General features: G+C 58.3%; 56 protein-coding genes, 2 tRNA genes and 1 riboswitch (2 of these 59 running past the window's edge). Of the genes, 36 read left to right on the top strand and 22 right to left on the bottom strand.

Annotation, left to right across the window (positions count from 1 at the left end):
• Window positions 1–869, bottom strand: the 5' portion of a protein-coding gene (locus KP699_RS03455) for a hypothetical protein (protein ID WP_215761640.1). 22 nt of this gene lie to the left of the window's left edge; only the first 869 of its 891 coding nucleotides appear in the window; it begins with the start codon at window positions 867–869; its stop codon lies beyond the left edge, outside the window.
• Window positions 870–1,027: 158 nt separating this feature from the next.
• Between KP699_RS03455 and KP699_RS03450 the strand changes: the two genes are divergently transcribed.
• Window positions 1,028–2,017, top strand: coding sequence for a bile acid:sodium symporter family protein (locus tag KP699_RS03450; RefSeq protein ID WP_025828809.1), 990 nt, complete (start codon window positions 1,028–1,030; stop codon window positions 2,015–2,017).
• A 3-nt stretch (window positions 2,018–2,020) separates the two neighbouring features.
• The gene (locus KP699_RS03445; protein WP_215761639.1) at window positions 2,021–3,475 is read left to right on the top strand and encodes an aspartate aminotransferase family protein; all 1,455 of its coding nucleotides are present in this window, start codon (window positions 2,021–2,023) and stop codon (window positions 3,473–3,475) included.
• 266 nt (window positions 3,476–3,741) lie between these two features.
• On the opposite strand, the gene KP699_RS03440 is transcribed toward KP699_RS03445, so the two are convergent.
• The gene (locus KP699_RS03440; protein ID WP_215761638.1) at window positions 3,742–4,305 is read right to left on the bottom strand and encodes a GNAT family N-acetyltransferase; all 564 of its coding nucleotides are present in this window, start codon (window positions 4,303–4,305) and stop codon (window positions 3,742–3,744) included.
• Between the two features lie 233 nt (window positions 4,306–4,538).
• Between KP699_RS03440 and rsgA the strand changes: the two genes are divergently transcribed.
• The gene (rsgA, locus tag KP699_RS03435) at window positions 4,539–5,576 is read left to right on the top strand and encodes a ribosome small subunit-dependent GTPase A (protein WP_215761637.1); all 1,038 of its coding nucleotides are present in this window, start codon (window positions 4,539–4,541) and stop codon (window positions 5,574–5,576) included.
• Window positions 5,577–5,849: 273 nt separating this feature from the next.
• Here the strand turns inward: rsgA and cobT are convergent, their stop codons facing one another.
• The 3 genes from cobT to KP699_RS03420 form a co-directional block, all read right to left on the bottom strand.
• Entirely contained in the window at window positions 5,850–7,790 is a 1,941-nt protein-coding gene (gene cobT, locus KP699_RS03430) for a cobaltochelatase subunit CobT (RefSeq protein ID WP_215761636.1), read from the bottom strand.
• Window positions 7,791–7,826: 36 nt separating this feature from the next.
• Window positions 7,827–8,825 (bottom strand): AAA family ATPase, encoded by a 999-nt coding sequence (locus KP699_RS03425; protein WP_077930009.1) that lies wholly within the window; start codon window positions 8,823–8,825, stop codon window positions 7,827–7,829.
• A 97-nt stretch (window positions 8,826–8,922) separates the two neighbouring features.
• Entirely contained in the window at window positions 8,923–9,531 is a 609-nt protein-coding gene (locus KP699_RS03420) for a DnaJ domain-containing protein (RefSeq protein WP_077930008.1), read from the bottom strand.
• Window positions 9,532–9,578: 47 nt separating this feature from the next.
• Here KP699_RS03420 and KP699_RS03415 point away from each other — a divergent pair, with 47 nt between their 5' ends.
• Complete coding sequence (locus KP699_RS03415) at window positions 9,579–9,914, top strand: BolA family transcriptional regulator (RefSeq protein ID WP_025828540.1); 336 nt, start codon at window positions 9,579–9,581, stop codon at window positions 9,912–9,914.
• On the top strand, window positions 9,911–10,483 hold the full coding sequence (locus KP699_RS03410) for a hypothetical protein (protein WP_212374286.1): 573 nt from the start codon (window positions 9,911–9,913) through the stop codon (window positions 10,481–10,483). The genes KP699_RS03415 and KP699_RS03410 overlap by 4 nt, the downstream gene beginning before the upstream one ends.
• Here KP699_RS03410 and lipB read toward each other — a convergent pair.
• Window positions 10,461–11,150, bottom strand: a complete 690-nt coding sequence (gene lipB, locus KP699_RS03405) for a lipoyl(octanoyl) transferase LipB (protein WP_212374288.1) — start codon at window positions 11,148–11,150, stop codon at window positions 10,461–10,463. The two genes, KP699_RS03410 and lipB, sit on opposite strands and share 23 nt — an antisense overlap.
• A 73-nt stretch (window positions 11,151–11,223) precedes the next feature.
• On the opposite strand from lipB, the gene KP699_RS03400 reads away from it, so the two are divergent.
• The 4 genes from KP699_RS03400 (at window position 11,224) to moaA (ending at window position 15,184) form a co-directional block, all read left to right on the top strand.
• Window positions 11,224–11,310: transfer RNA gene (locus KP699_RS03400), tRNA-Leu, on the top strand.
• 309 nt (window positions 11,311–11,619) lie between these two features.
• Window positions 11,620–12,504 carry a UTP--glucose-1-phosphate uridylyltransferase GalU gene (galU, locus tag KP699_RS03395; protein ID WP_077930004.1) on the top strand — a complete coding sequence of 295 codons (885 nt, stop codon included), beginning with the start codon at window positions 11,620–11,622 and terminating at the stop codon, window positions 12,502–12,504.
• A complete protein-coding gene (gene pgmG, locus KP699_RS03390) occupies window positions 12,504–13,913 on the top strand; it encodes a phosphoglucomutase/phosphomannomutase PgmG (protein ID WP_215761635.1) in 1,410 nt (469 codons plus the stop codon). Before galU ends, pgmG begins: the two co-directional genes overlap by 1 nt.
• A 254-nt stretch (window positions 13,914–14,167) precedes the next feature.
• The gene (gene moaA / locus KP699_RS03385; protein WP_215761634.1) at window positions 14,168–15,184 is read left to right on the top strand and encodes a GTP 3',8-cyclase MoaA; all 1,017 of its coding nucleotides are present in this window, start codon (window positions 14,168–14,170) and stop codon (window positions 15,182–15,184) included.
• Between the two features lie 9 nt (window positions 15,185–15,193).
• On the opposite strand, the gene KP699_RS03380 is transcribed toward moaA, so the two are convergent.
• On the bottom strand, window positions 15,194–16,075 hold the full coding sequence (locus tag KP699_RS03380) for a methyltransferase domain-containing protein (protein ID WP_215761633.1): 882 nt from the start codon (window positions 16,073–16,075) through the stop codon (window positions 15,194–15,196).
• 78 nt (window positions 16,076–16,153) lie between these two features.
• Between KP699_RS03380 and KP699_RS03375 the strand changes: the two genes are divergently transcribed.
• The 5 genes from KP699_RS03375 (at window position 16,154) to KP699_RS03355 (ending at window position 19,607) form a co-directional block, all read left to right on the top strand.
• Window positions 16,154–16,939, top strand: coding sequence for a ComF family protein (locus KP699_RS03375; RefSeq protein ID WP_215761652.1), 786 nt, complete (start codon window positions 16,154–16,156; stop codon window positions 16,937–16,939).
• A 45-nt stretch (window positions 16,940–16,984) separates the two neighbouring features.
• A complete protein-coding gene (gene grxC, locus KP699_RS03370) occupies window positions 16,985–17,248 on the top strand; it encodes a glutaredoxin 3 (protein ID WP_077931608.1) in 264 nt (87 codons plus the stop codon).
• A 16-nt stretch (window positions 17,249–17,264) separates the two neighbouring features.
• The gene (locus tag KP699_RS03365; protein WP_215761632.1) at window positions 17,265–17,717 is read left to right on the top strand and encodes a DUF1178 family protein; all 453 of its coding nucleotides are present in this window, start codon (window positions 17,265–17,267) and stop codon (window positions 17,715–17,717) included.
• 97 nt (window positions 17,718–17,814) lie between these two features.
• The gene (locus KP699_RS03360; protein WP_243444448.1) at window positions 17,815–18,285 is read left to right on the top strand and encodes a DUF2147 domain-containing protein; all 471 of its coding nucleotides are present in this window, start codon (window positions 17,815–17,817) and stop codon (window positions 18,283–18,285) included.
• A 38-nt stretch (window positions 18,286–18,323) separates the two neighbouring features.
• On the top strand, window positions 18,324–19,607 hold the full coding sequence (locus KP699_RS03355) for a lactonase family protein (RefSeq protein ID WP_215761631.1): 1,284 nt from the start codon (window positions 18,324–18,326) through the stop codon (window positions 19,605–19,607).
• On the opposite strand, the gene ubiG is transcribed toward KP699_RS03355, so the two are convergent.
• Window positions 19,594–20,334 carry a bifunctional 2-polyprenyl-6-hydroxyphenol methylase/3-demethylubiquinol 3-O-methyltransferase UbiG gene (ubiG, locus tag KP699_RS03350; protein WP_215761630.1) on the bottom strand — a complete coding sequence of 247 codons (741 nt, stop codon included), beginning with the start codon at window positions 20,332–20,334 and terminating at the stop codon, window positions 19,594–19,596. The two genes, KP699_RS03355 and ubiG, sit on opposite strands and share 14 nt — an antisense overlap.
• 119 nt (window positions 20,335–20,453) lie before the next feature.
• Here ubiG and KP699_RS03345 point away from each other — a divergent pair, with 119 nt between their 5' ends.
• The 6 genes from KP699_RS03345 to prfA all read left to right on the top strand — a co-directional run bounded on the left by KP699_RS03345 (window position 20,454) and on the right by prfA (window position 27,956).
• Window positions 20,454–21,707, top strand: a complete 1,254-nt coding sequence (locus KP699_RS03345; protein ID WP_025828563.1) for an aspartate kinase — start codon at window positions 20,454–20,456, stop codon at window positions 21,705–21,707.
• Window positions 21,700–22,785, top strand: a complete 1,086-nt coding sequence (locus tag KP699_RS03340) for a nitronate monooxygenase family protein (protein WP_215761629.1) — start codon at window positions 21,700–21,702, stop codon at window positions 22,783–22,785. Before KP699_RS03345 ends, KP699_RS03340 begins: the two co-directional genes overlap by 8 nt.
• A complete protein-coding gene (locus tag KP699_RS03335; protein ID WP_252346756.1) occupies window positions 22,748–24,208 on the top strand; it encodes a helix-turn-helix domain-containing protein in 1,461 nt (486 codons plus the stop codon). Before KP699_RS03340 ends, KP699_RS03335 begins: the two co-directional genes overlap by 38 nt.
• A 130-nt stretch (window positions 24,209–24,338) precedes the next feature.
• Entirely contained in the window at window positions 24,339–25,490 is a 1,152-nt protein-coding gene (gene ispG, locus KP699_RS03330) for a flavodoxin-dependent (E)-4-hydroxy-3-methylbut-2-enyl-diphosphate synthase (RefSeq protein ID WP_215761628.1), read from the top strand.
• Window positions 25,491–25,629: 139 nt separating this feature from the next.
• Window positions 25,630–26,901, top strand: a complete 1,272-nt coding sequence (hisS, locus tag KP699_RS03325) for a histidine--tRNA ligase (protein ID WP_215761627.1) — start codon at window positions 25,630–25,632, stop codon at window positions 26,899–26,901.
• Window positions 26,898–27,956, top strand: a complete 1,059-nt coding sequence (gene prfA / locus KP699_RS03320; RefSeq protein WP_077929996.1) for a peptide chain release factor 1 — start codon at window positions 26,898–26,900, stop codon at window positions 27,954–27,956. Before hisS ends, prfA begins: the two co-directional genes overlap by 4 nt.
• Before the next feature lie 12 nt (window positions 27,957–27,968).
• Here the strand turns inward: prfA and KP699_RS03315 are convergent, their stop codons facing one another.
• On the bottom strand, window positions 27,969–28,445 hold the full coding sequence (locus KP699_RS03315; protein ID WP_272930517.1) for a hypothetical protein: 477 nt from the start codon (window positions 28,443–28,445) through the stop codon (window positions 27,969–27,971).
• 32 nt (window positions 28,446–28,477) lie between these two features.
• Here KP699_RS03315 and prmC point away from each other — a divergent pair, with 32 nt between their 5' ends.
• Both prmC and KP699_RS03305 read left to right on the top strand, forming a co-directional pair.
• On the top strand, window positions 28,478–29,365 hold the full coding sequence (gene prmC, locus KP699_RS03310; RefSeq protein ID WP_215761626.1) for a peptide chain release factor N(5)-glutamine methyltransferase: 888 nt from the start codon (window positions 28,478–28,480) through the stop codon (window positions 29,363–29,365).
• 252 nt (window positions 29,366–29,617) lie between these two features.
• On the top strand, window positions 29,618–30,055 hold the full coding sequence (locus tag KP699_RS03305; protein WP_025825197.1) for a DUF4167 domain-containing protein: 438 nt from the start codon (window positions 29,618–29,620) through the stop codon (window positions 30,053–30,055).
• A 264-nt stretch (window positions 30,056–30,319) separates the two neighbouring features.
• On the opposite strand, the gene KP699_RS03300 is transcribed toward KP699_RS03305, so the two are convergent.
• Window positions 30,320–30,394: transfer RNA gene (locus tag KP699_RS03300), tRNA-Met, on the bottom strand.
• Between the two features lie 86 nt (window positions 30,395–30,480).
• On the bottom strand, window positions 30,481–30,939 hold the full coding sequence (locus KP699_RS03295) for an MlaD family protein (protein ID WP_077929993.1): 459 nt from the start codon (window positions 30,937–30,939) through the stop codon (window positions 30,481–30,483).
• A gap of 130 nt (window positions 30,940–31,069) precedes the next feature.
• On the opposite strand from KP699_RS03295, the gene KP699_RS03290 reads away from it, so the two are divergent.
• Window positions 31,070–31,918: an undecaprenyl-diphosphate phosphatase gene (locus KP699_RS03290; protein ID WP_215761625.1), complete on the top strand. Its 849-nt coding sequence runs from the start codon at window positions 31,070–31,072 to the stop codon at window positions 31,916–31,918.
• A 98-nt stretch (window positions 31,919–32,016) separates the two neighbouring features.
• Window positions 32,017–33,555 (top strand): amino acid permease, encoded by a 1,539-nt coding sequence (locus KP699_RS03285; RefSeq protein ID WP_215761624.1) that lies wholly within the window; start codon window positions 32,017–32,019, stop codon window positions 33,553–33,555.
• 24 nt (window positions 33,556–33,579) lie between these two features.
• Here KP699_RS03285 and KP699_RS03280 read toward each other — a convergent pair whose 3' ends face one another.
• A complete protein-coding gene (locus KP699_RS03280) occupies window positions 33,580–34,695 on the bottom strand; it encodes an ATP-grasp domain-containing protein (protein ID WP_215761623.1) in 1,116 nt (371 codons plus the stop codon).
• The gene (locus KP699_RS03275; protein WP_035373296.1) at window positions 34,692–35,267 is read right to left on the bottom strand and encodes a DedA family protein; all 576 of its coding nucleotides are present in this window, start codon (window positions 35,265–35,267) and stop codon (window positions 34,692–34,694) included. Before KP699_RS03275 ends, KP699_RS03280 begins: the two co-directional genes overlap by 4 nt.
• 216 nt (window positions 35,268–35,483) lie before the next feature.
• Here KP699_RS03275 and KP699_RS03270 point away from each other — a divergent pair, with 216 nt between their 5' ends.
• Genes KP699_RS03270 through KP699_RS03235 form a run of 8 tightly spaced genes read left to right on the top strand, consistent with a single transcriptional unit; the run spans window position 35,484 to window position 43,347 of the window.
• Window positions 35,484–36,485, top strand: coding sequence for a lytic transglycosylase domain-containing protein (locus tag KP699_RS03270; protein WP_215761622.1), 1,002 nt, complete (start codon window positions 35,484–35,486; stop codon window positions 36,483–36,485).
• Entirely contained in the window at window positions 36,482–37,360 is an 879-nt protein-coding gene (locus KP699_RS03265) for a septal ring lytic transglycosylase RlpA family protein (protein WP_215761621.1), read from the top strand. The genes KP699_RS03270 and KP699_RS03265 overlap by 4 nt, the downstream gene beginning before the upstream one ends.
• Before the next feature lie 8 nt (window positions 37,361–37,368).
• The gene (locus tag KP699_RS03260; protein WP_215761620.1) at window positions 37,369–38,592 is read left to right on the top strand and encodes a D-alanyl-D-alanine carboxypeptidase family protein; all 1,224 of its coding nucleotides are present in this window, start codon (window positions 37,369–37,371) and stop codon (window positions 38,590–38,592) included.
• 3 nt (window positions 38,593–38,595) lie between these two features.
• A complete protein-coding gene (gene tmk, locus KP699_RS03255) occupies window positions 38,596–39,234 on the top strand; it encodes a dTMP kinase (protein WP_215761619.1) in 639 nt (212 codons plus the stop codon).
• Between the two features lie 3 nt (window positions 39,235–39,237).
• Window positions 39,238–40,185: a DNA polymerase III subunit delta' gene (locus KP699_RS03250; RefSeq protein ID WP_215761618.1), complete on the top strand. Its 948-nt coding sequence runs from the start codon at window positions 39,238–39,240 to the stop codon at window positions 40,183–40,185.
• Window positions 40,182–41,723, top strand: coding sequence for a methionine--tRNA ligase (gene metG / locus KP699_RS03245; protein WP_215761617.1), 1,542 nt, complete (start codon window positions 40,182–40,184; stop codon window positions 41,721–41,723). The genes KP699_RS03250 and metG overlap by 4 nt, the downstream gene beginning before the upstream one ends.
• 11 nt (window positions 41,724–41,734) lie before the next feature.
• Window positions 41,735–42,523 (top strand): TatD family hydrolase, encoded by a 789-nt coding sequence (locus KP699_RS03240; RefSeq protein ID WP_215761616.1) that lies wholly within the window; start codon window positions 41,735–41,737, stop codon window positions 42,521–42,523.
• Window positions 42,524–42,540: 17 nt separating this feature from the next.
• Window positions 42,541–43,347, top strand: coding sequence for an MBL fold metallo-hydrolase (locus KP699_RS03235; protein WP_212353531.1), 807 nt, complete (start codon window positions 42,541–42,543; stop codon window positions 43,345–43,347).
• A 123-nt stretch (window positions 43,348–43,470) separates the two neighbouring features.
• Here KP699_RS03235 and KP699_RS03230 read toward each other — a convergent pair whose 3' ends face one another.
• Both KP699_RS03230 and pdxH read right to left on the bottom strand, forming a co-directional pair.
• Entirely contained in the window at window positions 43,471–44,349 is an 879-nt protein-coding gene (locus KP699_RS03230) for a universal stress protein (protein ID WP_215761615.1), read from the bottom strand.
• 63 nt (window positions 44,350–44,412) lie between these two features.
• Window positions 44,413–45,048 (bottom strand): pyridoxamine 5'-phosphate oxidase, encoded by a 636-nt coding sequence (gene pdxH, locus KP699_RS03225; protein ID WP_215761614.1) that lies wholly within the window; start codon window positions 45,046–45,048, stop codon window positions 44,413–44,415.
• A 168-nt stretch (window positions 45,049–45,216) separates the two neighbouring features.
• Here pdxH and fabI point away from each other — a divergent pair, with 168 nt between their 5' ends.
• On the top strand, window positions 45,217–46,056 hold the full coding sequence (fabI, locus tag KP699_RS03220) for an enoyl-ACP reductase FabI (RefSeq protein ID WP_215761613.1): 840 nt from the start codon (window positions 45,217–45,219) through the stop codon (window positions 46,054–46,056).
• Between the two features lie 9 nt (window positions 46,057–46,065).
• Complete coding sequence (aroC, locus tag KP699_RS03215; RefSeq protein WP_215761612.1) at window positions 46,066–47,136, top strand: chorismate synthase; 1,071 nt, start codon at window positions 46,066–46,068, stop codon at window positions 47,134–47,136.
• Between the two features lie 3 nt (window positions 47,137–47,139).
• Here aroC and KP699_RS03210 read toward each other — a convergent pair whose 3' ends face one another.
• Entirely contained in the window at window positions 47,140–47,571 is a 432-nt protein-coding gene (locus tag KP699_RS03210; protein ID WP_215761611.1) for an OsmC family protein, read from the bottom strand.
• A gap of 259 nt (window positions 47,572–47,830) precedes the next feature.
• On the opposite strand from KP699_RS03210, the gene KP699_RS03205 reads away from it, so the two are divergent.
• On the top strand, window positions 47,831–49,330 hold the full coding sequence (locus KP699_RS03205; protein ID WP_244285134.1) for a malate:quinone oxidoreductase: 1,500 nt from the start codon (window positions 47,831–47,833) through the stop codon (window positions 49,328–49,330).
• A 93-nt stretch (window positions 49,331–49,423) separates the two neighbouring features.
• On the opposite strand, the gene KP699_RS03200 is transcribed toward KP699_RS03205, so the two are convergent.
• From KP699_RS03200 to KP699_RS03175, 6 genes are all read right to left on the bottom strand, one after another.
• Window positions 49,424–49,948 (bottom strand): 6-carboxytetrahydropterin synthase, encoded by a 525-nt coding sequence (locus tag KP699_RS03200; RefSeq protein WP_212353826.1) that lies wholly within the window; start codon window positions 49,946–49,948, stop codon window positions 49,424–49,426.
• Window positions 49,941–50,669 (bottom strand): 7-cyano-7-deazaguanine synthase QueC, encoded by a 729-nt coding sequence (gene queC / locus KP699_RS03195; protein ID WP_215761610.1) that lies wholly within the window; start codon window positions 50,667–50,669, stop codon window positions 49,941–49,943. Before queC ends, KP699_RS03200 begins: the two co-directional genes overlap by 8 nt.
• Before the next feature lie 3 nt (window positions 50,670–50,672).
• Entirely contained in the window at window positions 50,673–51,317 is a 645-nt protein-coding gene (queE, locus tag KP699_RS03190) for a 7-carboxy-7-deazaguanine synthase (protein WP_215761609.1), read from the bottom strand.
• A 45-nt stretch (window positions 51,318–51,362) separates the two neighbouring features.
• Window positions 51,363–52,364, bottom strand: coding sequence for a biotin synthase BioB (gene bioB, locus KP699_RS03185; protein ID WP_215761608.1), 1,002 nt, complete (start codon window positions 52,362–52,364; stop codon window positions 51,363–51,365).
• A 132-nt stretch (window positions 52,365–52,496) separates the two neighbouring features.
• On the bottom strand, window positions 52,497–53,537 hold the full coding sequence (locus tag KP699_RS03180; RefSeq protein ID WP_215761607.1) for a low specificity L-threonine aldolase: 1,041 nt from the start codon (window positions 53,535–53,537) through the stop codon (window positions 52,497–52,499).
• 53 nt (window positions 53,538–53,590) lie between these two features.
• A riboswitch (SAM-I-IV-variant riboswitch) is annotated at window positions 53,591–53,707 on the bottom strand.
• Window positions 53,708–53,798: 91 nt separating this feature from the next.
• Entirely contained in the window at window positions 53,799–54,572 is a 774-nt protein-coding gene (locus tag KP699_RS03175; RefSeq protein ID WP_215761606.1) for an SDR family oxidoreductase, read from the bottom strand.
• Window positions 54,573–54,718: 146 nt separating this feature from the next.
• Here KP699_RS03175 and KP699_RS03170 point away from each other — a divergent pair, with 146 nt between their 5' ends.
• Window positions 54,719–55,516: the 5' portion of a LysR family transcriptional regulator gene (locus tag KP699_RS03170; protein ID WP_215761605.1), read on the top strand. It continues 126 nt past the right edge of the window; the window shows 798 of its 924 coding nt (coding positions 1–798); it begins with the start codon at window positions 54,719–54,721; its stop codon lies beyond the right edge, outside the window.

Below are 55,516 nucleotides of genomic sequence, written 5' to 3'. Positions count from 1 at the left end.
CCGTTTACTGTCAGCACGCCGCCCTGCCAAACCGTATTCCATACATTCACATCGTTCTGGGCGTGGCTGACCAGCCGGGCGAGGACGAGTCCGGCGGCCAGCTTCATCTGTCTGGCATCACGGGCTTTTTCAATCAGCGCTTCCAGATTGCTGATTTCCAGATGGCCGGAGGCGGTGGTGGCGTTGACGTCACCCGTGAGGGTGGCCGTGCCGTTGCCTTTCAGGTGCACGGTGTCCAGCACCGCATCAAAGCTGGAAATGGTGACATGGACCGCAGGGGCAGCCGAGGCCCGGCCCCCGATGGCGGCCATCAGTGCAGGAAGCTCGGACGCCGGGAGAGAGAACGCAGCATAGGCGGAAGAGGGGAGCAGGGCCTCATTGCTAATGCCCTGAAAGCTCATGCCGGACAGGGCCAGCGTTGCCGCGCTGGTATGGGCCGATGTGCTGCCATCGACCTTGAAATGCGCTGTGCTGCTGTTCACGCGGCTGGAGCCGTGGGTCAGAACCGCATTGGTCCATGTAATGTCATACCCGCCGCCTGCTTTAAGAGTCGTCGCGGCGATTTTCCCCTGCTGGGCCAGCCAGTCCGAGCACGCGGTATTGTGACGCCCCGTGATGGCGGACATCAGCAGGAGCGAGGCGGCATCCGCCTGATCATGCGCAGCCTCGGCGGTGCCGCCCGTCAGCGTCATTTTGCTGGCGGTCAGGCCACCGCTGCCGTCTGGTGCGTGCACCACCACGTTTTCATACGTCACGCCATGCGCGCTGTCCTGCGTCGCACCGTGCGTAATCACGGCGCAGGCGGCCGGAGGGGCTGAGGCCTGCGTTGCCCGGAGCGGCACAACGGCGGCGCAAAGACCAAGGCTCATAAGTATGAGACCAGCGGGGGAAGGAATGGTGTTGTGTTTCATTTGATCGTAAAGGTGGCGTAAGCGGGTGCCGGGTGCAATCGGGATCTTAAGAATAATACAGATTTCACGGCGTCCTGCGCGCAAACTTCTGTCACAATCAAAAAGAGCCACAGCAGATGTTGAGACTGGACCCTTTTCTCCTCGGCCTGATCTGTACCATTTTCCTGGCGACAGTCCTGCCCTGTCATGGCGCTGCTGTGCCGGTTTTTCAGTGGCTTGCGATTATTGTCATTGCCGTGATGTTTTTCCTGCAAGGCGCGCGGCTCTCCCGCAAGGCGGTGGTGGACGGCGTGATGGCCTGGCGGCTGCATCTGATTATCCTGGCGTGCACATTTGTGCTGTTCCCGCTGCTGGGGCTGGCCGCTCATGCTCTGGCGCCGGGGCTTTTACAGAATGACGTCTGGATGGGCGTGCTGTTTCTGTGCTGCCTGCCGTCCACTGTGCAGTCTTCCATTGCCTTCACCTCCATTGGCGGTGGCAATGTGCCAGCGGCGGTCTGTGCCGCGACGGCGTCCAACATTGCCGGGATTTTTATCACGCCTTTTCTGGTCGGACTGGTTCTCAGCAAACATGGCGGCTCGTCCGGCAATGTCCTGAATATTGTTTTCCAGCTTCTTCTGCCCTTTCTTCTGGGCCAGTTGCTTCAGCCGTGGATCGGGGGGTGGGCGCACCGCAACAAAAAGCTGCTTTCCCTCACGGACCGTGGGTCTATTCTGATTGTGGTCTACACGGCCTTCAGTGAGGCTGTGATGCAGGGCCTGTGGCACCGCCTGCCGCTCAGCCAGCTTGGGCTGATTGCGCTGGTGGATTTTCTGCTGCTTGTCTGTGTGCTGCTGATTACCGCTTATGGCAGCCGTATGGCGGGTGTGCCGCTGCGTGATGAGATTGCCATTGTGTTCTGTGGCTCCAAAAAAACGCTGGCGTCAGGCGTGCCGATGGCCAACGTGCTGTTCCCTGCATCCTCTGTCGGGCTTATCGTCCTGCCGCTGATGATCTATCACCAGATCCAGTTGTTCGTCTGTGCGGTGCTGGCCCGAAAGTTTGCCCGCATGACGCAGGAAAGCGCGGAACGCCTGCCAGCGGCAGGAGAGCCGCAAAAGGAGTAAGACGTGGCGGGGCTTGATCCGGAAAACTGGGACGCATTACGGGCACTTGGACACCGGATGCTGGATGAAATGCTGGATAACGTCCAGACCGTGGCCTCCGGCCCCGTCTGGCAGCCTATGCCTCCCGCTGTGCGGCAGGCGTTCCGGGGCGCAGAGCTGCCGGTACAGGAAACCTCTCTGACCGCGCTGTATGAGCAGTTTGCACAGTCCGTCGTGCCTTACGCGACAGGCAACCGGCACCCCCGGTTTATGGGATGGGTGCATGGTGGCGGTACAGCGCAGGGGATGCTGGCCGAGTTACTGGCTGCGGGCCTGAACGCCAATCTGGGCGGCCGGGACCACGCGCCGATTGAAGTGGAGCGGATGGTGATCCGCTGGGCCGCGACCATGCTGGGCTTTCCGGAAACAGCGACGGGCGTTCTGGTAACTGGTTCTTCCATGGCCAACTTCATTGCCGTGATTACTGCCAGCCGCGCAGTACCGGGTGGTCTGGAAATGCGGAGCGCGGGACTGGCCGGGCGCAGGCTGGTTGGGTACGCCGCTCAGACGGCCCATGGCTGTATTGCCCGTGCGTTTGATATGGCCGGACTGGGTACGCAGGCCCTCAGCCGCGTGCCGGTGGATGCGGACTTCCGGATGGATCTCGCGGCGTTGCGCCGCATGGTGGCGGAAGACCGGGCTGCCGGGCTGGAGCCATTTGTAGTGGTGGGCACTGCCGGGACAGTCGATACCGGCTCTGTTGACCCGCTGGCGGCGCTGGCGGATTTTGCTGAAGCCGAGGCGCTCTGGTTCCATGTAGACGGCGCGTTTGGTGCCATGGCCCGCCTTTCTCCGGAACATGCTCCGGCTCTGACAGGCATGGAGCGTGCCAACAGCATTGCGTTTGACTTCCATAAATGGGCGCAGACACCGTATGACGCCGGATGCATTCTTGTGCGGGAAGAGGGGTGGCAGGCAGCGGCTTTTGCGCAGTCTCTGGCCTATCTCTCGCGCGAAGACCGTGGACTGGCGGCCGGGGCTCCGTGGTTTTGTGATCTCGGGCCGGACCTCTCGCGTGGGTTCCGTGCGCTCAAGGTCTGGTTCACGCTGGCGTCCTTCGGGACGGAACGACTGGGGCAGATGGTGTCACACTGCTGCGCTGTGGCGCAGCATCTGGCCGCACGGGTGCAGGCAACGCCCTGTCTTGAACTGCTGGCCCCTGTCACGCTCAACATTGTCTGCTTTCGCGTTGTTGCGCCGGGCGTGGATGAAGAGAGGCTAAATGGAGAACTGGTGAAAGACCTGCATGAAAGTGGGGTTGCCGCGCCTTCAACCACCATTGTGCATGGCAAGCGCGCCATTCGGGCCGCAATCGTCAATCACCGCACAATAGACGCAGATGTTGATCTGATGCTGGAAACGCTGCTGAAACTGGCCGAGAAACGCCTTGGACATACGCTGGAACGTCAGGCGGCTTAAACGGGAGGCGCAGACGCGCCTGAAAAAGTAGTGTTGGAGAACGAGAAAAGGTAATTTCGAATACTCACATCAGGGGTATTTAAGAGCCTGCGATGAGGGGGGTGAGTCTCCTGTGGGTTCTTTTTCCCTGTTCTTTATTCTTGCAGATATCGTGAAAAGCGTCCTGTTATCCGGATCAAAGCCACAGAAAAACTCAATGTTCTTTATGAGAAATGATTTGGAAATGGGTGAAAAATGGCCCATTTCCAAAAATGTCATTGATAAAATCACAAGTTTTTCTGGTGGCGGTGGCGCAAATATATCTCTTTTTTGAGAATGTATTCATGTTCGTTGCTCTGTTGTCCTTTGAAAAAATCGGCATTTTCAAGGGTGTTCGCTCTGAAAAAACCCAGTTTTTCAAGGAGTAAGATAGATCCAGTGTTGCGCGTATCTACAAATGCTCGTGCGGTTGTGACGTCTTTTCGGTCAAAGATATTTTCAAGCGTTTGAGTGACCGCCTCAGATCCAATGCCTTTGCGCCAAAATGCGGGAAAAACATGATACCCTATAAGGGCATCTTTCCCTGTAATCGTGGCCTGAGTATAGCCTGCGGCAACCTTGTTGCTTCCATATCGGATAACCCAGTTTAGCCAGATTTCATGGGCATCTGGCGGCCCTCCGGATGCGAGCATCTGATAGCGTTCACGGAGAGTTTCAGGCGTGTCCGGAGGTGTATCAGGAATAAACTGATAGGCTTTCGCATCTGATAACCCGGGGAACATTTCTTCCGCATCTTTAGGCCGTAACGGTACGAGAGAAATATTGTTATTGAGATGTCGTTTTTGAGCCATTCTATGGTTTTATACGGACTGTCTTTATTGACAAGATCACTGTCCTGAAGGCAGGAAATTCTCAGAGCCAAAGTAACAGAGGAGGGCACGATCATGATCATGAGTCTCGCTATTGTTCCTTTCCGTCGTTCTGGGCTCTTTCCCGTTTAAAGGGCGGTCGGCGGAATTCAATTTCGCCACGAAAGACAAAAAATCTGACCATACTCACATCTTATGGCTGGAACGCTGCGACCATGTGCGCGGTTCAGCAGGTATCTGGACGTGCTCAGCTTCCCGGTCGCGTTATTTCTCAGCAGCGTCATTATCTCACCGTCGTAACGGCAGCAGGGCTGTTACAGGCGGATATTGCCGGGCGGTTGCTACATACGTCCGCCCCGCTGGAAAGGCCAGTCATCGGGGATTGGGTGATGTGTTCGCCACGTAAGAGCGAACAGCGCGCAACGATCCACAGCGTATTGCCACGTTCGACGTGTTTCGTCCGCAAGGAAGTCGGTAAACGGACCGGTTCACAGGTCATAGCGGCCAATATTGATGTGGCATTTCTCGTTATGACGATGGGGGAAGATTTTAATCTCTCTCGCCTTGAGCGTTATCTGACTTTGACAAAAGAGAGCGGGGCCACCCCCGTTATCATACTGACTAAAGCGGATATGTGCGATAATCCGCAAGCATGTATGCAGGCGGTCAGAGCATGCGCTCCGACTACTGATATCCAGATAGTCTCCGCTTTTGATGGAACGGGTATTGAGCACACCGCCTTATATCTAACCGGACACAGAACAGGCGTGATGGTCGGCAGTTCGGGGGCTGGAAAATCAACTCTGCTGAACGCGTTCTTAGAAACGGACTATGCCGCAACGGGGCATGTGTCGCCATTTGCGGAAAAAGGACGCCACACGACGACACATCGCGAACTGGTTCGTCTTCCTTCGGGAGGGTTGCTCATTGATACGCCGGGAATGCGTGAGCTCGGAATGGTCGGCGCGGATAAGAGTATTGACGAAAGCTTTAGTGACTTTACGTCGCAGATTGAGCGAATTGCGCAGCAATGTCGTTTCCGAAACTGTCAGCATCAGGCGGAGCCTGACTGTGCTGTAAGGGTTGCCCGTGCAGACGGCAGAATCGACAGTCGACGCTGGAATAACTGGCTCAAATTAAAACGGGAGGGTGCTTATCAGACCGAGAAAGAAGACCCGGAATCCAGGAGAGCCAAACGACGCGAGCAGGTTAGGCTTAATCGACAGTCACGATCATTGAGACGAAATGATTAATTCGACTGAGAAAATCGGCTTCCTTGTGCCGTCTGCCTGAGGAGTTATCCGATCATCAACGTCTTCCGGGTTGAGAAGATCCTTATCGTTACTTCGTGACCCGGAAGGCCTTCAGCCTCTTCAGAGCTCCCGGCTGTCAGCTTATTATTCCTCTTTTGGGTGAGGGGGGGACACATTTGAGGAACTGGCACCCAGAACACAGGGAAAGCAACCATGTTCTTGCCTTTGTGTTTTGGACGCGGAGACTTGAGGGGTTACGTCTGCGGGGCGTGTTTAAGCTCTTGCGCCCCTGCCGCGTCGACCTGGGAGGTTCTGCTTTTCATCAAACAGGCCGGAGAGGGCCTGTAGCATGGTGCCGCCCAGTTCTTCCGCGTCGGTAATTGTCACGGCGCGCTGGTAATACCGGCCGACGTCATGGCCGATCCCGATGGCTGTCAGTTCGACCGGGCTGCGGTCTTCAATCTGATGAATAACGGCCCGCAGATGGTCTTCCAGATAGGATGCCGGATTAACGGACAACGTACTGTCATCCACCGGCGCGCCGTCTGAAATGACCATCAGGATTTTGCGCGCTTCCGGCCGCCCCCGGATGCGTTTCCATGCCCAGAGCAGAGCTTCCCCGTCGATATTTTCCTTCAGCAGTCCCTCGCGCAGCATCAGACCTAGATTAGGGCGCGCCCGCCGCCAGGGCATGTCCGCAGCTTTGTAGATAATGTGCCGCAGATCATTCAGGCGTCCCGGTTCTGCGGGTTTGCCGTCTTTTACCCACTGCTCACGGCTCTGGCCGCCTTTCCATGCGCGCGTGGTAAAACCCAGAATTTCCACTTTCACGCCGCAGCGTTCCAGTGTGCGGGCCAGAATATCCCCGCAGGAGGCGGCGACTGAAATGGGGCGGCCCCGCATGGAGCCGGAGTTATCAACCAGCAGCGTAACAACCGTATCGCGGAACTCCGTCTCGCGCTCCCGTTTGTAGGACAGTGAGAGCATGGGGTTGACCACAATGCGGGAGAGGCGGCCTGCATCCAGCATGCCGTCATCAAGATCAAACTCCCAGGAGCGCGTCTGCTGCGCCATCAGGCGACGTTGCAGCTTGTTGGCAAGGCGGGAGACAACGCCATGCAGCGTGGCCAGTTGCAGATCAAGCTGGTGGCGCAGGCGGTTCAGTTCCTCCGGGTCACACAGATCTTCGGCTTTGATTTCTTCATCAAACGCGGTGGTGTAGGCGTGATAGCTGCCTGCGGTTTCTCCGGCTTCGCGTTCCGGGTTGCTGCCGGGGCCTGCGGCTTCCCCCGTGCCATCCGCGCCTGCGCCTTCCCGTTCTTCTTCCAGCCCTTCCGGGGAGGTCTCTCCGCCGCCGCCAATCAGTTCAGGCTGCGGGACTGGCTCGGAAGAAGAATCCGGCTCCGGTGGAGCGTTTTCTTCCTGAGCCTCCGGAGGCGGAGCCGTGCTGTCATCTTCATTCGCCGCAGAGTCGGAGCCGTTTTCATCCGCTTCCATCTCGTCCGACGGAGCGTCATCGTCTGTCAGGGAGCAGGCTGCGAGCAGCTTGCGTGTGGCTCTGGCATAGGCTGTCTGGTCATCCTGAGTGAGTGCAAGATTTTCCAGCGCGGTTTGCGCCTGAGGGGAGAGTGCGACCTGCCATTTGCGCAGGATGGGCTGTGCGGACTCAGGAGCCGGTTCGCCTGTCAGCCGCTCACGGGCCAGCAGTTCGAGTGCTACTGCGGGGGAGAGTTCGTCAGGGTCTGTAATCCGGTCCAGCCCGGCTGCCTGACACTCTTTTTCCAGCCTGTAGCGCAGGTTGGCGGCAACACCCCGCATATGGCGTGCGCCGACAGACTCAATCCGGGCCTGTTCCAGAGCATCATAGACGTCCCGCGCTACCGTATCCTCTGGCTGGCGGGCACGGTGCAGGTCAAAATCGTGGTGTTTCAGGCGCAGGGCCTGCGCATCAGCCGCCCCGCGAATACGTTCGATTTCTTCCGCATCCATATGGCGGGAGGGCTGGGGGAGGCGGATTTTTCCGGCAAGGCTGATCGGCCCCACAGGCATGTTGCCTGTGTGGAATGAAACATCCGTATCCCGCTGGCCGCCAATCGCGCGCAATGTTGCCGCTGTGGCTTGCTTGAACGCATCCACTCTGGTCTGCCCGGACTCGCTGGCTGGCCGGTTATGGCCAGACGGTGGAGCGTGCGCTCCCTTCCTGCTGTCAGCCATTGATAAAGCCGCTCTCCGTTTGTGCTTCAGGCCCGCTTACCGGGGCAGGGGACTTTTGTTGAAGCAGCGCTGATAATACTCGGCCACCATACCGCGTTCCGCCTCGTCACATTTGTTGAGGAACGTCACGCGGAAGGCAAACGCCGTGTCCTTGAAGATTTTCTCGTTTTCCGCCCACGCAATGACGGAGCGTGGAGACATGACGGTGGAAAGGTCTCCGGCCATAAATCCGGCGCGGGTCAGTTCGGCCAGCGCCACCATGCTTTCAATCGTGCGGCGGGCTTCTTTATCATCCGGGCTGATGCCCATGCGGGACAGGACAATGCCGACTTCCTGCGCATGGGGCAGATAATTCAGGGATGTGACGATGTTCCAGCGGTCCATCTGGCCCTGATTGATCTGCTGCGTGCCATGATACAGGCCGGTCGTGTCCCCCAGACCAATGGTGTTGGCAGTTGCAAACAGGCGGAACCACGGATGCGGTTTGATCACGCGGTTCTGATCCAGCAGCGTAAGCTGGCCTTCCACTTCCAGCACGCGCTGAATGACGAACATCACATCCGGGCGGCCCGCGTCATATTCATCAAAAACCAGTGCGCAAGGGTGCTGGAGACACCAGGGGAGCAGGCCTTCCTGAAATTCGGTAATTTGCTGGCCGTCCCGCACCACAATGGCGTCCTTGCCGATCAGATCAATACGCGAGACATGGCTGTCCAGATTGATGCGGACGCAGGGCCAGTTCAGTCGCGCGGAAATTTGTTCGATATGCGAGGATTTCCCGGTGCCGTGGAAGCCCTGCACCATCACGCGGCGGTTGAAGGCAAATCCTGCCAGAATGGCCAGTGTGGTGTCATGATCAAACAGGTAGGCGGAATCAATCTCCGGCACATGCTCTGTGCGGATGGAGAAGGCCGGAACCATCATGTCGGACTCGATGCCAAACACCTCGCGCACAGAAACCTGAAGGTCAGGCGCAGAAAGAGCTGAAATCGGGGGAAGAGCGCCTGTGGTGCTCAGGCTGGCAGAATCAGTCATTCTTTATCCGTCTGGTAGGTGGAGCATTCTGGTGAAGCAGGCAGACACAGCGATGTATCCGGGCTGCCTTACTGATAATGCAGGCAGCATGGCATGGTTACCCCGCTTTTTCGAGGCCCTGTGACGTAAGATGTGCCCTGACGACCGTGAACGCAACGTTGATGCTTTTCAGCCGCTCTTCCGAGCGCCGGTCTCCATTATTGGCATCCGGGTGATGTTTGCGGGCCAGTGAGCGGTAACGCGCTTTTGCATCTTCCAGTGTCACAGGCCAGGGCAGGCCCAGCGTTGCCAGCGGTTCACGCAGGGCTTCCGGTGCCGCAGGCTGCGCACGGCTTTTTGCGCGTTCTGCACGGGAGCGGCGGTTCTGGCCGAGGATATCCAGCGGATCCAGCACGTCTTCTTCATCAAAGGTCTGTTTACGGGGCTTAGCACTCTGGCCAAACGCCCACGATGGCCGATCCCATGCGATATCGGCGCGCAGATGCGCTTCGATCTGGCCGGGTGACATCCCTTTGTAGTAATCCCACCGTGCGTTATACTCCCGCACATGCTCGAGGCAGAACCAGTAATACTGGTTGAGAGTCTCGCGTGAGCGGGGGGCACGGTAGCCTGCCGGCTTTTCACAATCAGGCATGTCACAGCAGCGCTGGGGCGCATCCGGGTCCGGATCGAACGCCCGGTGACGGGTATTCCTTCGCTTCATCATCAGGGTTATGTGCGTGCTGATGTGTTCTGTGCAAGAGGGAACGTAGGATGACACAACGCAATTCAGCTTCCACGCCTGAGGCAGATGGCATCCGTGCCCGCCGGGTGAGGGACACTCTGACGACGGCTTTCCAGCCCGTCCGGCTGGAAATTCTGGATGAAAGCAGCCGCCACGCCCACCATGTGGCCATGACGCGCGGCCCGGAAGCGGGTGCAACGGAGACGCATTTTCGCGTTCATCTGGTCAGCCGTCTGTTTGAAGGGGTGAGCCGGGTCAACCGCTCCCGTATGGTGCATGACGCACTGGGATATGAGTTTGGCAGCGGACTGCATGCTCTCGCGCTGACGCTGCGCACCCCGGAAGAAGAAAGTGCTCTGGCATGACCTTTCAGGGCTCAGGCCTGACACGCCGGACGATAATGCTGCTGGCTCCGGCCTTTCTGGCTGCCTGTGCGACCGGGCAGGGCGGCCGGACGGGTCCGCAGGCCAGCGATACGGCGCGGGTTGAGGCGTGGCTGCGGGCCGCAAAGCTGGAGAATGTCCCGTTTACCCAGACGTGGCCAAACGGGACGACTGGCGGCGGGGTGCTGACCTATCATCCGGGTTATCTGCACCTGAACTATAGCGTGCCGCATAAGATGGACCTTGAAGCATCCGGTGCGCATGCCGTGTTCAAAGACAGCCAGACGGGGTCTGAAACACGGATGGGGCTGGCGCATAATCCTCTTGGCGTGCTGATGGGGAACCCCATCACGCTTTCAGGGCCGGTGACGGTTACCGATATTCAAAAGCCTGCCGGGATTTTGCAGATTTCGCTCACCCGCACGGAAAACCCTTCACAGGGGCTGGTGACGCTGATTTTCCGGGATGCGGGGCAGGCGCTGGATCTCTATGAACTCCGTATTCTGGATGAGCGGCAGCGCACGCTGTTTATTCGTCTGGGAGCGATGTGAGGGCTGAGGGTGTGCTGCCAAAAACAGCACGCCAGCTTTCTGCTAGTGCGGCATCCAGTTGAGCCAGTGTGACAGCCAACCCCAGCTTTTCAAAACTGGTGACGCCAAATTCACGAATGCCGCAGGGCACAATGCCTTCAAAGTCTGACATGCGGGGATTCAGATTGATGGATACCCCATGCCAGCTGACCCAGCGGGACACACGCACCCCGATGGCGGCAATTTTTTCCTCCTGCCCGGTTGCAGGGTCAATCACCCAGACACCAACGCGCCCCTCCCGGCATTCGCCTTTGAGCCCGAACGCGGAGAGGGTGCGGATAACCCACTCTTCCAGCCCGTGAACGTAAGATCGTACGTCACGCGCGCGGACTTCACCGTGGGCGTTGTGCAGATCAAGCATCACGTAGGCGATTCGCTGCCCCGGTCCGTGGTACGTCCATTGTCCGCCCCGGCCGGCGTCATAGGTGGGGTAGTGGTGCGGGTTGAACAAATCTTCCGCTCTGGCGGATGTGCCGGCTGTAAAAAGCGGCGGGTGTTCAAGCAGCCAGACCCGCTCTGCAGCCTCACCGGCCCGGATTTCTCTGGCCAAAGTCTGCATGCGCGTCAGGGCGACAGGGTAGGAAACAGGCTTTTTGCTTATTTCCCATAAAAAACGTCCGTTGGTCATTGCCGCGTGTTCCCGCTTCGGTTATAGGGCTTCTCACCAAACGGTATCGCCTTTCAGATGCTGGTTGTCACGTGCGGTCGTGGCGGAATGGTAGACGCGCAAGCTTGAGGTGCTTGTGGGGGAATACCCCGTGGAAGTTCGAGTCTTCTCGACCGCACCATTTTTCAGCTCTCACAAAAATCAGTTCAAAAGTTTCTGGTTTCTGTGAGAGCTGTTTTTCTCAAAATATCAGAGTTTAAACAGCTTAGCGCTGTATTTTAACGCATTTGGCCATATTCAGGCCCTGCTTTCCCGGTTTAAAAAGAACACTGAGCTTTGTTGCTGTATGGCGTCACACACGCCCGCATCTCTGCGCGCCGCATCCTGTTGCGGTGTGAGGGGCAGGTTTGATTTGACGAACGGGTCTTCCCGCGATTACGTGCCACAGTGTTCACGTTCTGTTGTAACTTATTTTTAAGGTGTCATATTCGTGTCCAAGCCCAAGCCTTTACGTAAAGCAGTCCTGCCGGTTGCAGGGCTAGGTACACGCTTCCTGCCGGCGACCAAGGCCATGCCGAAGGAAATGCTGACAGTTGTCGACAGACCGCTGATTCAGTACGCCATTGATGAAGCGCGTGAAGCCGGGATTGAAGAGTTCTGCCTGATTACAGGCCGCGGCAAAGACTCTCTGATTGATTATTTTGATATTGCCTATGAGCTTGAAGCGACGCTGCGTGAGCGCAACAAGCTGGATACCCTGAAAGCTCTGGAGCCAAGCTCTATTGAGGCCGGGTCTCTGGTTGCTGTGCGCCAGCAGGAACCGCTGGGCCTTGGTCATGCCATCTGGTGTGCCCGCAGCTTTATCGGGGATGACCCGTTTGCCATTCTGCTGCCTGACGATATCGTGAAGTCCGGCACGTCCTGCGTAAAGCAGCTTGTGGATGCCTATAACCAGACCGGCGGGAATGTGGTGGCGGTGACGGAAGTGCCGCGTGAGCAGACAAACCGCTATGGTATTCTGGATATCGGTAAGGATGATGGCCGTCTGGTGGAAGTGAAGGGGCTTGTTGAAAAGCCCAAACCGGAAGACGCACCCTCCAACCTGTCCATTATTGGCCGTTACGTTCTGACGCCGGACGTCATGACGCATCTTGCCAAGCTGGAAAAAGGTGCGGGTGGTGAAGTGCAGTTGACGGACGCCATGGCCAAGACCATTGGGCATGTGCCCTTCCACGGTCTGCGCTACGAGGGTGAGCGTTTTGACTGCGGCAACAAGATCGGCTTCTTGGAAGCGCAGATTGCCTTCTCTCTTGAACGCCCCGATCTTGCGGATGAAGTCAGGGCGTTCCTGAAGAAATATACCTCTCAGATCTGATGAGGTTTACGCACACGTTCAATCCGACCAGTCTCCGCGAATATGATATTCGCGGGATTGTCGGGAAGAGCCTTACGTCTGAGGATGCCTTTGCTATTGGGCGGACGTTCGGGACTGTTGTTGTCCGTCATGGCGGTAAAACTGTTGTGACTGGCTATGACGGACGCCTGTCTTCCCCCGAGCTTGAGAAAGCACTTGTGGACGGGCTGGTAGCCTGTGGATTGAATGTTGTGCGGGTTGGCTGTGGTCCGACGCCAATGCTGTATTTCGGTTCTGTGTCGCTTCAGGCCGACGGTGCGGTGATGGTGACGGGCAGCCACAATCCGGCGGATTATAACGGCTTCAAGATGATGCTGGCCGGAAAGCCTTTTTTTGGTCCGCAGATTCAGGAACTGGGTGATCTGGCCCGGACAGGGGATGTTGTGCCCTCTCAGGAGGGGACGATCCGCGGAATGGATTTGCGGGCGCGCTACGTTCAGAGACTCCTGGAAGACTGGGATGGAGGCAATAAGCCTCTGAAAGTGGTTTGGGATAACGGCAACAGTGCCGCAGGGGATGTTCTGCAAAAGCTGGTGGCAGGAGTGCCGGGGGACCATACCGTTCTCAACGGCACGATTGACGGCCATTTTCCGGCACATCACCCAGACCCGACTGTTGCTAAAAATCTTGAACAATTGATAGCCGAAGTGCGCCGACAAAAGGCGGACATCGGTCTGGCGTTTGACGGGGATGCCGACCGTGTTGGCGTGGTGGATGATCAGGGTGAAATTCTCTGGGGGGATCAGATTCTGATTCTTCTGGCGCGGGACGTGCTGAAAACCCATCCCGGTGCCACGATTATCGCCGATGTCAAAGCCAGTCAGGTTCTGTTTGAAGAGGTCAAAAAGGCCGGTGGCGTGCCGCTGATGTGGCGGACCGGACATTCCCTGATCAAGACCAAAATGGCGGAAACAGGGTCTCCGCTGGCTGGGGAAATGTCAGGCCATATTTTCTTTGCAGACAAATGGTATGGTTTTGACGATGCCTTATATGCCGCTGTGCGGTTACTGGGCATTCTGGCGCGGCAGGACAAGCCATTGTCCGCAATCAGAGAAGCCCTTCCTCGCACGGTCTCCACGCCGGAGGTGCGCTTTGATTGTGATGATACGCGCAAGTTCAGAGTGATTGAGGACGTTGCCGCTCGGTTAAGGCACGAGGGCGCGGACGTTTCTGAAATTGATGGTGTCCGGGTCAATACACCGGATGGCTGGTGGCTCCTCCGTGCGTCCAACACACAGGCTGTGCTCGTTGTGCGTGCCGAAGGTCAGGACGAGGCGGCTCTTGAGCGCCTGAAACAGGCCGTGGTTGCGCAACTGGCGCGCTCAGGGCTCTCCGCTCCGGATTTTTCCGGCAATAATGCAGGCCACTGACAGGGCCATCTGCGGTTTTTTGTAAAAGCGCGGAGGCGGGGTGCCGGCTTCGTATTTTTTGGCTTCTGTGCCCGTGCTGTTCTCAGAGTTTGCGCACGATGGGCTGAGGCCGTTGGCGGAGGCTATCCCCGAACTGCATGGCATGCGGCTTTTTCGGGAAACTGCAGGGGGGGAGGCTCTCGGCTTGAAGTTTCCGGGCGGCGTCGCCATTTGGGTTTCGACAAAATGTTTCTTTCTGACTATATAGAGGACCTATGTTGTCCGGTTTAGTGGACCCTATGGGGCGCCGCATCTCCTACCTTCGTGTTTCGGTTACAGACCGGTGTGATATGCGGTGCACGTACTGCATGTCCGAACGCATGACTTTTCTGCCGCGTGTCGATGTTCTTGATTTTGAAGAATTACTCCGCCTCTGTCAGGTTTTTGTAAAACAGGGCGTCAGAAAGCTGCGTATTACCGGAGGGGAGCCTCTGGTGCGCCGGGATATCGGTCCGTTTTTTGAAACGCTGGGGCAGTGGCTGCATCACCCGGAACAGGCAGGCACTCTGGATGAACTGACCCTGACAACCAACGGCAGCAGGCTGGCCCTGTATGCGGAAACCTTGTTCCGGGCAGGCGTCAGGCGCGTCAATGTCAGTCTGGATACGCTGGATGAAGAGCGTTTTGCGCACATCACCCGTCGGGGAAAGCTGACGGCTACGCTGAATGGTATCCGGGCCGCGCGTGAGGCCGGTCTGGCCGTGCGCGTCAACGCCGTGGCCATGGCAGGCGTGAATGATGACGAGTTTGACGCCATGCTGGCATGGTGCGGAAAAATTGGCGCTGATCTGTGCCTGATTGAAACCATGCCAATGGGAGATACGGGGGAAGACCGGACAGCCCGCTATCTGCCTTTGTCTGATGTTCGCGCGGACCTAGCCCAACGCTGGACTCTGGAACCGCTGATGGACCGTTCAGCCGGACCCGCGCGGTATATGCGGGTCGCGGAAACAGGGCAGCGTATTGGGTTTATTACGCCCATGAGTCATAATTTCTGCTCGACCTGCAATCGTGTTCGGCTGTCCTGCACAGGGCAGTTGTATACCTGCCTTGGGCATGAAGACGGTGTTGATTTACGGGCAATTCTGCGGTCTGGCGGCGATGATGCGGCCCTGCTGGCGGGAATACAGTCAGCGATTGACCGGAAGCCGCTGCGGCATGATTTCATGCTTGGGGCTCATCCCGGTGAAGTATCCGGGCCTGTGCGCCATATGAGTGTTACGGGCGGTTAAAAGCCTGCCTTAATCCGTGCTGCCGGGTGACCGCGGCTGGGGTGAAGCAAGAACCGTATCCAGCGTGTGGGTAAAGGCACCCGGCTTGAGGGGCTGGGGTTGCGTGGGTGCGGGCGCCCATGCCGTCAGAATGGCCATATGGAGCGGCATGGCGAGTGAGTCGCGCGCATCAGGCGCTAATTCCGCCGAAGCTGCCGGAAAAAGAAAGCGCGGCGCTGTGGTGCGGCTGCGCAGAGCGAGGGCATTTGTTTCTCCTGCCGCGCGCAAATCCTGCAAGAGTGCTGTGAGCGAACGGTACCGCAAATCCAGTTTTTCCGTATCCACAACCGGCAACGCAAAGCCTGCGCGCTGGAGGAGATGGGCGCAGCTTTGCTGGGTGGGGAGGGGGGATACGCGAGGAGAGACGCCGTCGCATAATGCCAGTTCGGCATCCTCCAGCGCCTGTCTGAGCGGGCGGAGAGTCGGCAGGATCGGCACACTGGCGAGAAACAGCCCATCCGGTTTTAAAATGCGGCAAATCTGGCGGAATGTGCCGGGGAGGTCATTAATCCAGTGCAAAGAGAGGCTGGCGGTGACCAGATCGAAGCTGTGCGGGGCAAAGGGCAGGGCTTCCTCATCCACGCAGACGGCCGGGCCGGGTGCATTGGCGGCCATGGCGTGAGAGAGATCACAGGATATAGTCGGGATGCCACGGGCTATCAGCCGTGGCGCCACGATACCCCGGCCCCCCACATCAAGAGCCGCCGTAAAATGGCGGGTGACATCATCTAGCCTGTCGATCAGAATATCGGCGGCGGCGTCCAGAACAGGCATGACGGAGTGTTGCAGGCTGGCGGAGCGGGTTCTGTGCGCTTTGACAGCCTTACGGTCAAAAATGATGGGGGTATCCATGGCACCGGAATCTGCGCGTTTCAGCCGTGTTTGCCAAGGGGACGCGCTCTGTAAAGGCGTGCAGCACGAGGCTTTGTGATGGGATGGAAACATGTCCGGCATATAGGAGGGGCCGCGCTGGACGTGCTGTTCCCGCCATCCTGCCTGTTGTGTGCTGCGGATGTGGTGCAGGCCGGACTGGTCTGTACAGAGTGTTTCGGGCGGCTGCATCCGGTTGTCGCCCCGTGCTGTGATGCCTGTGCGACCCCGCAGACGGCAGCAGCCTATCTGGGTGCGGACGGCTTATGTCCGGCCTGCGAGCGTCAGCATCCTGTGTGGGCGCACGCCCGTGCGGCTTTTTTGTATGATCAGGCAAGCCGGGATCTGATCCTGCAATTGAAATATGCGGACAGGCTGGAAAATGCCCGCTTTCTGGCGCAGCGGATGAGACAGGCCGGGCAGGATATTTTAACGCCGGACGCCGTGCTGGTACCTGTGCCCGTGCATCGCTGGCGGCTCATGGGGCGGCGGTATAATCAGGCTGCGGTTCTGGCTCTGGCCGTGGCGCGCAGAAGCGGGGTGCGCTGTGTGCCGGATGCGCTGGTCCGCAGCAAGGCCACAACACGTCTGGCCAGTTTTTCACCGCAGGAGCGCAAGGCCGAGATGCGTAACGCCATTACGCTGCATCCCGCGCGTGCCGCCGGGCTAGCCGGCCGGTCCGTCGTGCTGGTGGATGATGTGTTGACGACGGGCGCTACGGCGAGTGTCTGCACGCAGGTTTTGCTGGAGGCCGGGGCGGCGTCTGTCAGCCTGCTGGTGGCGGGGCGTGTGCCTGCGCAAAAAGAGGTTGATCTTGATTTTCCCGTCATGGAAACACCTATTTAAAGACGGGTGCAGAAATGCACGCAGAGACATGAGGAAAAAGCTAAGATGCCAGTCATAGAAATTTATACGCAGCCCGGTTGCCCCTACTGCATTCGCGCCGTCCGGCTTCTTGAAAGCAAGAATGTCGCGTTTAAGGAGATCAATGCGCCCCGTGGCACGCCGGAACGGGAGCAGGCCAGTGAGCGTTCAGGCGGGAGTTCCACAGTGCCGCAGACGTTCGTGGATGGCCGGCCTCTGGGCGGGTGTGATGATCTGATGCGTCTGGAGCGGCAGGGGCAACTGGATGCCGCGTTAGGGCTGGCGGGGTAACGGAAAAGGGCACGGGATGATCTGCTATCGTTTGCGCTGCGCCGTCGGGCATGAGTTTGAAGGCTGGTACCGTGACAGTGCGGCTTTTGCGCAGTTACAGGCTGGTGGCTTTCTGTCCTGCCCGGATTGTGGACACACGGACGTGCAGCAGGCGCTGATGGCGCCCGCCATCGCTAAAAAGCGCGGCACTGTTCCGGCAGGCAGCGTTGCAGACGCATCCGCCAGTCAGTCGGCCAGTGCCCTGGTGCCGGATAAGATGATTGCGGCCCTGCAAAAAATCCGGCAGGCGGTTGAAGCCGGGTGTGAAAATGTCGGCGACCGCTTTGCGGAAGAAGCGTTGCGGATGCACCATAAGGAAGCCCCGGAACGCGGGATTTACGGGCATGCCTCAGAAGAAGATCGCGCCGTCCTGGCGGAAGAGGGTGTGCAGGTTCTGAACATTCCATGGGTGCGCCGGGCCGATGGGTGAGTGTTGAAGGGCTGGCTGTAACGTGGCATGACCACCTGCTGGGTTCTCGCCCGGAATGCCGTGATGCTGGCTGTGTCTGAAAAGGGAGAAGAGCAGCGTGACCCTCAAAAACGCATGGATGACGGCGTTTCTCAGCGCGTTTCTGCTCTGTGCCGCAGGTGTGATGCCGGATCGGGCGCATGCTGAAGCACCGGAAAGTGCCTTTATGGGCTACTGGCTCAGTCAGGGGCATGATGGTGTTTTCAGGATCGGCATGTGTGGTGATACCGTGTGCGGCCAGCTTGTCGGGCTGAGCTATAAGGGGGACGATGTACCGAAGGACCATAAAGGTCAGTCGGAATGTGGCCTCCAGATGCTGACAGGATTCCGTCAGTCCTCAGACGATAAAAAACGCTGGAATGGCAAGATCCTCGACCCAGACAGCGGAAATGTCTATCAGGCGCAGATCTGGTCTCCTCAGAAAGATGTTCTCAAGTTGAGGGGCTATATTGGGCTGCCGCTTTTTGGTGAAACACAGACATGGACGCGGTATGAAGGGACATTAGGGCCAGTCTGCAAGATGCCCTGAAATAAAAAGACCAATAAAAAGAACAAGGCGATACCTGAATGACACACTCCTTTTCCCGACGTGTTTTTGGTCTGGGCAGTTTTGCGGGAGCTTTGACTGTCGCACTCCCTGTAAAGGCCGCGGATGATACGGCTAAAGCCCCTGTTCAGGATGGCAAGCCTGCCCAGCGCACCATCTGCTATATCGGCGGCTATACCAAACACGGGCCGCCGGGTGGAAATGGAGAAGGCATCAGCGTTTTCGAGATGAATCAGAAAACGGGAACGCTGACCAGCCTGACAACTTTTACGGATATTGCCAGCCCGTCTTATATTACGCTTTCTCCGGACAAACGCTTTCTGTACGCCGTCAGTGAAATCAATGATTTTGATACGGCCCATAGTGGCTCAGTGACGGCGTTTCTGGTGGATCAGGCGACAGGCGGCCTGAAAAAACTGAATACGGTGGCGTCCGGCGGGGCAGACCCTGCGCATCTGAGTGTTCATCCTTCGGGCCGGTTTGTCATGGTCGCCAATTATACCGGCGGCACGATTGGCATTATTCATGTGCTTGCGGATGGCTCTCTGGGCCGTATGACGGACCTGATCCATAATTCCGGCCCCCGGATGCCGGATCGCGCCGCGGATAACCCGCCGGGGAATTTCGCGGTGAGCGATCATTCCTCCGCGCATCCGCATATGATCAAAACCGACCCGAGCGGCCGCTTTGTGCTGGTGATGGATGCCGGGCTGGACAGGGTATACGTCTGGACCATCAATCTACAGACCGGCAAGCTCTCACCCGCGGCGGTGCCGTTCACCACCATGACGCCCGGCTCTGCTCCCCGCCATTATGTTTTCGGGTCTGGTGGTAAGAAGCTTTACCTGCTGTGTGAGCAGGATTCCAAGGTGGTTGTGGCGGACTTTGACCCACAAACCGGCAAAATCTCGCCTCAGCAGACTGTCAGTTCCGTAACGGCGCATTTCCGTGGCAGCACGCTGGCGGCGGGTATTCTGCTCTCCCCGGATGAACGCTTTTTGTATGTGTCGAACCGTCTGGGGGATTCGCTGGCGGTCTTTCAGGTTGCCAAAGATGGCAGCCTGACGCTGGTTGATGAAATCTGGACACATGCCGATTATGGCCGGTCTCTGATGTTCGATCCGTCTGGCAGCTATCTGTATGTTGCAAACCAGAGGAGTGATTCCATCACATCCTTCCGTGTGGATAAGACAACCGGGAAGATCAGCTTTACGTGGGACTTCACGCCGGTTGGAAGCCCCACCTGTTTTGAATTTATGACCCTTCAGGCAGACCCGACAGCGTCAGACGTCAGTCCTTCCTGAAGGCGGCAATGTAGTTCACGCCCAGGTCCCGGCTCTCTTTCCATCCGGAGAGAGAGGGGGTCATGCCCGCAATATCCTGAATGCTTAGGCGGGACTCACGGCCAAAGCGCCCGAGTTCCGCCGGGGTAAGAAACTTGCGCCATTCATGCGTGCCAATGGGCAGCAGGCGCAGCACATATTCCGCCCCGATTTTACCAACCGCCAGAGACCGCAAGGTGCGGTTCATGGTGGAAACAATCACAATGCCGCCCGGCTCCACCAGATCAGAAAGCATTTTCATAAATGCTTCAGGATCAGTGACATGCTCGATAATTTCTAAGGCCACAACGGCATCAAATCTGGCCTGCTCCGCGACCAGTTCTTCCGCGCTGCCAACCCGGTAATCCAGAGTGCCGGAACCTGCTGGCAGCGGGTGCGCCTCCAGATGCGCGCGGGCTGCGGCAATGCCATCGGCCGAGGCATCCAGCCCCAGCACATCATGCCCGGCTTTTGCCAGAGCCTCACTGGCAAGGCCTGCGCCACAGCCAATATCCAGCACGCGTACATGACGTGTGGTGCGGCCCCGCATGGGGAAGTGGCGGCAGGCCCAGCTGATGCGCAGGGCGTTCATGGCGTGCAGCGGGCGCATGGGGCCTGTTGGGTCCCACCACTGGCTGGCCAGCGCGCTGAAGCGGGCAATTTCCTCAGGAGAAACGGAAGAAGCAGCGTCTCGGCTGGAGGGATGCATGGAACAAAATTCCTTTCCTGCTGATCTCCCCCGCTGGACGAGAGGGGGCCGGGAAGGGTATGTGACGCGCCTTGTGAAGCTGTGCAACCATTTGCAGCCCGTCTGGTGGAGAAAAAATTATGCCCGGTTCCGTCCCTCGGATCGTCATGAAGTTCGGTGGAACATCCGTGGGGGATCTTGAGCGCATTAAGGCTGTGGCCGAGCGTGTTAAAAAACAGAAGGACGCTGGCTGTGATGTGCTGGTGGTTGTCTCCGCCATGGCCGGAGAAACCAACAAGCTTGTTGGCTATTGCGATAACCTGTCTGACCTGCATGACGCACGGGAATATGATTCCATTGTCGCGACGGGTGAGCAGGTGACAAGCGGGCTGCTGGCCATTGCATTGCAGAAGCTGGGCGTGCCCTCACGCTCCTTTGCGGGCTGGCAGGTGCCGATCCGGACCGATTCGGTGCATGGCAAGGCCAGTCTGGACACGATTGACGGTGAACGGCTGCTGGGGTGCATGGCAGAAGGTATGGTGCCGGTTGTGGCAGGCTTTCAGGGCGTGGGGCCGGATGGCCGCGTGACGACACTGGGGCGCGGCGGGTCTGACACGTCTGCTGTGGCGCTTGCTGCGGCGATCAAGGCCGACCGATGTGATATTTATACCGATGTGGACGGGATTTACACGACAGACCCGCGCATTGTGGCCAAAGCCCGCAAGCTTGAAAAAATCACCTACGAGGAAATGCTGGAACTGGCTTCCGTAGGGGCCAAGGTGTTGCAGACGCGCAGCGTGGGCCTAGCCATGCGTGAGCAGGTGCGCGTTCAGGTGCTTTCAAGCTTTGTGGATGGTCCGGCGCTGGTTGAAGGTGAATTGCCCGGCTCTCTTGTGGTGGATGAGGACGAAATCGTGGAAAAGAAACTGGTAACCGGCATTGCGTATTCCCGTGATGAAGCAAAGCTGTCGGTCAGGCGTATTCCTGATCGTCCGGGCATCGCCGCGGCAATTTTTGGCCCGCTGAGCGAAGCCAACGTGAACGTGGACATGATTGTGCAGAGCACGGGTGCTGACGGCACGACGAACATGACGTTTACCACCAGCAAGACCGACCTGCCGCGCGCGATCAGCACGCTGGAATCCGTGCGGGAAGCCGTGCAGTATGAAGAACTGGCCACAGACGCCGATGTTGTAAAAATCAGTGTGGTTGGGACCGGTATGCGGTCTCACGCCGGGGTGGCGGCAACCATGTTCCGCACGCTGTCTGAGCGCTCCATCAATATTCAGGTGATTTCCACCAGCGAGATCAAAGTGTCCGTCCTGCTGTCTGCAGAATATGCAGAACTGGCCGTGCGCGCCCTGCACACAGCATACGGGCTGGATAATGTCTGACGTGTCCGCCCCTGACCTGACCGCTCCGCCGACCGAGGCGGAAAGAATTCGCGCCAGAAAACGGTTTGACGGTCTTTGCCAGCGTGGCACCGCGTTCCTTGGGACGGAATACGCCATTCTTGGCGGCGCGATGTCCTGGGTGAGTGAGCGGCATCTTGTTTCGGCCATTTCCAATGCGGGCGGGTTTGGCGTCATTGCCTGCGGGGCCATGCAACCCGAACGGCTGGCGGAAGAAATCGCGGCAACCCGTGCGCTGACGGATCGTCCGTTTGGCGTAAACCTGATCACCATGCATCCGCAGCTTAATGAGCTGGTTGAGGTCTGCCTTCAGGCCGGTGTCGGCCATATTGTTCTCGCCGGTGGAATTCCGCCGGGGGCTGCGATCAAGGCTGCCAAGGATGGCGGCGCGAAGGTGGTTGCCTTTGCTCCGGCTCTGGTGCTGGCAAAACGCCTGATCAAGATGGGTGTTGATGCGCTGGTCATTGAGGGGGCTGAGGCTGGTGGCCACGTCGGCCCTGTGTCCCTGACGGTGCTCGCGCAGGAAATCCTGCCGCATATTGATCAGGTGCCTGTGTTTGTCGCGGGTGGTCTGGGGCGTGGAGATGCGCTCCTGTCCTATCTGGAGCAGGGCGCTTCTGGCGGCCAGCTCGGAACGCGGTTTGCGGCCGCCGCCGAGAGCATCGCTCATGAGAAGTTCAAGACGGCCTTCGTGCGGTCCAATGCGCGGGATGCCATTACGTCGGTGCAGCTTGATGAGCGTTTTCCAGTTATTCCCGTGCGTGGGCTGGTGAACGAGGGTAGCCGCCGCTTTATTGCACATCAGGCTGAAGTCATTAAACGCTTTCAGAGCGGTGAACTGACGCGTGAGGATGCCCAGCTTGATATCGAACATTTCTGGGCTGGCGCTTTGCGCCGGGCTGTGATTGATGGAGATGTGGAAAACGGATCTGTCATGGCCGGGCAGTCCGTGGGTATGGTAAAGGCCGTTCAGCCGGTGGCTGAAATTATCTCTGACCTTGTTGAGCAGGCTGTTACGGCGCTTGTCCGCCAGCAGCGGCGCATGGATTGTAATGGCTGAATCCGGTTCTGTTCCAGAGCAGGAACCTCCTGCTTTCTCGCCTCCTTTGCCTGATGTTGAAAGCCTCGGGGTGGGGGCGGCGTTGCGTGCGCGGCGGGAACAGCTTGGCTGGTCTTTGGCGGATGTTGCAGCCTGGCTGCGTATCCGGGAATCCTATCTGGAAGCACTGGAAAGCGGGCGCGCCGGTGTTTTCCCGGCAGAAGCCTATGCGCTGGGGTTTTTGCGCACCTATGGCACCGCACTGGGGTTTGATGCCTCAATTCTGGTGCAGCGCTATAAGCGGGAGGGGAAAAGCGGCGGCCAGAAGCCTGACCTGACGTTCCCCGCGCCGCAGCCCGACCGGCGTATTCCTCCGGGTGTCAGCGTGTCTCTGGGGCTCGCCGTTATCCTTGCCAGTTATGTCGGGTGGTATCATTTTATCGGGCATGCCCCGCCAGCCCCTGAGCATGTGCCGCCAGTGGCGGCCATTATTCCGGGCGCTCAGACCTCCAACACCCCTTCTCCGCAAGTGGCGTCCATTCTGCCTGGCCCCGGAGCCGTGCCTTCCCGCAGGCCGGACGCCCCGGCAGCATCCGCGGGAGCGCTGGCAGGTTCCTCCGCCAGTTCTGCTCAGACGCCGCCCGCAGGGTCTGCCGCCGCACCGCAGCAGACCGCGCAAAATCCTGATTTCACCAAGCCTGCTTTTCCTGCGGAGCAGGACGGGAACGTGGGGGCTGACGGAGCGGCTGCAAGCCCGGCAGGAGATGCCGCGCTGGCTGCTAATCCGCAGGCAACTACCGCGCCGCCGGGGGCAGAACCACCCCAGCCAGTACCGGCTGTGCCTGATAATCAGATAACCCTGAAAGCCATTGCGCCTAGTTGGGTGCAGGTGAGGGATGCCAGCGGTAAGGTCGCGTATGACCATATCATGCAGGTTGGGGACCAGTGGGCTGTGCCTGTGGACGGTGGGCCATATAGTCTGACCGTCGGGAATGCCGGTGGGATCGTGCTCAGCGCAGGTGCTGTCACCACGCAGCCTCTGGGTAAAAATGGTGCTGTGCGCAGAAAGCTGATTCTGACGCCTGAGGCCGTCAAAGATGGTTCTCTGGCTGGAACTACGCAGAGCGCGCCTGCGGGTGGTGTTACTCCTGCTCCGGCTGCCACTCCTGCGGGAGCAGGCGGAAGTTCGGGTCCAGCAATGCCAGAAAATAAGCTACCCGCTGGTGCTGGTGCTGGTGCTGGTGTTGTTGGTGCAGGCGCCAGTGTTGCGGGGCAGGCGTTCTCTGTCGGGCCGAATGGTCAGCCTGTGGCGCCGCCGCAGGGCGCAGCAGGGCAGCCGCCTGCACCGCCCAGACCGCGCCCCCGTCGTCAGCCCGTGGAGCAGCATGACTCCAGCGCGGATGATCTGAATGCCCGCCAGCTTCAGGGGATAACCGGTCACTGAAGGACTGTTTTTCGTGCTTTCATGTAGCCAACGCGCATTGATTTTGGCAGGAAGGCATCAAACGTAATGGGCAGGCGCGCGGCGGAACGCGGTTTGCCTGACAACTGTCGTCTCGACAAAAGGATCTAACATGAGTGGCTACCGGCCTTACCAGTATATCGAGCGTCGGAAATCACGGAAAATCCATGTCGGCAAGGTTGCCGTCGGTGGGGATGCGCCGATTTCCGTCCAGACCATGACAAACACCCTGACCAGTGATGCACAGGCGACGATCGAACAGATCCGCCGTGCGGAACTGGCGGGCGTTGATATTGTGCGTGTGTCCTGTCCGGATGAAGAGAGCACGAAGGCGCTGGAAGAAATTGTGCGGGAAGTGAACGTGCCCATCGTGGCGGATATTCACTTCCACTATAAGCGCGCGATTGAGGCCGCCAAAGCAGGTGCGGCCTGCCTGCGCATCAACCCCGGCAACATCGGCAGCCCCGACCGCGTGCGTGAAGTTGTGCAGGCCGCCAAAGATTATGGCTGCGCCATCCGCATTGGTGTGAATGCCGGGTCTCTGGAAAAGCACCTGCTGGAAAAATATGGTGAGCCTAACCCTGAAGCGCTGGTAGAAAGCGCTCTGGAACACGCTAAAATTCTGGAAGATCATGACTTCCGTGAATTCAAGATCAGCGTGAAGGCCTCTGACGTCTTCATGGCAGTTGCTGCGTATCAGCAGCTTGCGGATGCGTGTGACTACCCGCTGCATATCGGCATTACAGAAGCAGGCAGCAAGCGGGCTGGCACCGTGAAGTCTTCCATCGGTCTGGGCAATCTGCTGTGGGCCGGTGTGGGTGACACCATGCGCGTCTCTCTTTCCGCAGCGCCGGAAGAAGAAGTTCTGGTCGGCTGGGATATCCTGAAATCCCTCGGCCTGCGCCACCGTGGCGTGAAGATCATTTCCTGCCCTTCCTGTGCGCGTCAGGGCTTTAACGTGGTGGAAACGGTGCAGACGCTGGAAGATCGTCTGGCGCATATCAAAACACCGCTGACCCTCTCCATCATCGGCTGTGTGGTGAATGGTCCGGGTGAGGCTCTGATGACGGATCTGGGTGTGACCGGCGGCGGCTCTGGCCGCCATATGGTCTACTCCGCCGGGAAGCAGGATCATACCGTGCCGGGTGCGGACATGATTGAGCATGTTGTGGAACTGGTGGAAGCCCGCGTGGCGGCTATTCAGGCAGAAGAAGCTAAAGAAAAAGCTGAAGGCGTTGTGCCGGAACTGTCTTCCGCCAAATAATACACACTTCTCTCTGAAGGATGCGTGAGAGGCCAACGCCCGCTCACGCATCCTTCAGGTTTTTCTTTTTTTATGACAGATCAGGACATGGTGTCCGGCGGCCCTTGAGTTCGTGCGGATGTCAGGCCGGGAGCCATTTGTGAGCAACATTCAGCCCGTCAGAGGAACGCACGACCTTATTGGGGAGCAGCAGCGCCGGCACGCCCATGTGGTGTCTGTAGCCCGCCATATTGCTGGCCTTTACGGGTTTGACGAATGGGCGACCCCGATTTTTGAGGAAACCCGCGTCTTCTCCCGCTCTCTGGGCGATACGTCCGACGTGGTGTCCAAGGAAATGTATTCCTTCAATGACCGTGACGGGGAAAGTCTGACCCTGCGGCCTGAAGGAACGGCGGCAATCTGCCGCGCGCTGGTAACCAATGGCCTGACCCAGTCCCTGCCGCAGAAGGTTTTTTATGCCGGACCGATGTTCCGGTATGAGCGCCCGCAAAAGGGCCGTTATCGCCAGTTCCACCAGATTGGCGCCGAGCTTCTGGGGGCAGCGGAACCTCTGGCCGACGCGGAAGCCATTGCTCTGGCGCACCAGTTGCTGACGGCGCTTGGCGTTGCGGATGATGTGACGCTGGAACTCAATACGCTGGGTGATACAGCCAGCCGGGATGCCTGGCGCGCGGCGCTGGTCGCCTATTTTTCCGGGCATAAAGACAAGTTGTCCGAAGACAGCCTGAACCGTCTAGAAAAAAATCCGCTGCGTATCCTCGACAGTAAGGACGCCGGGGATTGCTCTCTGGTGGCCGATGCGCCGATGATGGAAGAGTTCCTGACCCCGGAGGCCCGCACGTTCTGGGATGGTCTGCTGCGCACACTGGATGGGTTCGGGATTGCGTATAAAATCAACCCGAGCATTGTCCGCGGGCTGGACTATTACAACCATACGACGTTCGAGTTCGTCACGCGCCGCCTTGGCTCACAGGGCACAGTGCTGGCTGGCGGGCGGTATGATGGGCTTGTGCAGCAGATGGGTGGGCCGGAAGTGCCCTCTATTGGCTGGGCCGCGGGGATTGAGCGGCTTGCGATGTTACTGGAGGCTGCCCCCGCAGCCCCGCGTTCTGTTGTGATTGTGCCGGTGGGGACGCCAGATGAAAACGCCGTCCTCGCCATTCTGCAAACGCTGCGCCAGCAGGGTGTGCGGGTGGAAATTGGCTACCGCGGCTCCCTGCGGAAGCGGATGGAGCGGGCGGGTAAGCAGAACGCCAGCCATGTGCTGTTTCTGGGGGATGATGAGCTGGCGCGAGGCAGCTTCCGTGTGAAAAACATGGAAACGGGTGAAGAAGCAGAAGTGTCTCGTGAGACGCTGTTTTCCGCTGCGGCCAGCGTGTTTGCAAAAGCAGGTGAGTCTGCCGCGCAATGACTCTGGACGAACGGCTGGACAGAATTGTTGGCCGGGCGCTGGAGCTTGAGGCCCTGCTGGCAAGTGGTGTGAGTGGAGAGGCGTTTACGCAGGCCTCGCGGGAATACGGGGAGATAGAACCCGTTGTCTCCCGTATTAACGCCCTGCGTGCGGCCGAGCAGGGCGCACGTCAGGCGGAAGCTCTGCTGGCTGACCCGGAAATGAAGGAACTGGCAGAAGCCGAACTGGCCGAGCTGCATGATGCCCTGCCACAACTGCGGCAGGATGTGCGGCTGGCGATGCTGCCGCGGGATGCAGCGGATGAGCGCAGCGCCATTCTGGAAGTGCGGCCCGCTGCGGGCGGGGATGAGGCGGCGTTATTCGCTTCCGAACTGTTTGACCTGTATCGCCGGTACGCGGATCTGCGGGGCTGGCGCTTTTCCGTCATGGATTATGATGAAAGTGAGTTGGGCGGCCTGCGGTGTGGCATTGCCGAAATTACCGGCAAGGGCGTGTTTGCGCGCCTGAAATATGAATCCGGTGTGCATCGGGTCCAGCGTGTGCCTGCCACGGAAAGTCAGGGTCGCATCCATACCTCTACCGTGACGGTGGCTGTGCTGCCCGAAGCAGAAGAGGTGGATGTCACGATTGATGAAACCGATTTGCGCATAGACGTCTATCGTGCCTCCGGCGCGGGTGGGCAGCATGTGAACAAAACGGAAAGTGCTGTGCGTATCACCCACATGCCGAGCGGCATTGTGGTGGCCATGCAGGAAGAGAAGAGCCAGCATAAGAACAAGGCCAAGGCCATGAAGATCCTGCGGGCGCGGCTGTATGAGCAGCAGCGGGCGCAGGCCCATGAGTCCCGGGCCGCAGACAGACGTTCTCAGGTCGGGACGGGGGACAGGTCGGAGCGTATCCGTACCTATAACTTCCCGCAGGGGCGGGTGACGGACCACCGTGTGACTCTCACCCTCTACAAGATTGACCGCATCATGCTGGGCGAGATTGATGACTTTGTGGACGCGCTGACGCAGGAAGAGCAGGCAGCCCTGCTGGCGGCGGAAGGTCTGTAAGCCGTCTGCTGTTTAGCTGACCGGCGTTGCGCAGACGCTGGACTGGCCGGGGTGATGTTCGGCGGCGTCCGGATCATCCGGGTCCTGCAGAAAAAACTCGGTGAAGTTGTCTGACCCCAGCGCATAGAAATGATGGTGGTCGGGGTTATGCAGGGTGCCATCACTGTTCACCTCATGCGTTTCCACCCGGCCTTCCGGGGTGCGGATCGTAATTTCTCCGCATAAGGTATAGGTGTGCTCAAGCCGGCCTGCCGGGGTCGTCACGTGGATGGTTTTTTCCGGGGTCTTGTCATTCAGCCGGATGGTGGCAGCAAGGGTGCCGTCAATATAAATGCGCGAGACTTCCGAGATTTCAGCACTGGCTTTCCCGTCCGTTACGGTAAAGTCGCCAGCCAGAGCTGGTGTCACGACAAGCGGGGCTGTGACAAAAGATGCGCAAACCGCTAAGGCCGTACGGGAGATGAGGGGAATGCTGAAAAAACGCGTCATGACACCCAAGCCGCTGACAGGACAATACTCCCGTGACTAGAGCAGAAAACCACCAGACCTGCCAGCCGCTGGAGCAGCTTCTGGCTCTGGGCACCCGCCAGTTGCGCGACGCTGGCATTGAAGGGCCGCGGCGTGAAGCCCGGCTGCTGCTGATGTACGCTCTGGGCCTTACCGCCGAACAGATGCTCTCTCGCTCCCCGCGAGATCTGGTGCCGGACCAGCCGTTTCTGACCTATCTGGCACGGCGGGCGGCGCGGGAGCCGATGGCGTTTATAACCGGCAGTAAAGGGTTCTGGACGCTGGATCTGGCGGTCACCCGCGCGACGCTGGTGCCGCGGGGGGATAGTGAGACGCTGCTGTCCTGCCTGCTGGATTATTGCCCGGACACCCAGAGCAGCAAAGCCATGCTTGACCTCGGCACGGGCACGGGCTGCCTGTTGCTGGCTGCTCTGGCGGAATATCCGGAGGCATGGGGGATCGGGGTAGATATCAATCCGGAAGCCGCCGTGCTGGCGCAGGGCAATGCCCGCCGCTGTGGTCTGGCGGACAGAGCGCTCTTTATGGCCGGAGTGTGGGATAATGCCCTGCAAGGTCAGCGTTTTGATGTGGTTTTGAGTAACCCGCCCTATATACCTACTGCTGATCTGGCTGAACTGATGCCTGAGGTACGCCTGCATGAACCGCTTGCCGCGCTGGATGGTGGTGCAGACGGTATGGAGGCTTACCGGGATCTGTGCGCGCATATGCCCCGGCTGCTGACGCCGGACGGGCTGGCTATTTTTGAAATTGGGATCGGGCAGGGGGAAGACCTGCGGGTAGTGGCCGCTGCGGCGGGCCTTGAGGTGCTGGAAATCCGGTCTGATTTTGGGGATGTGCCGAGAGCCGCAGTTTTGCGGGTCTGTCGTGAAAAGACAGCATAAAAAACAGGTTGGCTTTATGGCCGCTGATTGATAATGTGTCTGTAGCTTATCCTTTTGGTAGCGATGGCCTTATTTTAGCCGCTACCCGGACAAGCCATGGGGCTTTTCACTCAGCAGCGGTTTTCTCTGCGCTGGACTAAGCCCGTTCCGAAAGACAATTCGGCCTTCAGTCAGGAAACGCGTCTTAACACAATAGTCTTGGACTGTTTCTTCATGCAGAACGCCATGAACAGGAAAGTGCTGCGATAGCTCATGAATGTAAAACGGATGCGAACCAGAAATCATCGCCCTAGCGGTGGAAGTGGTGGAACTTCCCGGCATCTGAATGGTCAGATCCCGATGAACCGGAACCATGTTTTTGATAGCCATGGGCCGGACGTCCGTGTGCGCGGGACAGCGCAGCAGCTTTTTGAAAAATATCTCCAGCATGGCCGTGATGCGACGGGTGCGGGTGACCGCGTTGCCGCTGAAGCCTATTTTCAGCATGCCGAGCATTATTTCCGTATCATGAACGCCATGGCGCAGGCCGCGCAGCAGAGCCAGCAGGAACGTGCAGAACGTCAGTCCGCGCGTCAGTCCAGCCGGGCGCAGATGAATGCTGCTGAAGAGGCCGATGAAGGGCATCGCGAGGCAGAAGATGCTCAGTCTGCGCAGCACGATAACGAGCCTCAGCCAGAACTTTCCGAATAATCGAAAAATTATGACTTCTGTGCTTCAGTTCCGGCTTTAAGGGCGGGCTGAAGGGCAGGGCGCGACTGATCCATGCTACGTTCAATGTGGCATGGAAACTGCTGGACACGCGGGCGTGCATGAGTCGTCTTGCAGACGATTTCTGCGTATTCCCGTTTAGAGGATTATTCAAAAAAGAGAAAAACCGAACCCTTTAAAATCTCTCATAACCTTTTTTCTCAGCAAAGAACTGATCAGGCTAATGATCTGATTTTTAAGGAAAGATGGTAGCGGCGGACGGATTTGAACCGCCGACCAAGGGATTATGATTCCCCTGCTCTACCGCTGAGCTACGCCGCCATCGTTCGGTGGAGGTGATCTACTATCCGGAAGGGGAGGCCGTCAAGACGTGAAGTCTGAATTTATTACAAAAATTATGCGGCCCCTTACTGATCCAGATTGCCGCCGCCGAAAATATAATTGCTGACCTGCTGCTCCAGGCTGGAGGGTTCTATGGTGTGCGTCATCATGGTGCCGGGTGCGACCATGGTGCGTGATTTCCCCGGCTCCACCCGCAGAGCGTTATCTGAGGAGAGGGTGCTGCTGCCGATGGTCAGTGTCGTATCTTCTGGCAGTTTCAGGTCAGAATTCAGCCGAAAGCGCACAATGGCCATCTGCGACGCCGGGTCGAGCGCGATGGAGGAAACCCGGCCTACCGTGACCCCGCCAATATCCACGTCCGCACCGCGTTTAAGTCCATTGGCGGACACAAAGCGGGCAGACAGATCATACCGGTCCTGCCCCGGCGCCGTCTGGGTGGCACGGGCATAGAGGGCAAACGCCAGAGTGCCTGCCAGTACTGCGCCGCTAAAAATGCTCGCGCCTGCGCGACCACGTCCAATCATGTCTCTCTTTTCTCCGTCAGCCCTGCTCTGGCGCGCCACACCTTAATTTCATCAATGCTTGCAGCACGTAAGCACATGGTGCAAGGACAACCTTCTTTCTTTGATGCGGCCAGATCAGGGTTTGTAGCGGATGTCTTTCTTTCAGGCGATGATCATAGCGTTCCTGCAGGGTGCTACGGAGCTTTTCCCAGTCAGTAGTCTGGGGCATGCCGTCATTCTGCCTGCGCTGCTGCACTGGTCTTTTGACCAGCATGCCCCGGCGTTTCTGCCGTTTCTGGTCATGCTGCATCTTGGCACGTCCGTCGCGCTGCTGATTTTTTTCTGGAAAGACTGGATGGCGCTCGCCAAAGGCGCGCTGGGTGGTGAGGGCAGAAGTCTGCAAATGCAGAGCCTGCACATCCTGAGCCTTCTGGTGGTTGCGACTATTCCGGCCGTTGTGATTGGTCTGCTGTTTGAACATATGCTGCGCAGCTTGTTTGGGTCCGCCTCGGCTGCCGCTATTTTCCTGTTTCTAAATGGTTTTATGCTTCTGCTGGCTGAAAGGCTGCGGGGTGTTTCCGGGCAGGGTGATGTCCGCACTGTGGCGGATATGACGTATAAGGACGCGGTGGTTATAGGCCTGTTCCAGTGCATTGCGTTCTTGCCGGGCTTTTCCCGGTCCGGGGCGACAATCTGCGCCGGGCTGCTGCGTGGCCTCCGGCATGATACCGCCGCCCGCTTTTCTTTCCTGATGGCCGAGCCGGTTATTATCGCCGCGACAGTACGTGAAGCTTTTAAGCTTCGCTCAGAACCCTTTGATCCGGCGCAGATGCATCTGGCGCTGATTGCGGCTGTGGTGTCAGGGCTTACGGCACTGGCCAGCACAGCGTTCCTGATGCGGTATTTCCGGGATCATGACAGATGGGCTCTGTCTCCGTTCGCGTATTATTGTATGGCGGCAGGGGCTGCTGCGACTGTAATTTTTCATTTCTCTTCGTAAATAAAAAGCCTACGCTGCACAGGCACAGGGCATAAAATGCTGGCAAACCGGGCTGGATCATCAGGCCCGGTTTTTGGTTGGAGGTTACACAGGCTCTCATGGGGTTTTCATCCTGCCCGGATACGGGGCGGTCTCGTCGCAAATCACTTGAGAGAATTGAGCAGGAAAATGGTGCTCAACGGCTGAAGAGAACGCTGGGGCCTCTGCAACTCACCATGCTGGGGGTTGGTTCAACCATCGGGGCTGGCATTTACGTCATGACAGGAACGGCGGCCGCCAACTATGCCGGGCCGTCTATCCTGCTTTCCTTTATTGTGGCCGGGCTGGCCTGCCTGTTTACCGCGTTATCCTATGGGGAACTGGCATCCGCTATGCCGGTCTCAGGCTCAGCCTATACATATGCGTATGTGTCTATGGGTGAGGCCTGCGCCTGGGGCGTCGGCTGGTTGCTGCTGCTGGAATACGGCATTTCCTGCGCCGGTGTGGCTGCGGGCTTTTCTGGTTACGCGGTCAGTCTCCTGCAGGATTTTGGAATTCAGATTCCACACGCGCTAACCACCACGACCCTTCAGGTCATTTTTGATAGTGCCGGACGTCATATTTCAGGCGGCGGCAGGCTGGATCTGGTGGGGGCCTTTTCCATTCTGGTGGTGACGGGCCTTCTGATTCTCGGCGTGAAGGAATCCCTGCGGATCAATACGGCCATCGTCTTCCTGAAAGTGGGGGTTCTGGCAGTTTTTGTGGGTGTTGGGTTGTGGCAGATCCATCCGTCTTACTGGACGCCCTTTATCCCGCCGCATGAGGGAGGGTTCCGCTACGGTATTCCGGGTATTTTCCGGGCGGCGTCCATAATTTTCTTTGCTTATGTCGGGTTCGAGGCTGTTTCCACGGCGTCGTCCGAAGCGCGTAATCCCCGGCGTGATATTCCGGCCGGGATTATCCTGTCCCTGCTGATCTGCACCGCCGTTTACATGATTGTGGCTGCTGTGCTGATAGGCGTCGTGCCTTGGAAGCTGCTGGATGTGGCCGATCCTCTGGCCGTGGCGGTCAATGCCATGCATCAGTCATGGCTGGTGTTTTTTGTTAAAATCGGGGCCGTCATTGGCCTTTGCTCAGTCCTGTTTGGACTGCTCTATGCGCAAAGCCGCATTTTTTTCGCTATGGCGGAAGATGGCCTTCTGATGCCGTTGTTCTGCACTCTGCATCCACGTTTCTGCACGCCATGGGTCGGGACCATTCTGCTGGGTGTTGTGGTGGCCATTGCTACAGCAACCCTGCCTATTGATATCATCGGGGATCTGGTGAGTCTGGGAACAGCCACGGCGTTTGGGATTGTCTGCTTTACGGTGATCTGGATTCGCAATACGGCTCCGGACTTTCCGCGCACCTTTAGCGTGCCGGGTGGCGGTTTTAGCGTGAAGGGACTCTGGATTGGCTATGTCCCGCTTCTGGGGATTCTGTTCTGCCTGATTATGGCGGCGCCGCTGTTTGTAGATATGATTTTTGCTCTGTTTTCCGGGGACCCGGTGCCGGCTACTCTGCTGGCCATCTATTGCGCCTGTGGCTGGGCTAGCTACCGGTTTTATGGCCGTAAACATTCCCGCCTCGGGCAGGAACAGGCGGCCCGCTCAGCCTAAAGAAAAGGCTGCCTGAGGCAGCCTTTAATCGTTCATCGGGTAGGAGGCCAGCAGGCGTTTCTGCTGGCGCCACAGACGGACACCGTGCCACAGGCCGCTGGACTTCCAGCCTTCTTTTTTCTTCTTCGCGCCAATGCGGAATGTTTCCCGGTAATGATGAAACTGGGCTGCATAGGCTTCGCGCAGCGTAGTGCTGGAATCCCAGATATGGGTCGCTTCTGAACCGACACCGTTGATTTCGATAATCTCGAACTTCTCGCCCTGCCGCAACGCCTCGACAGACTCGAATTTCACATCCACCCGACCAAAGTGGAAGTCGGGAATGTCCTGCATGATCTCGTCCAGCCGGTCCACCAGTGCAGGCGTGATGTCCGCCGCGCCGTTATGGAAAATAGCGCCTTTGCAATGGTTGCCCGCAAAAACAAGGTCGAGCGTTTCCCCTGCCGCGAGCACATCGTTCAGGCGGGCCTTGAGGCGCGGCGTATAAATATGCAGTAGCAGGCTGGTGCGTGGGTCCTGTTTGAGCAGGTCCAGCACTGTGGAGTGTCCGTCGCCCGTCAGCATCGGAATATCTTTGTAGGTGAGGGAGGAAATTTCCCCACGGGGACTGTCGGGGTGCCGAATGTAGAACAGACCTGCTTCATTCTTGTAGGGGATGAGCCGCTGTAAAACCAGTTTGATGCGTCGCGGGAAGGCCGCCAGAGCGGCTGTCAGTTCGGCTTCCGTGCGGGCCAGCTTAACGCCGGTGCCGTTACAGCCGACGTCCGGTTTTACAACCACAGGGACGCTGAGCCCTTTCTCCGCCAGAGCTTCCAGCGCGCGTTGTGTGTCATTCGTGCCGGTTATGAGCGTAGTATAGGGCGCGATCCAGCGGGACGCGACGCTACCTGCCATATCCAGAATGCCACTTTTACTCTCACCACACAGGCCGCCTGTCTCAATGCGCGGATTGGCGGCGGTCGGGGTGCTGAAGTCACCGTAACGGATACCCAGCAGGATCCAGTAAATCACAACCGGCGTGTAAAACGCCCAGCCCGGCCAGAATTCAAAGCTGGAGAGCGGAGAGCCAGACTTGCTCCCGGGCTGTGGTGACGGAATGGAGGCCGTATGGGGCTGAGAGGATGGTGACAGCTGGGTCATTTTCCCTGCTTCTGAATGCGGGCAGCAATGCGACCCATAATGATGATTACCAGCACAAAGCCAAAAATACCGACCCAGCGCCAGGCTCCGAGATGGGCCAGCAGAAACCCACCAACGCGCAGCGATAGCGCAAAAAGTGCAGATGTCCAGATCATGGTTGCCAGAATGGTGGCTAGCGTAAAAGTGCGCAAACCAGCATTGAAGAACCCGCAGGCCGTGTAGAGCGGCAGGCGGGTGCCGGGCACAAAACGGCTGATAAAAACGACTTTGAACAGCTTTTGCGTCAGCCACTGGCGTTGCACATCCCGCTCCGGCGTATCAATCCATCTGCGGGCTGGTGGCCAGCGCGCAGCAAGATATCCTAGCCCGTACAGGCCTACATCGCCTGCAACAATTCCGACATAAAGCGCGATTAAAGCGGTGCCCGGCGCGAGCGTGTGCAGATTGACCTGAATGGCGGTAAGAACTGTTGCGGCATCTTCAAGAATAAACGTGGCGATGATGACGATCAGAACCTGAACAAGCGGGTGAGCCGTCGTCAGCGCAAGAAAATGATCCAGAGAGCCGGGCATAAAGGAAAGAGGTCCATAAGGTCGGAGTGCAGGGTTACAGGGTGCGTAACGGGATAAGGGGGAGAAAGGAGTCTCCGCGCGCGGGAATGTCAAGCGATAGCGCAGGGGCGGTCACGCTGCCGGACAGATGTCTCTGAGAGACAGAACAGATGCGGGAGGATAAAGTGACGTCCTGTCCCGCCGGGTTTATGTGAGCAACAACAGGGCTGATACGGAATGCTGAGAAGACAATTTCTTGTTTGCGGGGCTGTGTCCGCCGCTGTGGTGACTCCCGCCTTTGCAAAAAACAAAGCCGCCCGGGCCGTCTCAGGTGCGGAGCAGGGGAGCTATGCTGCGTTTCTTGCCGGTGTGCGGCGGGAGGCGATCAGCAAAGGGCTTTCAGCCTCGGTGGTGGATGAGGCTCTGGTGCTGACGGCAGAACCCAATCAGAAAGTCCTGAAGGCAGACAGGCATCAGCCGGAATTCACCCTGACATGGGCGCAATACAAAGCGCGCGTTATCACCGATAAAAAGATTTCAGACGGGCAGGCGGCAGTCAGTGAGCGTGAGGCCCTTCTGGGGAAGGTCAGCCAGATTTATGGCGTGGATCGCGGTGTGATCGCCGGGATCTGGGGGCTGGAATCCGCGTATGGCACCCGAATGGGCACGTTCCATGTGGTCGATGCCCTTGCGACTCTGGCCTATGACGGCCGGCGGGCTTCCTTCTTCCGGGCAGAGCTGTTCAAGGCACTGACAATTCTGGGTGAAGGCGACATTACGCCGGCAGGGATGCTGGGGAGTTATGCGGGTGCCATGGGACAGCCGCAGTTTATGCCCAGTGCGTATGAGCAGTATGCGGCCAGTTTCCCGGCCGGTGGGCGCCGCGATATCTGGAATAATGAAGGGGATGTTTTCGCCTCCATTGCCAATTATCTGGCCAAATGCCACTGGGTTGCCGGGCAGCCGTGGGGCGAGGCGGTAGATATGCCGGACTCGCTGGAGCAGGGGCAGATCGGCCGGACCATTGTGCGGCCTGTGTCCTACTGGGCCACGCAGGGAGTGCGGCCGCAGGGCGGGGGTGACTTTACGCATCTGGATCTGAGTGGTGCGATTATCCGCCCCGATGGCGTTGGGGGCGAGGCCTATATGGTGTACCACAACTTCAATGTGATCCGGCGGTATAATCCGTCTGATTTCTATGCTCTTGGTGTTGGTCTGTTGGGTAGTGCCGTGGCGTGAAAAAAGCCGTTCTTTTCTGTTGTGTGACTGTTGCGGCCTGTTCCAGACCGCAACCTGAAGTAAAGCCGGATGTGCATTATGTCGTTGGTCCGGCCTGGCAGGCAGGGGCGGCGTGGATGTATCCGCGAGAAGATTTTTCCTATCAGGCTATGGGGTTGGCCGTCCGGCAGGCAGACTCTGGTACGCCGCTGACAACGGATGGAGAAGTGCGCAATCCGCTCTCCATGACGGGAAGCCACCCAACCCTGCAACTGCCCGCTGTTGTGACAGTTATCAATCTGGAAAACGGGCGTGAAATTACGATCCGGGTGAATGAGCGTGGTCCGGCAGAAACAGGACGTATTCTGGGGCTGTCACGCAGGGCGGCTGACCTGCTGGGGGTTGGGGCTGGCCCGGCACGCGTACGGATTATTGAGGATGAAGTGACGAGCCGCCAGCTTGCGGAGCAACTGCCCGGCGGCCCGATGCTACAAATCAGCGCAGCCCCGCGGGAAGCTGTAAAACAGACAGATCTTGCCGGCCCGGTGGCGGGGGCTGAGAGCAGGGGAGTCTCGTCTGCGACGGAGCAATCCACAGTCTCAGCGGCGCAGGGCACTGGGCCGACGCCTGTTCAATTGCCGGACCTCCCGGTGCAGTGGCGGCAGGGACAACCTGTGGCGACGCAACTCTGGGTTGAAACGGCAGATTTTACGGCGCGTGGCGCAGCCGCAAGGCTTGCTGTGCAGGAGGGAGGCTCGGTCTGGCCTTCTTTCTCACCACAAGGCAAGATGTGGGCTGTCCGACAAGGACCTTTTACGACTATAAGCGACGCGGATGCGGCCCTGAAGCGCGCACTCGCTGATGGCTTGACCGGATCTCATATCGTCGTCGAATAGGAAAGAACGTGCAAACTCGACGGTTTCTTCTCGCAGGAGGCGCAGCCCTCCTCTCAGGTAGTTATTCTCTGACCGCTTTTGCCCGCAAATCAAAGGGAGCGCATCCGCATGCTGCGGCGGCTCCTGCTGGCAGCGCAGTTCCTCTGCCTGATGCTGTGGCGCAGACGCCTGCCACCACGCCTGTTGGCCCGCTGGATACACTGGCGCGCTGGGCCTGCATTGTTGACTATAAGAGTGGCACAACCCTGCTTGAAAAAGCAGCGGATGAACGGATGCCCCCGTCCTCTCTGACCAAGATGATGACGGCTTACGTCACCTTCAGCATGCTCAAGGCAGGTCGCCTGCGGCTGGACCAGCAGCTCCCGGTGAGCGAGCGGGCCTGGCGCATGCAGGGGTCACGTATGTTCGTGCCGCTGGGGCAGAGCATTCCGGTGCAGGACCTCATTCAGGGGATGGTGATCCAGTCCGGGAATGATGCCTGTATCGTTCTGGCGGAAGGGATTTCCGGGTCCGAAGAACAGTTTGTCGCCCTGATGAACGACATGGCGGGCAAGCTGGGTCTGACCAACTCCCACTTTATGAATGCTACCGGCTGGCCCGCGGAAAACCACTACATGACGGCCCGCGATGTGGCCTATCTGGCTCTGCGGCTGATTCATGATTTCCCGGAATATTATCATTATTTCTCGGAAAAAGAGTTCTTCTTCAACAAGATCCGTCAGGCGAACCGCAACGCTCTGGTGGTCAAAGGGCTGGCTGACGGCCTGAAGACCGGCCACACCGATGCCGGTGGGTTCGGGCTGTGCGCCTCTTCCGAGCGAGAAGGCCGCCGGGTGATTATGGCGATCAACGGCCTGCCGTCAGACGGCGCGCGTGCGCGTGAAGGCGAACGCCTGATGGGCTGGGCTTTTGCCAATTTCGAATCCGCGAAGATTGTCTCCAAAGGGGATGTTCTGGAACAGGCTCCTGTCTGGATGGGTGTGAACCAGACTGTGCCGCTGGTGGCCGGGCAGGATTTTGTGATGATGCTGCCGCATGGCTGGCGGAATGGCACCCATATGTCTCTGGATTATCAGGGTCCGATTGCAGCCCCGATCCAGCAGGGCCAGCCTGTAGGGCAACTGACGGTTCTGCTGCCGGGTGGACGGCAGGCTCTGGTGCCGGTGGTGGCCGGGCAGAGTGTCCCGGCTCTGGGTGTCTTTGGGCGCGCCGCACGTCGTCTGCATCTCTGAGCCATGACAAAAGGTCTGTTTGTCACACTGGAAGGGAGCGAGGGGGTTGGGAAGTCTACCCAGCTCCGGCTGCTTCAGTCCGCTCTTGCGTCTCTCGGGCATGATGTTCTGACGACGCGGGAGCCGGGTGGCTCTCCGGGAGCGGAAGATTTGCGGCAGCTTCTGCTGTTTGGCAAAAATCCGCTTTCCCTGCGGGCCGAGATCCTGACGCATTTTGCTGCCCGTGCTGACCATCTGGACAACATGATTACCCCTGCACTGGCCAGAGGCCAGATTGTAGTGTGTGACCGGTTTACAGATTCGACCATGGCCTATCAGGGGTATGGGCGCGCGGAAGGAGAGCCGGATGTACTGGATCTGATTGCTCGCCTGCAAAATCAGTTAGGGCAGGACCCGGACGTAACGTTCCTTCTGGAAGCGCCACGGAATATCGCCCGCCTACGGCTGGCAACCCGCGGCGCGCCGGTGGACCGGTATGAACAGTCTGATGAGGCGTTTCATGCGCGGGTATCCGCCGGGTTCCGTGAAATTGCCCGCCAGAATACCGGGCGCGTTCGCAGGTTGCAGACCGACGAACAGTCAGCAGAAGAGATTAATAGCCTGATTGTGAAAGATATTCTTTCTCACCTCGCGCGGGCCTGACCCGTGGAGGGTGACCCGCGTCAGGCCTCCCTGCATTTGCAAGGGCATGAGGCGCCTCTTCAGGCATTTCGTAAGATTTTTGAAGGCGGACGCCTTCCCCATGCCTGGCTGATCACCGGACCACCGGGCATCGGCAAGGCGACGTTTGCATTCCGTCTGGCCCGGATGATTCTGGGGGGAGAAGAGGCGGAAAGTCCGGCAGGACGCCGGATTTCGGCGGCGACCCATGCTGACCTTCTGGTTGTCAGCCGCAGTTTTGATGAAAAAAAGCAGCGTTATCGGGGTGAGATTGTCGCGGACGAGGTGCGGCCCATCAATGCCTTTTTGCGTCGTACGGCAGCGGAAGGCGGCTGGCGCGTCGTGATTGTGGATGGTGCTGAGTGGCTTAACCGAAGTGCCGCCAACGCTTTGCTAAAAATTCTGGAAGAACCTCCTCCTGCAGCTGTTTTGCTGCTGACATGTTCCGCACCGGGGCGTCTGCTGCCAACCATCCGCAGCCGGTGCCGCAGGCTGGAACTGGAACCACTGGCTCCTACGGACATGATGGCTGTGCTCAGACGCATTCAGCCTGATGCGTCCGCCGAGGAAATCAGCCGGGTGCAGGCGGCCGCCCATGGTGCGCCGGGGCGTGCTGCGGCGTTTCTTGCGGATAAGAACGGTCAGATTGCCAGTCTGGTGGAAGAAACCCTGAACGGTCTTTCCGCCAGCCGGGGCTACGAAATTGCCGAGATTGTTCTCCGTAAAGATGATGGGTTTAACTTATTTTTCAGCCTATTATCTGACTTTCTTCAGGAGCGGGCCCGCTCTGCTGCCCGGCAGGGCCATGCCGCCTGTGTTGCTCTGGCAGACGCATGGGAAGCCATCATGCGTCTTCAGGGCGAGACGGAACGCTTCAATCTCGATAAACAGGAAACACTTCTCGAAGCCATGACTATTGCGAGTATTGCATGACCCGCCCTTTCTACGTCACCACCCCGATTTATTATGTGAACGGCGCGCCGCACATTGGCCACGCTTATACCTCCATTGCGGCGGACGTGCTGGCGCGGTTCCATCGTCTGGCCGGAGATGATGTGTTTTTCCTGACAGGCACAGATGAGCATGGTCAGAAAGTGGAGCAGGCCGCGCAGGCTGCCGGTGTGGTGCCGAAGGCCTTTGCGGACAAGGTGTCTGATGACTTCCGCAGCATGGCGGACGCCATGGCGATTTCCTACGATGATTTTATCCGCACAACGGAGCCACGCCACATTAAAGGCGCACAGGCGCTCTGGCAGAAAGTGGCGGAAAATGACGCCATTTATCTCGGCGCGTATGAAGGCTGGTACGCGCTGCGCGATGAATGTTTCTATGGTGAAGATGAACTGATTGAAGGGCCGGATGGCCAGAAGGTCGCGCCGACCGGCGCTCCGGTGGAATGGGTGAAGGAGCCGTCTTACTTCTTCCGCCTCTCCGCGTTTCAGGACCGCCTGCTGGCACATTATGAGGCCAACCCGGACTTCCTTGGCCCACACGGGATGAAGCGCGAGATTATCAGCTTCGTGAAGCAGGGGCTGCGGGACCTGTCCATCAGCCGCACCAGCTTTAACTGGGGTATCCCGGTGCCGGGGGATGAGGCGCATGTGATGTATGTCTGGTTTGATGCGCTGGCGAACTATCTCAGCGCGCTAGACTACCCGGATGCCGCAGCGCCGCGTGCGCGCTTCTGGCCTGCCAGCCAGCATCTGGTGGGTAAAGATATTGCGCGCTTCCACGCTATTTACTGGCCCGCGTTCCTGATGGCTGCCGGGATTGAGCTGCCTAAAAAGATTTTTGCAAACGGCTGGTGGACTGTTGAAGGCCAGAAGATGAGCAAATCTCTGGGCAATGTGGTGGACCCGCGTGATCTTGTGCAGGAATTCGGTCTGGACACCGTGCGATTCTTCCTATTGCGGGAAGTCCCGTTTGGCGGGGATAGCGATCTGTCTCGCAAGTCTCTGATTGTGCGGAATAATGTTGAGCTGGCGAACGATCTGGGTAATCTGGCGCAGCGCACTCTGTCTCTGGTGGCCCGCAATTGTGGTGGTGTGCTGCCAGAGCGGCGCACGCTGACGGAAGAAGATACGCAGCTTCTTAACCATGTGGCGGTGTTGCCTGAGCTGATGGGCAGCCAGCTCGACCGGTGTGCGCTGACCGATGCGCTGGAAGATGTGTGGAAAGTGATCCGCGCCTGCAATGCCTATATCGACCATCAGGCTCCCTGGGCGCTCAAAAAGACTGACCCGGAACGGATGAACGATGTGCTGCGTGTTCTGGTCGATGCTCTGCGCGGCATTGCTACCATGCTCCAGCCCTACATGCCGCAGAGCATGGACCGGATGCTGACCCAGCTTGGGGTGACGGAAGAGGAGCGTACGTTTGCTGCTCTGGAAACACCGCTTCCGGGAGGCCGCGTGCTCCCCGCGCCGCAGGGGATTTTCCCGCGCTATGTTGAAGCCGCTGATCCGGCGTGAATGAGACGAGTATGACTGGACTGATCGATTCCCACTGTCATCTGGACCACTTTGCGGACGAAGAACTGCCCGGATTGCTGGCGGCGGCCCGAGAGGCCGGCATCAGCGGGATGGTGACGATCGGGACGCGGCTGGCTCGTGCGGATGAACAGAAGCGTCTGACGGGCTTCAGCACGCCAGACGTGAAAATCTGGTGCACGCTTGGCACGCATCCTGACCATGTTGAAGAAGGCCCGGTGCCCTCAGTGGAAGAGATTGTCGCGATTGCAGATGCCCCGAACGTGGTGGGTATTGGTGAGAGCGGTCTGGATTATTTTCACGGGGCAGAAGAGGTCAGGCCGCTCCAGCATGAGAGTTTCCGCAACCATATTGGTGCAGCCCGCGCTCTGAATATTCCCATTATCATCCACGCCCGGCAGGCGGATGAGGATGTGGCGCAGATTTTGCGGGATGAGGCAGAAAAGGGGGCATTCCCCATTTTGCTGCACTGCTTTGCGTCCAGCGTTGATCTGGCCCGGTGTGTGGTGGATCTCGGCGGGTCTGTCAGTTTCTCCGGTATTGCGACATTCCCTAAATGTGGCGAGTTCCGTGACGTCGCGCGGGATCTGCCCGCTGACCGTCTTCTGGTTGAAACCGATTCCCCGTTTCTGGCTCCGGTGCCGCGCCGTGGAAAGAGGAACCAGCCCGCTTATGTGGCCTATACGGCCGCCTGTCTTGCGCAGGAACGCGGGCAGGATCTCGCCGCGTTTACGCAGATGACGACCGATAATTTTTTCCGGCTCTTCCGCAAGGCGGCCTGAAGAGGGAAGGCGACCGCATGAAGGTTACAATTCTGGGGTGTGGCGGGTCTGCTGGTGTGCCAATGCTGGGCGGCGAAGATGGCCGCGGTATCTGGGGGCAGTGTGACCCGAACGAGCCCCGGAATATCCGCACCCGTGCGTCAGTTTTTATCCGGATGGACGATGGGGAAGGGATTCTGGTCGATACCGGTCCTGATATTCGTGCCCAGCTTCTGGCGAACGGAATCAGCGCCTTCAGATCCATATTCTTCACGCACGCCCATGCGGACCATATTGCTGGTCTGGATGAAGTGCGGGGCATTAACCGCACAATCGGGCAGCCCATTACGGCCTACGCCACGCCTTCCGTGCTGGAAGAAGTCCAGACGCGTTTCAACTACGTTTTTCAGCCATGGACCACCGCGCCTCATTTTTTCCGGGCGGTAGTTGAGGCGCAGCCAGTGCCGTTACACGGCGACGTTGTAATGAGTGGCTATAAAATTTCCCTGTTTGAGCAGAATCACGGGCGCATTCCTTCCGGCGGGCTGCGGTGCGGGGATTTTGCCTATAGCACGGATACTGTGGAACTGCCGGAAGCATCGTTTGATGTGCTGGCTGGGGTCGATACCTGGATTGTCGATTGCTTCCAGAAAGAACCCCATAGCGCCCATGCCTGGCTGGAGAGGGTGCTGGAGTGGAAGGAGCGCGTTCAGCCACGCCGCCTCATTCTGACGCATCTGGGGCCGGACATGGACTGGGCGTGGATGCGGAACACTCTGCCAGCAGGCGTGGAAGCTGCTTACGACGGACTAAGCTTTACCCTGCCTGACCCTGAAAAAGCGTAACGCCATCACTGGGCCGTCGTCCTTCCAGATAAGCCGTATCATTGGGCATGTGAAACCCCGGAATGCGTGAGCACGCCGGGGTTTCTTTTTGTCTGAAAGTGTAAAGGATCAGACAGCCGGGCTTTAACGGCTCATCAGCACCGTCAGGTCTGCATGTTCCAGAATATAGCGGGTGACCCCACCCAGAATGAGCTGTCGCAGGCGGGAGTGAGAATAAGCGCCCATGGCCAGCATATCGGCATTGAAGTCATGGCAGGCGGCGAGGAGCCCTTTGCCAACATCACGGTCTACCGGCGGAAATTCTACAGAGTCGGCTTTGATCCCGTGGAAGGACAGATAGTCGATCACATCCCGCGCCTTGGGGCCACGGCGCTGATAGTCCCCGCAATGCAGAACGCGTACGGCTTCTGCCGTGTGGGCCCATGCCAGAGCGCCACGCAGGGCGGATGACGATTCTGCCGTGCCATTCCACCCGATACAGACACGCTTGATCATGCCTTTGGGCGGCGTGCGCGGGGCGATCACCACAGGGCGTCCACTGTCAAAAAGCACCGCATGCAGTGTTTCGGAAGAGGAAACCTCAGCGCCTGAATCCGGGTGAGGGACCAGAGTGAAATCCGAAAGGCGTGCGTGCGAGGGAACAATCTCACTTTCCGCACCATTGATAACATTGAAGCTGATGCTCGGCTTGTCCCACGGAAAGGTGGAATGAGGTGAGATCACCTCAATATCCGGGTGTGCGGCAACAAAGCGTTCAAACAGTGCACGGACCTCATGCGCATGGCGGGAGCTTTCATGCTCCGCCGTGCGCATGAGATCTTCCACCATGGCACCGGACAAGCCTTCGCCTGCCAGCGGAGCAATGTCCCGCCCGTCCGGGCGGACATGCAGCACGGCCAGATGCGCGCCAAAACGGCGGGCGAAATTATAGCCACGGATCAGCGCAGCCTCCCCATTGGAGGTGCTGACCATAGGAAGCAGGATTTTACGGACGTCTTTCATTGTTTTTGTTCTCCGTCTCTACAGGAATCGGACAGGCCGTGCGGATGATCTGTTCCGTAAGAGTTATGGATATAAACGCGTGACATTCCAGTGGTTTCCTTCACGCGTCCATGTCGCACGATCATGCAGGCGGTAGGGTCTTTCCTGCCAGAACTCAAAACAGGATGGCTCAACCCGGTAGCCAGACCAGTTGGCGGGACGCGGGATCAGATCCTGCCCTTCATACCGGGCTTCCACATCCTTCAGGCGCTGCTCAAAAATGGCGCGGTCTGCCAGCGGGCGGGACTGGTCGGATGCCACGGCCCCCATACGGGAAATCCGGCTCCGACTCGCAAAATACGCATCGGCTTCTTCCGGCGTAACGGGCGTGACAGTTCCTTCAATGCGGATCTGCCGGCGCAGGCTCTTCCAGTGGAACAGCAGGGCAACATGCTGGTTTTCTGCCAGTTCATGCCCCTTGCGGCTGTCCTGATTGGTGTAGAAAACAAAACCCCGCCGATCCATGCCCTTCAGCAGCACAATACGGGCCGAGGGGTGGCCATCCGGGGTGCTGGTTGCAACCACCATGGCGTTGGGGTCTGAGGGCTCGGTTTTTTCGGCCTCCTGCATCCATGCGGAAAACAGGGTGAACGGATCGGCCGCAAGGTCAATCAGTGTGGGCGTTGGAGCCGGGGGCGTGGAGATGGTGGAGTCAGTCATACCCTGTTTCTTTCAGCATCAAAAAAACCTGCTCTTCACGCTTTGTATCGAAAGGCATGAATGGTTTGAAGCGTTAGCAGGCGCTTAGGTCTTGTTTAGCAGGCTGTGGTATGCGACCAACCGCTACAAGTTTCAGAGTACAGTCAACAGACAGGTCGAGGTCACAGCATGTCTTCTCACAACACCACATTGCCCGCCCAGGGCACATTGATGCAGGGCAAAAAAGGTCTGATAATGGGTGTTGCCAATGATCGCTCCATTGCATGGGGGATTGCGCAGGCTGTAGCCGCACAGGGTGGCGAGATGGCTTTCACCTATCAGGGTGAAGCCCTTGGCAAGCGCGTCAAGCCGCTGGCCGAAAGCATCGGGGCCTCTCTGGTTCTGCCCTGTGATGTGACGGATGAGGCGGCTCTGGATGAACTGTTCGCCACACTGGAGCGTGAATGGGGCAAGCTGGACTTTGTGGTCCATGCCATTGGCTGGGCCGATAAGCAGTTTCTGCGCGGTCGGTATGTTGATACCCCCCGTGAGGCTTTTCTGACGGCTCTGGATATTTCCTGCTATTCCTTTACCGCCGTTGCGCAGCGCGCGTCAGCTCTGATGAAGGACGGCGGCTCTCTGCTGACGCTGAGCTATCTGGGCGCTGAGCGTGTCATGCCGCATTACAACGTAATGGGTGTTGCCAAAGCCGCGCTGGAAGCCTCTGTCCGTTACATGGCGGCTGATCTGGGACGTGACGGGATCCGTGTAAACGGTATTTCCGCAGGTCCCATCAAGACGCTGGCTGCCAGCGGGATTGGCGACTTCCGTTATATTCTGAAATGGAACCAGTATAACGCGCCGCTGGAACGCAATGTGGGTCTGGAAGAAGTTGGCGGGGCAGGGCTGTATATGCTGTCTGACCTTTCTTCCGGCGTAACGGGTGAAATTCATCACGTTGATTGCGGTTATAATATTGTGGGGATGAAAAACCCCACGGCTCCGGATATCTCCGTATCAGGCGACTGAGGATTTAGCGTGTCCTACAACAGCTTTGGCCATCTTTTCCGCGTCACTACATGGGGGGAGAGTCATGGACCGGCCATTGGCTGTGTCGTGGATGGCTGCCCGCCCCGCCTGCCTCTGACAGAAGCCGATATTCAGCCGTTTCTGGACCAGCGGCGGCCCGGGCAGTCGGCCTTTACCACTCAGCGCAAGGAGCCGGATGCCGTGCGCATCCTCTCTGGCGTGTTTGAAGGCCAGACAACAGGCACCCCGATTTCTCTGCTGATAGAAAATACCGATCAGCGGTCGCGTGATTATGGGGATATTGCCCAGACCTATCGCCCCGGCCATGCAGATCTGACCTATGATCTGAAATACGGCATTCGCGACTATCGCGGAGGGGGCCGTTCTTCCGCGCGTGAAACCGCGTGCCGGGTGGCTGCCGGAGCCGTGGCCCGGCAGGTTCTGGGGCCGGATGTGCGTATTCGTGGCGCGCTGGTTCAGCTTGGGCCGCACAAAATTGACCGCTCCCGCTGGGACTGGGACGAAGTGACGCGCAACCCGTTCTTCTGCCCGGATGCGGCCTGTGTGCCGGAGTGGGAAGAGTATCTGGCGGGTATCCGGAAAGCCGGACTGTCCATCGGGGCCGTAATTGAAGTTGTGGCGGAGGGCGTTCCCCCCGGTCTGGGCGCGCCTGTCTATGGCAAGCTGGATTCAGATCTGGCGGCCGCGCTGATGAGCATTAACGCCGTCAAGGGCGTGGAAATTGGTGACGGGTTTGCCTCTGCCGCCCTGACCGGGTTTGAAAATGCAGACGCACTCTCCATGCAGGATGGGCAGATAGCGTTTGGCGCGAACCATGCTGGCGGTATTCTGGGTGGCATTTCCAGTGGTCAGCCAGTTGTGGCGCGGTTTGCAGTCAAGCCGACCAGCTCCATGCTGGCGCCTGTGCCGTCTGTTACGCGGGATGGTCAGAATAAAGATGTGATCACCAAAGGGCGGCATGACCCCTGTGTCGGGATTCGTGCTGTGCCGGTTGGAGAAGCCATGATGGCCTGCGTGCTGGCAGACCATCTTTTGCGGCATCGCGGGCAGGTTGGCTGATTTTTAGCCAGCCAGCGTGGCGTCCAGCGTAATGGTCGCCTTGAACAGTTTGGAGACCGGGCAGCCCGTTTTGGCCTTATTGGCCAGAGCCTGAAACTGCTCGTTTGTCGTACCCGGCACGTCTGCTTTAAGGGTGAGGGCGACGGCATCAATTTCAAACCCATCAGCCGCTTTGGTCAGGCTGACAACGGCCTTGGTGTCGATGGATTTTGCCGTCAGCCCGGCTTCTCCCAGAATCAGGGAAAGCGCCATGGAAAAACAGGCTGCGTGTGCCGCACCGAGAAGCTCTTCGGGGTTCGTGCCGGGCTTATCTTCAAAGCGCGTATTAAAACCATAAGGCTGACTTTTCAGGGCATTGCTTTCCGTAGAAACGGTGCCATGCCCTTCCTTGATAGAACCTTCCCAGTGGGCGGAACCGGATTTTTTAATCGCCATAGCGTGTCATCCTTTTTGTTTTCACCGTAAGCCTGCCCCACCAAACGCGCGTCTGGCTGCTAGGTTCATGCAATGCTGCTCCGCTCTCGCAGAGATGAGAACTGCTGCGGGCAGAAAATGTGGCATAGGATAAGCGTATAACCATACCGGGTTACTTTAAGCCTGCTCTTGCGCCGGAGCAGGAACCACGGCAAGCGGGAAGACTGTGCCTGTCTCCAGCTTCCATGGGAAGAAACGGGCTTATAATGCGGAGACCATGATGAGTTCCACCACGACCGATCCTTCCTCATCCGTTGATGTCGTCCTGATTGGTGGAGGCGTGATGAGCGCCACACTTGGGGTGTTTCTCCGGCAGTTACAGCCGGACTGGCGTATCAGCATTTTCGAGCGCCTGGACAACGTGGCGGAAGAAAGCTCGGATGCGTGGAATAATGCAGGCACCGGCCACTCTGCCCTGTGCGAGCTGAATTATACGCCCCAGAAAGCTGATGGCAGCGTGGATATCAGCAAAGCTGTGGCGGTGAATGAGGCCTTCCAGATTTCCCGCCAGTTCTGGTCCCATCTGGTTGAGAGCAAAGTGATTGCCTCGCCGCGTGATTTTATTACGCCTGTCCCGCATATGAGTTTTGTGTGGGGGGAAGCGAATGTTGCCTTCCTGCGGAAACGGCATGAGGCGCTGAATGCCCATCCGCTTTTTGCGGGTATGGAATATTCTGAAGATCCGGCCCAGATGGCGCAGTGGATGCCGCTTGTCATGCAGGCGCGGCCGCCGGGGCAGCCGCTGGCCGTAACACGCAGCCTGAACGGCACGGATGTGAATTATGGCGCTCTGACCCGCCTGCTGTTCAGCTATCTGACGGAAACAGCCGGATGCACCCTTCATACGCAGCATGATGTGCTGAACATTAAACGCGGCCCGGATGGGCGGTGGCAGGTGCTGGTGCAGGATTTGCGCCTGAACACGCAGCGCACCGTCAGCGCCCGTTTTGTGTTTATCGGGGCCGGTGGGGGCGCGCTTTCTCTCCTCCAGAAAACGGGCATCCCGGAAGCAAAAGGGGTGGGCGGGTTTCCTGTCAGTGGGCAGTTCCTGCGCTGCACCAATCCGGAGATTGTGGCGCAGCACCATGCAAAGGTTTATGGCAAGGCTTCCGTCGGTGCGCCGCCCATGTCTGTGCCGCATCTGGATACCCGTATGATTGACGGCAAGCCAGCGCTGCTGTTTGGGCCGTATGCAGGGTTTTCCACCCGTTTCCTCAAATATGGCTCTCTGATGGATCTGCCCCGTTCCATCCGTCCTGATAATATCAAAGCCATTCTGTCAGTCGCGCGGGATAACTGGCCGCTGACCAAATATCTGATCCAGCAGGTTATGCAGTCCAGCAGTGAACGAATGAGCGCGCTGCGGGATTTTGTTCCCACCGCGCGTTCCAAGGACTGGGAACTGGTTGTGGCCGGACAGCGCGTGCAGATTATTAAGGAAGACGCGGAAAAAGGCGGCGTTCTCCAGTTCGGGACGGAAGTTATTTCCAGCGCGGATGGGTCTGTTGCCGCTCTGCTGGGGGCGTCTCCGGGGGCTTCGACTGCCGCGCCGATCATGCTGACAGTGCTGAAGAAATGTTTTGCGGAGAAACTCCCTGAGTGGGATGCCAAGCTGAAAGCGATGATCCCGTCCTACGGGCAGACTCTGGCAAATAATCCTGACCTCTGTGCCGAATTGCGGGATAAAACCACCAAGGTTCTGCAACTGGAAGAAGTCTGAACGCTCACGCAGTCTTATTGCCTGCCCCGATAAAAGAGGGGCGGGCAGTAAAGCGGCGGTAGAAAGGCTCTGTACAGACAGAGCAAGCGGTTTTTAATCAGAAATCGACATATCCGCACGGTTCCACCAGCAGGATTCAGGTGAACGGCCGGCCGGGATCATCTCTTCCGGATTACCGCTGAAGCTGACTGTGTTGGTGGGTGTTTCCTGCAAGGAAACTTCTGTGCAGCGGAGAACATCTCCATCCGCCTTCAGGAAAGCGTTGAGCTTTGCCATCATTAGGCAGACCATCAGTTCTGTTGTCGGGTCACCGGGGGTGATGACAATACGCTGCGCCCGTGCGGGCTCGTTTGCCTGAAACCACGCCAGAAGCGGGTCATCTTCCGCCAGTTGCAGGGCGTGATCCAGCTTTTCATCAACAAAACGATGCCACGTGCTTTTAGCCCGCTGAAAAGAGACCGGCATATTCCCTCTGCCATCCAGCCGCGCGGGATGCGTGGGTGTGAGGCGTACGGTCACAAACTCATTATGCCCGTGGGGCAGGGCGCAGGATTCACTGGCGCCGTGGATCAGCCGGTGGCCCATGGAAAAGCGACGGGTAAAAACCAGATCAGGCATGGGTTTTGCTCGCGACATACTCGTCCCACCCTGCACGGCGCAGGTCACAGGCCGGGCATTGCCCACAGCCATGTCCCCACGGATGCAGGCTTTGCCGGTCTCCCAGATAGCAGGTGTGGCTTTCCTGATTGATCAGGGAAACAAGCGCTGCTCCGCCCAGTTCTTCGGCCAGTGCCCATGTTTCGGCTTTATCAATCCACATGAGGGGGGTGTGCAGAACGTAGCGTGAGTCCATACCAAGGTTGAGAGCCACCTGCACAGCCTTGATGGTATCGTCCCGGCAGTCAGGATAGCCGGAATAATCCGTCTCACACACCCCGGTCACAATATGGCGGATGCCACGGCGCGCGGCGAGGGCTGCGGCAAAAGTCAGAAAAATGATGTTGCGGCCCGGTACGAAGGTATTCGGGAGCCCGTCTTTTTCCATGGCAATTTCAGCATTGCGGGTCAGGGCTGTTTCAGAAATATCGCCTAGCGCCCCAAGTGCGAGCGTATGGTCCATGCCCAGCCGCTCTTTCCAGAGCGGGTTTTGCGCCCGCAGGCCTTCCCGCAACGTCTCGCGGCATTCCAGTTCCACAGCATGCCGCTGCCCGTAATCAAAGCCCAGTGTTTCCACCCGGCCAAACCGGGCAAGAGCCCATGCCAGACAGGTGGCGGAATCCTGCCCGCCGGAGAACAGGACCAGAGCAGCTTCATCAGCGGCGCGTAAGGGAGTAGACATGGGTCAGGGGATACCGGTCAGCTTGTGGGTCTGTAAAGAAAGGCCCCATTTAGGGTGGGCCAGACAGTAGCGGATGGCGGCCTGCGTGTTTTCCTGCTGGTTGGGGCCGTCCATAGGTTGCAGCCAGAAATATTGAAAATCGAGCTCTTCCAGCGTGGCCGGGTCCAGCCCAATCTGCGGATAGACCAGCTTGAGTTCAGTCCCGCTTTTTTGTTCCAGCGGTGCGCCCGCTTTGGGGCTGATGCACAGCCAGTCCAGGCCCTCCGGAGCGGTCAGTGTCCCGTTGCTTTCCACGGCGATGGAAAAATTGCGGGCATGCATGGCTTTGATCAGGGGCGCATCAAGCTGGAGCAGGGGCTCACCGCCAGTAAAAACCACCAGTCCCGGCAGGGTCATGGCGTTGCCGCTCTCGGGCCAGAAGCTGGCGATTGTCTCAGCAAGTTTTTCAGCCGTTTCAAACTTGCCGCCGCCCTCTCCATCCGTACCGATAAAATCAGTATCACAGAACTGGCAGATGGCTTCAGCGCGGTCGGCTTCCCGGCCAGACCACAGGTTGCATCCCGCAAAACGACAGAACACGGCCGGTCGCCCGGCCTGTCCGCCCTCACCCTGTAAGGTGAGGAACATTTCCTTGACCATATAAGACATGCGACAGCTCCTGACGCAGATCAGGCAAGGAATGCAAGAAACATTTTAAACGGAAATGCCGGTGGTATGCATACCCAGCTTGTCCAGAAGCTTGCGATCCCGCGAAGCCTGAGGGTTGGGCGTGGTCAGCAGGCGTTCGCCATAGAAAATGGAATTGGCACCAGCAAGGAAGCACAGGGTCTGTGTTTCATCACTCATATCCTCCCGGCCCGCAGCCAGACGCACCCGGCTTTTGGGCATGGTGATGCGTGCTGCGGCAATCATGCGGACAAAATCCAGTGGGTCAACGGCCTCAGACTCGCCCAGCGGGGTGCCTTTAACGCGGACCAGCAGGTTGATCGGAACGCTTTCCGGGTGCGCGGGCAGGGAGGCGAGAGCGGCAATCAGCCCTGCGCGGTCGGTCTCGTTTTCACCCATGCCGACAATGCCGCCGCAGCAGACATTGATGCCCGCATCGCGCACGTTGGACAGCGTATCCAGCCGGTCCTGATAGGTGCGGGTGGTGATGATGTCGCCATAATATTCCGGAGAGGTATCCAGATTATGGTTGTAGTAGTCCAGCCCGGCGTCCCGCAGTCTGCCAGCCTGTCCGGCATCAAGCATCCCCAGCGTCACGCAGGTTTCCAGTCCCAGCCCCTTGACGCCCTCAATCATGGCGCAGACGGTTTCCAGATCATGATCCTTGGGGGAGCGCCAGGCGGCCCCCATGCAGAAGCGGCTGGCTCCGGCGTCTTTCGCCTTGCGGGCTTCCGACAGCACAGCATCCACGGCCATCAGGCGTTCGGCCTTCACACTTTTTTCGTGCAGGGCGCTTTGCGGGCAGTAGGCGCAGTCTTCGGGGCAGCCGCCTGTCTTGATGGAAAGCAGGGTGGAAATCTGCATTTCCGTAGGGTCGAAATGCGCCCGGTGCGTGGCCTGAGCGCGGAACATCAGCTCCGGAAACGGGAGGTCCAGCAGAGCCTGAATTTCCGGTACCGTCCAGTCATGACGGATTTCGGGCAGGGAGGCTGAGGAGGAACGCGTTACAGGAGAAGAACCGTCAGGCATGCGTTAGGAACCAGATTTTAAGTGAAAAGTGGACTGAACATATCCGGTTTGCAGCGGCAAGGCCAGCCTTGCGAAGGGCAGGGACTGGCCGATTGAAATTTCATTTCGGGTCATAACAAAAAGGACTGACCGTTAAAGGGCTGCGTGCAGACTTTTAATATCTGCCGCTAACGCATCGACCTGCGTAAGGTCCGCATCCCATGCAAACATGAACCGTGCGCCCCCTCCGATAAATGTATAAAAGCGCCAGCCTTTGTCCCGCAGGCCGTCCAGTAAGGATGCCGGGGCCTTCAGAAAGACGGCGTTGGCTTCTGCCGGAAACATCAGGTCCAGCCCTTCAAGAGGTTCAATTTGTCTGGCAAGATGGGCTGCTGCCGTGTTGGCGGCCTGACCGTTGCGCAGCCATGCGCCGCTTTCCAGTATGCCAACCCACGGTGCGGTCAGAAAGCGCATTTTGGAAGCCAGTTGTCCGGCCTGTTTACAACGGTAGTCAAAGCCGTCCGCCAGTGCGCGGTCAAAAAAGAGAATTGCTTCCCCAACGGCCATGCCGTTTTTGGTGCCGCCAAAACACAGTACGTCCACGCCGGATTGCCATGTCATTTCAGCAGGGGAGCAGCCGAGAGCCGCACAGGCATTGGCAAAACGGGCGCCATCCATGTGCAGGCGCAGGCCCAGATCCCGGCAGACGGCTGAAATGGCCTGAATTTCCGCCAGTGTATAAACCTGCCCGGTTTCCGTGGGCTGGGTAATGGTGACTGCACGCGGTTTGGGGAAGTGAATATCCGTCCGTCCCGTTGCCAGTGTGCGGATAGCCTCCGGCGTCAGCTTGCCTCCCTGTGTGGGGGCAGTCAGCAGCTTGGAGCCGTTGGAAAAAAACTCCGGCGCGCCACACTCATCCGTCTCAACATGCGCGAGAGCGGAGCAGATCACACTGTTATAGGACTGACAGAGAGAGGCCAGAGCCAGCGCGTTGGCTGCCGTGCCGTTAAAGGCAAAAAAAACATCACAGTCTTTTTCAAACAGGGTGCGGAAGGCGTCGGCGGCTCTGGTGGTCCAGAGGTCTTCACCATAGGCGGGGACATAGCCCTGATTGGCATCCTGCATGGCAGCAAGTGCTTCCGGGCAGATTCCGGCATAGTTATCGCTGGCAAACTGTTGGGTAATCTGTGTCATGTTTGATCTCTTCAAAACGGTTGAGATCAAAAGACAAAGCGACGACGCGCGTGGCATGGGTCCGTTATTGCCGGTCTTCTGGCCACATCCCTTCCTGCAAAACAGGGAAGGCACCACCTTGCACGGATGCAGGTTGGTGTCAGGCGTCGGCCTGACTCTTGATGCTTCTGACGCTACTCATAAATAGTCGATAAAAAAACGCAACAGTTTGTTGAGTATGGAAGGAAAGGGCCACGGAGGCTCCTTTCCTGAAAGTCCACGTTATTTTGTGGTATAGCCACCATTGACCAGAATGGTCTGGCCCGTCATCCACCAGCCTTCCGAGACCAGAAAACGGACGAAGGGTGCAATATCCTCAATGTCTGTCAGGCCTGTTTTGCTAAAGGCGGACAGGGCTGCTGCGGATTTATGATAGGCCACGGCCTCAGGTGCTTCCTGACCGTAGAAAAACGGTGTGTCCATCGGACCCGGACCAATAGCGTTGACTGAAATCCCGCGGGCACCAAACTCCTTGGAGGCCGCGCGTGTAAAATGTTCAACCGGTGCTTTGGCGCCTGCATAAGTGGAATAGAACGGCGTGTAGGCACCGAGGAGGGATGTCACGAGCGTTACGATCTTACCGTTATCATTCAGATGCAGTCCGGCCTCCTTAATAAAGAAATAGGCGGCTTTGGAATTGATGGCGAACATCTCATCAAATTCAGCTTCTGACGTCTCGGCAATCGGTTTTTTCAGCACTTTACCGACGGTATTGATGGCGATGTCAGGTTTGCCGATGGCGGTAATGGTGTCAGCAAACAGTTTGCTGTTGGCAGCGGCGGTTGTCAGGTCGGCCTGCAGGGCGACAGCCTGCACGCCGGCGGCTTTGAGGTCTGCCAGAGTTTTTTCCGCATCGGGGGCGCTGGCGTCACTGTTGTAATGAATGGCCACAGCCTTCACGCCGTGGGCTGCCAGATCGCGGGCAATCAGGCCGCCAAGGTTTTTGGCGCCCCCCGTGATCAGAACGGTTTTTCCTTTAAGTGTATGGTCTGCCATATCCGTTTGTCCTTCCGTTGAAAGAACCGCGGGATGCGGACTTTCATGTAGCAAAAAGTATCATCTCGGTTTCCTTAATAAATTAGTCTCTTTATACAACACTTGTCGTATAATACGAACAATAAGGCGTATGACCCGAGGGTTTCGTGGACCGGATTGATCTGTTTCGTATTTTTCTGCGTGTTGTGGACTCTGGCAGTTTTTCAAGAGCTGCGGACACGCTCAACATGCCCCGGTCTTCCGTTTCCACGGCGATTCAGGCGTTGGAAAGCCGGGTAGGGGCACGGCTGTTGTCCCGCACCACGCGTACAGTTACCACCACGGCAGACGGCAGGGCTTTTTATGATGTCTGCCTCCGGCTGGTGTCTGACGTTGAGGAAGCGGAGGGGCTGTTCCGGCGCGATAAAGCCGCTCCACGCGGTATCTTGCGGGTCGATATGCCGGGGCGTATCGGGCGGCTGATTGTGGCACCCGCCTTGCCAGACTTTCTGGAACGCTATCCTGAAATTGATATCGAACTGGGGGTGACTGACAGGCCTGTTAATCTGGTGGAAGACGGGATTGATTGCGTGCTGCGTATCGGCCCGTTGCAGGATTCCGGCCTGATTGGCAGGAAAGTCGGAGAACTGACTTTAATGAACGTCGCCAGTCCTTCTTATCTGGCGCGTTACGGTGTTCCGGCCACACCCCATGACCTGTCACAGCATCTGGCGGTGGGTTACGCCTCTGCGTTCAGCGGGCGGGTGGAAGAGTGGGAATGGATGGAGAACGGCCGGCTCTGCACGCAGGCAATGGCCGGACGGGTGACAGTAAACAGTGCTGAGGCCCTGATTGCCTGTTGTCTGGCTGGGCTGGGGCTGATTCAGGTCCCGGCTTATGACGTTCAGAAGCCTCTGCAGGCGGGAGATCTGGTGGAGGTTCTGCCAGACTGGCAGGCAGAGCCT

Origin of the sequence: Acetobacter sp. P1H12_c (assembly GCF_018811975.1) — a bacterium.
Lineage (GTDB): Bacteria > Pseudomonadota > Alphaproteobacteria > Acetobacterales > Acetobacteraceae > Acetobacter > Acetobacter persici.
This window is presented reverse-complemented; position numbering and strand designations above follow the sequence as displayed.

What these genes read in the sequence shown, in the direction of transcription:
- KP699_RS03290 (WP_215761625.1), top strand. Translation starts at nt 31,070, where the DNA reads ATGTCTTTCTTTCAGGCGATGATCATAGCGTTCCTGCAGGGTGCTACG.
- KP699_RS03425 (WP_077930009.1), bottom strand. Translation starts at nt 8,825, where the DNA reads ATGACTGATTCTGCCAGCCTGAGCACCACAGGCGCTCTTCCCCCGATT.
- KP699_RS03345 (WP_025828563.1), top strand. Translation starts at nt 20,454, where the DNA reads ATGCCCGGTTCCGTCCCTCGGATCGTCATGAAGTTCGGTGGAACATCC.
- KP699_RS03270 (WP_215761622.1), top strand. Translation starts at nt 35,484, where the DNA reads ATGCTGAGAAGACAATTTCTTGTTTGCGGGGCTGTGTCCGCCGCTGTG.
- KP699_RS03275 (WP_035373296.1), bottom strand. Translation starts at nt 35,267, where the DNA reads ATGCCCGGCTCTCTGGATCATTTTCTTGCGCTGACGACGGCTCACCCG.
- KP699_RS03200 (WP_212353826.1), bottom strand. Translation starts at nt 49,948, where the DNA reads ATGCCTGATCTGGTTTTTACCCGTCGCTTTTCCATGGGCCACCGGCTG.
- KP699_RS03180 (WP_215761607.1), bottom strand. Translation starts at nt 53,537, where the DNA reads ATGACACAGATTACCCAACAGTTTGCCAGCGATAACTATGCCGGAATC.
- KP699_RS03415 (WP_025828540.1), top strand. Translation starts at nt 9,579, where the DNA reads ATGACACAACGCAATTCAGCTTCCACGCCTGAGGCAGATGGCATCCGT.
- KP699_RS03340 (WP_215761629.1), top strand. Translation starts at nt 21,700, where the DNA reads ATGTCTGACGTGTCCGCCCCTGACCTGACCGCTCCGCCGACCGAGGCG.
- bioB (WP_215761608.1), bottom strand. Translation starts at nt 52,364, where the DNA reads ATGCCTGACGGTTCTTCTCCTGTAACGCGTTCCTCCTCAGCCTCCCTG.
- ubiG (WP_215761630.1), bottom strand. Translation starts at nt 20,334, where the DNA reads ATGCATCCCTCCAGCCGAGACGCTGCTTCTTCCGTTTCTCCTGAGGAA.
- KP699_RS03440 (WP_215761638.1), bottom strand. Translation starts at nt 4,305, where the DNA reads ATGGCTCAAAAACGACATCTCAATAACAATATTTCTCTCGTACCGTTA.
- KP699_RS03450 (WP_025828809.1), top strand. Translation starts at nt 1,028, where the DNA reads ATGTTGAGACTGGACCCTTTTCTCCTCGGCCTGATCTGTACCATTTTC.
- KP699_RS03355 (WP_215761631.1), top strand. Translation starts at nt 18,324, where the DNA reads ATGACACACTCCTTTTCCCGACGTGTTTTTGGTCTGGGCAGTTTTGCG.
- lipB (WP_212374288.1), bottom strand. Translation starts at nt 11,150, where the DNA reads ATGACCAACGGACGTTTTTTATGGGAAATAAGCAAAAAGCCTGTTTCC.
- KP699_RS03295 (WP_077929993.1), bottom strand. Translation starts at nt 30,939, where the DNA reads ATGATTGGACGTGGTCGCGCAGGCGCGAGCATTTTTAGCGGCGCAGTA.
- KP699_RS03315 (WP_272930517.1), bottom strand. Translation starts at nt 28,445, where the DNA reads ATGACGCGTTTTTTCAGCATTCCCCTCATCTCCCGTACGGCCTTAGCG.
- KP699_RS03375 (WP_215761652.1), top strand. Translation starts at nt 16,154, where the DNA reads ATGGGATGGAAACATGTCCGGCATATAGGAGGGGCCGCGCTGGACGTG.
- queE (WP_215761609.1), bottom strand. Translation starts at nt 51,317, where the DNA reads ATGTCTTATATGGTCAAGGAAATGTTCCTCACCTTACAGGGTGAGGGC.
- prfA (WP_077929996.1), top strand. Translation starts at nt 26,898, where the DNA reads ATGACTCTGGACGAACGGCTGGACAGAATTGTTGGCCGGGCGCTGGAG.
- KP699_RS03205 (WP_244285134.1), top strand. Translation starts at nt 47,831, where the DNA reads ATGAGTTCCACCACGACCGATCCTTCCTCATCCGTTGATGTCGTCCTG.
- fabI (WP_215761613.1), top strand. Translation starts at nt 45,217, where the DNA reads ATGTCTTCTCACAACACCACATTGCCCGCCCAGGGCACATTGATGCAG.
- KP699_RS03305 (WP_025825197.1), top strand. Translation starts at nt 29,618, where the DNA reads ATGAATGTAAAACGGATGCGAACCAGAAATCATCGCCCTAGCGGTGGA.
- KP699_RS03285 (WP_215761624.1), top strand. Translation starts at nt 32,017, where the DNA reads ATGGGGTTTTCATCCTGCCCGGATACGGGGCGGTCTCGTCGCAAATCA.
- KP699_RS03410 (WP_212374286.1), top strand. Translation starts at nt 9,911, where the DNA reads ATGACCTTTCAGGGCTCAGGCCTGACACGCCGGACGATAATGCTGCTG.
- moaA (WP_215761634.1), top strand. Translation starts at nt 14,168, where the DNA reads ATGTTGTCCGGTTTAGTGGACCCTATGGGGCGCCGCATCTCCTACCTT.
- rsgA (WP_215761637.1), top strand. Translation starts at nt 4,539, where the DNA reads ATGTGCGCGGTTCAGCAGGTATCTGGACGTGCTCAGCTTCCCGGTCGC.
- KP699_RS03230 (WP_215761615.1), bottom strand. Translation starts at nt 44,349, where the DNA reads ATGAAAGACGTCCGTAAAATCCTGCTTCCTATGGTCAGCACCTCCAAT.
- tmk (WP_215761619.1), top strand. Translation starts at nt 38,596, where the DNA reads ATGACAAAAGGTCTGTTTGTCACACTGGAAGGGAGCGAGGGGGTTGGG.
- KP699_RS03235 (WP_212353531.1), top strand. Translation starts at nt 42,541, where the DNA reads ATGAAGGTTACAATTCTGGGGTGTGGCGGGTCTGCTGGTGTGCCAATG.
- KP699_RS03365 (WP_215761632.1), top strand. Translation starts at nt 17,265, where the DNA reads ATGATCTGCTATCGTTTGCGCTGCGCCGTCGGGCATGAGTTTGAAGGC.
- cobT (WP_215761636.1), bottom strand. Translation starts at nt 7,790, where the DNA reads ATGGCTGACAGCAGGAAGGGAGCGCACGCTCCACCGTCTGGCCATAAC.
- KP699_RS03240 (WP_215761616.1), top strand. Translation starts at nt 41,735, where the DNA reads ATGACTGGACTGATCGATTCCCACTGTCATCTGGACCACTTTGCGGAC.
- metG (WP_215761617.1), top strand. Translation starts at nt 40,182, where the DNA reads ATGACCCGCCCTTTCTACGTCACCACCCCGATTTATTATGTGAACGGC.
- ispG (WP_215761628.1), top strand. Translation starts at nt 24,339, where the DNA reads ATGAGTGGCTACCGGCCTTACCAGTATATCGAGCGTCGGAAATCACGG.
- KP699_RS03175 (WP_215761606.1), bottom strand. Translation starts at nt 54,572, where the DNA reads ATGGCAGACCATACACTTAAAGGAAAAACCGTTCTGATCACGGGGGGC.
- queC (WP_215761610.1), bottom strand. Translation starts at nt 50,669, where the DNA reads ATGTCTACTCCCTTACGCGCCGCTGATGAAGCTGCTCTGGTCCTGTTC.
- grxC (WP_077931608.1), top strand. Translation starts at nt 16,985, where the DNA reads ATGCCAGTCATAGAAATTTATACGCAGCCCGGTTGCCCCTACTGCATT.
- KP699_RS03380 (WP_215761633.1), bottom strand. Translation starts at nt 16,075, where the DNA reads ATGGATACCCCCATCATTTTTGACCGTAAGGCTGTCAAAGCGCACAGA.
- KP699_RS03280 (WP_215761623.1), bottom strand. Translation starts at nt 34,695, where the DNA reads ATGACCCAGCTGTCACCATCCTCTCAGCCCCATACGGCCTCCATTCCG.
- pgmG (WP_215761635.1), top strand. Translation starts at nt 12,504, where the DNA reads ATGAGGTTTACGCACACGTTCAATCCGACCAGTCTCCGCGAATATGAT.
- pdxH (WP_215761614.1), bottom strand. Translation starts at nt 45,048, where the DNA reads ATGACTGACTCCACCATCTCCACGCCCCCGGCTCCAACGCCCACACTG.
- KP699_RS03420 (WP_077930008.1), bottom strand. Translation starts at nt 9,531, where the DNA reads ATGATGAAGCGAAGGAATACCCGTCACCGGGCGTTCGATCCGGACCCG.
- KP699_RS03210 (WP_215761611.1), bottom strand. Translation starts at nt 47,571, where the DNA reads ATGGCGATTAAAAAATCCGGTTCCGCCCACTGGGAAGGTTCTATCAAG.